This window comes from Bulleidia sp. HCP3S3_C9, from assembly GCF_052064035.1.
Taxonomy (GTDB): Bacteria; Bacillota_I; Bacilli_A; order Erysipelotrichales; family Erysipelotrichaceae; genus Bulleidia.
In genome coordinates, this window is record NZ_JBQHWJ010000008.1 from 1 (window position 1) to 44,921 (window position 44,921).

General features: G+C 36.6%; 44 protein-coding genes. 10 read left to right on the forward strand and 34 right to left on the reverse strand.

Features of this window, described 5'->3' with window-relative positions:
• Positions 1 to 102 precede the first annotated feature (102 nt).
• The 7 genes from ACTND6_RS02750 to gatC form a co-directional block, all read right to left on the reverse strand.
• A complete protein-coding gene (locus ACTND6_RS02750) occupies positions 103 to 609 on the reverse strand; it encodes a ParA family protein (RefSeq protein WP_441045045.1) in 507 nt (168 codons plus the stop codon).
• Positions 610 to 637: 28 nt separating this feature from the next.
• Positions 638 to 1,564, reverse strand: coding sequence for a DUF6017 domain-containing protein (locus ACTND6_RS02755; RefSeq protein WP_441045047.1), 927 nt, complete (start codon positions 1,562 to 1,564; stop codon positions 638 to 640).
• A gap of 230 nt (positions 1,565 to 1,794) precedes the next feature.
• Positions 1,795 to 3,123, reverse strand: a complete 1,329-nt coding sequence (rlmD, locus tag ACTND6_RS02760) for a 23S rRNA (uracil(1939)-C(5))-methyltransferase RlmD (RefSeq protein ID WP_441021844.1) — start codon at positions 3,121 to 3,123, stop codon at positions 1,795 to 1,797.
• A 46-nt stretch (positions 3,124 to 3,169) separates the two neighbouring features.
• Complete coding sequence (locus ACTND6_RS02765) at positions 3,170 to 3,883, reverse strand: hypothetical protein (RefSeq protein WP_178177124.1); 714 nt, start codon at positions 3,881 to 3,883, stop codon at positions 3,170 to 3,172.
• Positions 3,884 to 3,929: 46 nt separating this feature from the next.
• A complete protein-coding gene (gene gatB / locus ACTND6_RS02770) occupies positions 3,930 to 5,363 on the reverse strand; it encodes an Asp-tRNA(Asn)/Glu-tRNA(Gln) amidotransferase subunit GatB (RefSeq protein WP_441021847.1) in 1,434 nt (477 codons plus the stop codon).
• A 2-nt stretch (positions 5,364 to 5,365) separates the two neighbouring features.
• Positions 5,366 to 6,793, reverse strand: a complete 1,428-nt coding sequence (locus ACTND6_RS02775; protein ID WP_178177126.1) for an amidase family protein — start codon at positions 6,791 to 6,793, stop codon at positions 5,366 to 5,368.
• Positions 6,794 to 7,090: an Asp-tRNA(Asn)/Glu-tRNA(Gln) amidotransferase subunit GatC gene (gene gatC, locus ACTND6_RS02780; RefSeq protein ID WP_178177127.1), complete on the reverse strand. Its 297-nt coding sequence runs from the start codon at positions 7,088 to 7,090 to the stop codon at positions 6,794 to 6,796.
• A gap of 86 nt (positions 7,091 to 7,176) precedes the next feature.
• On the opposite strand from gatC, the gene ACTND6_RS02785 reads away from it, so the two are divergent.
• The 3 genes from ACTND6_RS02785 to pflB all read left to right on the forward strand — a co-directional run bounded on the left by ACTND6_RS02785 (position 7,177) and on the right by pflB (position 11,010).
• Entirely contained in the window at positions 7,177 to 7,899 is a 723-nt protein-coding gene (locus tag ACTND6_RS02785) for a Crp/Fnr family transcriptional regulator (RefSeq protein WP_441021849.1), read from the forward strand.
• An 86-nt stretch (positions 7,900 to 7,985) separates the two neighbouring features.
• Positions 7,986 to 8,720, forward strand: a complete 735-nt coding sequence (gene pflA, locus ACTND6_RS02790; protein ID WP_441021851.1) for a pyruvate formate-lyase-activating protein — start codon at positions 7,986 to 7,988, stop codon at positions 8,718 to 8,720.
• 25 nt (positions 8,721 to 8,745) lie between these two features.
• Entirely contained in the window at positions 8,746 to 11,010 is a 2,265-nt protein-coding gene (gene pflB / locus ACTND6_RS02795) for a formate C-acetyltransferase (RefSeq protein WP_441021853.1), read from the forward strand.
• Positions 11,011 to 11,049: 39 nt separating this feature from the next.
• Here the strand turns inward: pflB and ACTND6_RS02800 are convergent, their stop codons facing one another.
• Genes ACTND6_RS02800 through ACTND6_RS02810 form a run of 3 tightly spaced genes read right to left on the reverse strand, consistent with a single transcriptional unit; the run spans position 11,050 to position 15,701 of the window.
• Complete coding sequence (locus ACTND6_RS02800) at positions 11,050 to 11,508, reverse strand: N-acetyltransferase family protein (protein WP_441021855.1); 459 nt, start codon at positions 11,506 to 11,508, stop codon at positions 11,050 to 11,052.
• A 3-nt stretch (positions 11,509 to 11,511) separates the two neighbouring features.
• The gene (gene ligA / locus ACTND6_RS02805) at positions 11,512 to 13,494 is read right to left on the reverse strand and encodes an NAD-dependent DNA ligase LigA (RefSeq protein WP_441021857.1); all 1,983 of its coding nucleotides are present in this window, start codon (positions 13,492 to 13,494) and stop codon (positions 11,512 to 11,514) included.
• Positions 13,491 to 15,701 (reverse strand): ATP-dependent helicase, encoded by a 2,211-nt coding sequence (locus tag ACTND6_RS02810; RefSeq protein ID WP_441021859.1) that lies wholly within the window; start codon positions 15,699 to 15,701, stop codon positions 13,491 to 13,493. The genes ligA and ACTND6_RS02810 overlap by 4 nt, the downstream gene beginning before the upstream one ends.
• Positions 15,702 to 15,788: 87 nt before the next feature.
• Between ACTND6_RS02810 and ACTND6_RS02815 the strand changes: the two genes are divergently transcribed.
• From ACTND6_RS02815 to ACTND6_RS02825, 3 genes are read left to right on the forward strand one after another with little or no spacing between them, the layout of a single operon-like run.
• Positions 15,789 to 16,664, forward strand: a complete 876-nt coding sequence (locus ACTND6_RS02815; RefSeq protein WP_441021861.1) for a class I SAM-dependent methyltransferase — start codon at positions 15,789 to 15,791, stop codon at positions 16,662 to 16,664.
• Complete coding sequence (locus ACTND6_RS02820) at positions 16,661 to 17,374, forward strand: RluA family pseudouridine synthase (protein WP_441021863.1); 714 nt, start codon at positions 16,661 to 16,663, stop codon at positions 17,372 to 17,374. The genes ACTND6_RS02815 and ACTND6_RS02820 overlap by 4 nt, the downstream gene beginning before the upstream one ends.
• A complete protein-coding gene (locus tag ACTND6_RS02825) occupies positions 17,323 to 18,483 on the forward strand; it encodes a M15 family metallopeptidase (protein WP_441021865.1) in 1,161 nt (386 codons plus the stop codon). Before ACTND6_RS02820 ends, ACTND6_RS02825 begins: the two co-directional genes overlap by 52 nt.
• 244 nt (positions 18,484 to 18,727) lie before the next feature.
• Here ACTND6_RS02825 and fucO read toward each other — a convergent pair whose 3' ends face one another.
• The 18 genes from fucO to ACTND6_RS02915 form a co-directional block, all read right to left on the reverse strand.
• Positions 18,728 to 19,873, reverse strand: a complete 1,146-nt coding sequence (gene fucO, locus ACTND6_RS02830) for a lactaldehyde reductase (RefSeq protein WP_441021867.1) — start codon at positions 19,871 to 19,873, stop codon at positions 18,728 to 18,730.
• Between the two features lie 87 nt (positions 19,874 to 19,960).
• Positions 19,961 to 20,782, reverse strand: coding sequence for a SagB/ThcOx family dehydrogenase (locus ACTND6_RS02835; protein WP_441021869.1), 822 nt, complete (start codon positions 20,780 to 20,782; stop codon positions 19,961 to 19,963).
• Positions 20,779 to 21,147 (reverse strand): RidA family protein, encoded by a 369-nt coding sequence (locus ACTND6_RS02840; RefSeq protein WP_441021871.1) that lies wholly within the window; start codon positions 21,145 to 21,147, stop codon positions 20,779 to 20,781. The genes ACTND6_RS02835 and ACTND6_RS02840 overlap by 4 nt, the downstream gene beginning before the upstream one ends.
• An 11-nt stretch (positions 21,148 to 21,158) precedes the next feature.
• A complete protein-coding gene (locus ACTND6_RS02845) occupies positions 21,159 to 22,511 on the reverse strand; it encodes a M24 family metallopeptidase (RefSeq protein ID WP_441021873.1) in 1,353 nt (450 codons plus the stop codon).
• Positions 22,508 to 23,746, reverse strand: a complete 1,239-nt coding sequence (locus tag ACTND6_RS02850; RefSeq protein WP_441021875.1) for an aminopeptidase — start codon at positions 23,744 to 23,746, stop codon at positions 22,508 to 22,510. The genes ACTND6_RS02845 and ACTND6_RS02850 overlap by 4 nt, the downstream gene beginning before the upstream one ends.
• 1 nt (position 23,747) lies before the next feature.
• Positions 23,748 to 24,320 carry a GTPase gene (locus tag ACTND6_RS02855; RefSeq protein ID WP_178176881.1) on the reverse strand — a complete coding sequence of 191 codons (573 nt, stop codon included), beginning with the start codon at positions 24,318 to 24,320 and terminating at the stop codon, positions 23,748 to 23,750.
• A 4-nt stretch (positions 24,321 to 24,324) separates the two neighbouring features.
• On the reverse strand, positions 24,325 to 25,776 hold the full coding sequence (gene pepD, locus ACTND6_RS02860) for a beta-Ala-His dipeptidase (protein WP_441021877.1): 1,452 nt from the start codon (positions 25,774 to 25,776) through the stop codon (positions 24,325 to 24,327).
• Between the two features lie 58 nt (positions 25,777 to 25,834).
• The gene (locus ACTND6_RS02865; protein WP_320100485.1) at positions 25,835 to 27,469 is read right to left on the reverse strand and encodes an ABC transporter substrate-binding protein; all 1,635 of its coding nucleotides are present in this window, start codon (positions 27,467 to 27,469) and stop codon (positions 25,835 to 25,837) included.
• 12 nt (positions 27,470 to 27,481) lie between these two features.
• Positions 27,482 to 28,456 carry an ABC transporter ATP-binding protein gene (locus ACTND6_RS02870; RefSeq protein ID WP_441021880.1) on the reverse strand — a complete coding sequence of 325 codons (975 nt, stop codon included), beginning with the start codon at positions 28,454 to 28,456 and terminating at the stop codon, positions 27,482 to 27,484.
• The gene (locus ACTND6_RS02875; protein ID WP_178176877.1) at positions 28,449 to 29,453 is read right to left on the reverse strand and encodes an oligopeptide/dipeptide ABC transporter ATP-binding protein; all 1,005 of its coding nucleotides are present in this window, start codon (positions 29,451 to 29,453) and stop codon (positions 28,449 to 28,451) included. Before ACTND6_RS02875 ends, ACTND6_RS02870 begins: the two co-directional genes overlap by 8 nt.
• 12 nt (positions 29,454 to 29,465) lie before the next feature.
• Positions 29,466 to 30,383: an ABC transporter permease gene (locus ACTND6_RS02880; protein ID WP_441021882.1), complete on the reverse strand. Its 918-nt coding sequence runs from the start codon at positions 30,381 to 30,383 to the stop codon at positions 29,466 to 29,468.
• Positions 30,384 to 30,394: 11 nt separating this feature from the next.
• Entirely contained in the window at positions 30,395 to 31,318 is a 924-nt protein-coding gene (locus tag ACTND6_RS02885; protein ID WP_441021884.1) for an ABC transporter permease, read from the reverse strand.
• A 177-nt stretch (positions 31,319 to 31,495) separates the two neighbouring features.
• Entirely contained in the window at positions 31,496 to 32,059 is a 564-nt protein-coding gene (locus ACTND6_RS02890; RefSeq protein WP_441021886.1) for a TetR/AcrR family transcriptional regulator C-terminal domain-containing protein, read from the reverse strand.
• Between the two features lie 29 nt (positions 32,060 to 32,088).
• Positions 32,089 to 33,075 (reverse strand): dipeptidase, encoded by a 987-nt coding sequence (locus tag ACTND6_RS02895; RefSeq protein ID WP_441021888.1) that lies wholly within the window; start codon positions 33,073 to 33,075, stop codon positions 32,089 to 32,091.
• Positions 33,076 to 33,155: 80 nt separating this feature from the next.
• A complete protein-coding gene (rpiB, locus tag ACTND6_RS02900) occupies positions 33,156 to 33,605 on the reverse strand; it encodes a ribose 5-phosphate isomerase B (protein ID WP_178176872.1) in 450 nt (149 codons plus the stop codon).
• Positions 33,602 to 34,360, reverse strand: coding sequence for a prolipoprotein diacylglyceryl transferase (locus tag ACTND6_RS02905; protein ID WP_441021890.1), 759 nt, complete (start codon positions 34,358 to 34,360; stop codon positions 33,602 to 33,604). Before ACTND6_RS02905 ends, rpiB begins: the two co-directional genes overlap by 4 nt.
• Before the next feature lie 101 nt (positions 34,361 to 34,461).
• Positions 34,462 to 35,115 carry a DUF308 domain-containing protein gene (locus ACTND6_RS02910; protein WP_441021892.1) on the reverse strand — a complete coding sequence of 218 codons (654 nt, stop codon included), beginning with the start codon at positions 35,113 to 35,115 and terminating at the stop codon, positions 34,462 to 34,464.
• Between the two features lie 84 nt (positions 35,116 to 35,199).
• Positions 35,200 to 35,970: a ChbG/HpnK family deacetylase gene (locus tag ACTND6_RS02915; protein WP_441021894.1), complete on the reverse strand. Its 771-nt coding sequence runs from the start codon at positions 35,968 to 35,970 to the stop codon at positions 35,200 to 35,202.
• A gap of 105 nt (positions 35,971 to 36,075) precedes the next feature.
• Between ACTND6_RS02915 and ACTND6_RS02920 the strand changes: the two genes are divergently transcribed.
• A complete protein-coding gene (locus ACTND6_RS02920; RefSeq protein WP_441021896.1) occupies positions 36,076 to 37,005 on the forward strand; it encodes a D-2-hydroxyacid dehydrogenase in 930 nt (309 codons plus the stop codon).
• 16 nt (positions 37,006 to 37,021) lie between these two features.
• Here the strand turns inward: ACTND6_RS02920 and ACTND6_RS02925 are convergent, their stop codons facing one another.
• Both ACTND6_RS02925 and ACTND6_RS02930 read right to left on the reverse strand, forming a co-directional pair.
• On the reverse strand, positions 37,022 to 37,864 hold the full coding sequence (locus ACTND6_RS02925) for an N-acetylglucosamine kinase (RefSeq protein WP_441021898.1): 843 nt from the start codon (positions 37,862 to 37,864) through the stop codon (positions 37,022 to 37,024).
• Positions 37,865 to 38,560 (reverse strand): MupG family TIM beta-alpha barrel fold protein, encoded by a 696-nt coding sequence (locus tag ACTND6_RS02930; protein ID WP_441021900.1) that lies wholly within the window; start codon positions 38,558 to 38,560, stop codon positions 37,865 to 37,867.
• Between the two features lie 108 nt (positions 38,561 to 38,668).
• On the opposite strand from ACTND6_RS02930, the gene ACTND6_RS02935 reads away from it, so the two are divergent.
• Together ACTND6_RS02935 and ACTND6_RS02940 are read left to right on the forward strand one after the other, a co-directional pair.
• Positions 38,669 to 40,096, forward strand: a complete 1,428-nt coding sequence (locus ACTND6_RS02935) for a GGDEF domain-containing protein (RefSeq protein ID WP_441021901.1) — start codon at positions 38,669 to 38,671, stop codon at positions 40,094 to 40,096.
• 220 nt (positions 40,097 to 40,316) lie between these two features.
• The gene (locus ACTND6_RS02940) at positions 40,317 to 40,688 is read left to right on the forward strand and encodes a hypothetical protein (protein WP_441021902.1); all 372 of its coding nucleotides are present in this window, start codon (positions 40,317 to 40,319) and stop codon (positions 40,686 to 40,688) included.
• Positions 40,689 to 40,815: 127 nt separating this feature from the next.
• Here ACTND6_RS02940 and ACTND6_RS02945 read toward each other — a convergent pair whose 3' ends face one another.
• From ACTND6_RS02945 to ACTND6_RS02960, 4 genes are read right to left on the reverse strand one after another with little or no spacing between them, the layout of a single operon-like run.
• Complete coding sequence (locus tag ACTND6_RS02945) at positions 40,816 to 41,115, reverse strand: hypothetical protein (protein ID WP_441021904.1); 300 nt, start codon at positions 41,113 to 41,115, stop codon at positions 40,816 to 40,818.
• Between the two features lies 1 nt (position 41,116).
• Complete coding sequence (gene anmK, locus ACTND6_RS02950) at positions 41,117 to 42,265, reverse strand: anhydro-N-acetylmuramic acid kinase AnmK (protein WP_441021906.1); 1,149 nt, start codon at positions 42,263 to 42,265, stop codon at positions 41,117 to 41,119.
• Positions 42,262 to 43,173, reverse strand: coding sequence for an N-acetylmuramic acid 6-phosphate etherase (murQ, locus tag ACTND6_RS02955; RefSeq protein ID WP_441021908.1), 912 nt, complete (start codon positions 43,171 to 43,173; stop codon positions 42,262 to 42,264). The genes anmK and murQ overlap by 4 nt, the downstream gene beginning before the upstream one ends.
• A gap of 13 nt (positions 43,174 to 43,186) precedes the next feature.
• A complete protein-coding gene (locus tag ACTND6_RS02960; protein WP_441021910.1) occupies positions 43,187 to 44,020 on the reverse strand; it encodes a MurR/RpiR family transcriptional regulator in 834 nt (277 codons plus the stop codon).
• 719 nt (positions 44,021 to 44,739) lie between these two features.
• Here ACTND6_RS02960 and ACTND6_RS02965 point away from each other — a divergent pair.
• Positions 44,740 to 44,921: helix-turn-helix domain-containing protein (locus ACTND6_RS02965; protein ID WP_441021912.1), on the forward strand; the 182-nt coding region annotated here is incomplete at its 3' end.

A 44,921-nucleotide genomic window follows, 5' to 3' on the forward strand; every position in this document is an offset into this window, starting at 1 on the left:
AGAGTGGCCAACTACCGAGAACTGTTACAATTCGGAACTCTTTCCTTATCTTCTTCGATAAATGACATTCAAAAAGTTATCTTTTGCTTGACAAAGGTCATTTCATAACAGTTGTTCTAAACCTTTGATTGATAGATAATTTGCTTGCACAGGAACTATGACCTCATTTGATGCAACTAAAGCATTCAATGTCAGCATTCCAAGTGATGGCATACAATCAATCAAAATATAATCGTAGCCATTTGCTATCTGTTGAAGGAGTTGTTGAAGAATTCTCTCACGGTTCATTGTGTTAACGAGTGAAACCTCAAGACCGGATAAAGTGATGTTTCCAGGTATGTAATCTACTCCCTCCTCGTGTTTACGAATAACCGTTTCACATGAGATAGGTGATTCGTCCTTTATTCCTTCGAGTAAGTCTGTAATTGTATTATTCAATTCGTCTGGGAAATCATGTCCTAAGCAAACTGTTAATGAACCCTGCAGATCCAAGTCAATCAGTAATACTCGATAACCATGGTTTGCTAATCCAATTCCTAGATTTAAAACTGTGGTGGTCTTTGCGGTTCCACCTTTTTGATTTACGACACTTATTATTTTCGTTCTCATATTTTAGCTATCCTTTTCATATTTTTTGTTACAAGCGATTTGTCATTGGTTCATTATATAAAGCACTTAACCAGTAGTTTTTCGGATTTTTTATACTCAAGACCAATTCTGGTGTTTCACTACGTTTATTTAGAAGATCATTTATACACCAATAATCTATTTTTTTGAATTGCCGTTTTATTGTTTCTAAATCACGATATTCTCCAGCAATCTTCATCTTACTTCTTTTACTCGTCATGATTTCTGTAATAAGACCAACAATATTGTCCAAAAGTTCAACTTCCCAATCACTTACGCAATCATATTTCAAACTCTCATATTCGATTTGTGTTTTTATTTTTGTTTCAACATTTTCGTAATTAATTAGGTCTTTCAATCGATCATCAGTTATTGATTGTGAAGCATTACATAGTTCTAGTAACTTAGATTGATTGATATTTGTATTATTAGTATTTGTCTTATTTATTCTTTGTAGTGGTGGATTCTCCGGATATGGATTATCCGTATACGGAAAATCCGTAATTGGCACTTCCACATTCGAATTATCCGCATCCGGGAATTCCGTATGTGGTCTATTTGATTTATTCGACTCCATATTCGGATTTTCCGTACATGGTTTATCTGTTGAATCATTACCGATATTTTCCAAATTATTGCTTTCAAGCACTAAATCAGAAACGTAATACACAATTCCTGTGATTTTACCTTTCTTGTCTTTTGTTTGTTCTCGTTTCAAATAACCTGCATTTTCTAATTCTTTCAATCCACCATACAAGCTATCTCTTCCGTCTTTAGCACGTTTTATAAGATCTGCTATACTATATGACCAATCATCTGGAAAAGATAACATTACTGCTAAAATTCCTTTAGCTTTCCAACTTAATTTTGAATTATTTTGTAATACTTCGTTATCAATTTGAGTAAATGCCCTTCTTCTTCGATTTTTAAATTCCATGTTTATCTCCTTTCTAGCGTCCAAACAAAAAGAGACGCAAATTTACATGAATACGTAAATTCCCATCTCTTCTTTTATTCATATATATAACGTTTAAGACGTATCCATCGTCTCCAGGTCTACACAGACTCTAACTAAAAACGAGTCAATTTTCGACTTTTGTAGGCTTCCATCTGAATTTTTCTTAAAGATGAAACCATCAAAAAAGTGCTTAAAATAAAGGATTTCTGTTAGTTCATCCGAGTTAGCAACGCGATAGTCTCCACATGTACAGTTTGTGGAAACATATCACACGGTTGTACTTTTTCTAATTGATAGCCATTCCCTGTAATGATTTTCACATCTCTAGCTAATGTTGCTGGATCACAAGATACATACACTAATCTTTCAGGGGCAATCTTAAATATTGCATCTAGTGTATCTTTAGAACATCCTTTTCTAGGAGGATCTACAATCATCGCATCAATTTTAATATTTGAAGCAATTAGCTGATTTGCACCATCAGATGCATCCGCATTCATAAAATGAATATTGTGAATATCATTTGCCTCCGCATTGATCTTAGCATCTCTAATCGCATCCGCCACAATTTCAATCCCATACACTTCTTTTGCTTTCTTTGCACCAATGATACCCATCGTACCAGTACCACAGTAAAGATCCAATAATGTTTCTTTTCCTGTTAATTGTGCATATTCCAAAGCTGTAGAATATAAAACTCTTGTTGCGTATGGATTAATCTGGAAGAAAGATCTTGCGGATATTCTAAACTTACATCCTAACAATTCTTCTTCAATATACGGCTTTCCCGCAATCAATACTTCTTCACCATCAAGAATTACATTATCTTCTCTACGATTAATAATGCATGATAAAGAAGTAATATTTGGATATTTCTCTTGTGTTAATGCAATCAGTTTATCACTATTTTCAAATGACCAGTTTCTCACCACAAAACAAACCATGACTTCACCACTCACATGTGCATGTTTAATTAACACATGACGAATTTCTTTTCCACAATGAAATTCTTCAAAAGCCTGTTTAAAGAAGTGTGTTAATTCATTTGATAATTCCGTTTGAACATGACAGCTGTCATACGATACAACACGGTTTGTATGATTCTGATAGAAACCCATCTCTACTTTTCCATCTCTTACCTGTACAGGTACCTGTACCTTGTTACGATAATTCCAGTATGGTTCTTCTTTCAAGATTGGAAGTGGCTCGATTTCAATTCCAGCATTCTTGTGAAAACAATCTTTCACTTTTCCCATTTTGAATTCACGCTGTGCATAATCATCCATATGCTGCAGCTGACATCCACCACATGGTCGATACACAGAACACTTTGGTTCCACTCTATGTTCAGATGGTCTCAAAATCTTCACTACTCTGCCATAGCCATAGCTGCTCTTCATTTTTGTAATACCGATTTCTGCTTCTTCACCAGCAAGCAAACCAGGCACAAAAATCACCACATCATTGATTCTTGTAACTCCAGCACCTTCAGATGAATATCCAGTACATGTAGCGGTATAAATTTCATTCTTTTTCATTTCCATATAGTTTCAATAAAAGGGACATACTGTCCCTTCTTCCTTATTATTCTGCAGGTTGTTCTTCACCAGATGCATCATCATTAGGTACATCTTCACCACCAGTGATTTCACCACCATTTTGCTGCGCTTCAGCACTTGCACTTGCTGCAGCCTGACGATCAAGAACAGCTTGTCTCAACTTATCCGCAACAGCCTGATCCTTCGCAACAGAAACTGTCTGTTTCTGAGGTTCTGCCATATTTGATGTCTTTGTATCAATAACATAAATAAAGTTTTCACCTTCTGCATCCGTTCTTTCAGGAAGTGTATATACATGAATTTCCAGATCATACTGCTTCTTAGAATCAGTCTTTGTGAAATATACAGCTGGATCAAGAATAGAAGCAACTGTGTTATATACTTCATCTGCTTTTGCATTTACAGTTTCTTCATTTGCATCATCCGCAACATCAACATATACACGTAATGTAGCTGTTGTCATTGTAACAAATGCATTATCCTGACCACCAAGAGCCTTCACTGCACTTTCAACGTCATTCATCTGATTCTTTGTAATTGCAGGATCTAAATCACCTTCAAAACGATTTCCAAGTACTGGTGTACCAGTATCCATACTGGATGAAAATAAGATCCAGCCAAGTACAACAAATGGTGCCAATACCAAAATCAAGCAAATAGTAAACAGAATACCTGTACGATGTGTCTTATTTTTTTTCTTAAGAGATCTAGCTGTCTCTTTTGTTTTGTTTTGTGTCATTTATCTTTCTCCGTTCTTCTATTTTAAACTTTTTGAAAGGATTTGACTACTCACCAATACGCTTCTGTAGTTCTTCTTTGATCAACTTATTAACAATTCCACCGTTTGCTTGTCCCTTGGATTTCTTCATAACCTGTCCCATCAAGAAGCCAAGTGCTTTGCCCTTGCCATTCTTGAAGTCTTCAATTGCCTGAGGATTTTCATCCAGAGCTTCCTTGACCATTGCTTCAATGGCACCAGTATCACTCATCTGTTTCAATCCCTTCTTTTCAGCAACTGCTTCAGGATCTTCACCATGCATCATTTCATCAACAACCTGTTTTGCCTGTGCATTAGAAATCTTTCCATCTTCAATCATGCCCACAAGCTTTGCAAGCATTTCAGGCTTCAATTCACAAGTTTCAATTGTCTTCTCATTTGCATTCAACCATGCAGATACATCAGACAACAGCCAGTTACATGCAATCTTTGCATTCTTTGTGAATTTCATTACTTCTTCAAAGTATTCACTCATTTCCTTGTTAGAAATCAAGATTGCAATATCGTGTGCACTTAAACCATATTCCTTTGAATATCTTTCCTTACGAGCTTCCGGAAGTTCAGGCATATGATCCTGAATATCCTTGATCCATTCATCGCTCAAACGAATAGGGAAAATATTAGGTTCAGGGAAGAACTTATAGTCAACATTGCTTTCCTTAGAACGCATTGCAATTGTTGTACCAGTCTTTTCATCAAATCTTCTTGTCTGCTGAATTACCTTTTCACCATTTTCAAGAAGTTCCTTCTGGCGCTTGATTTCGTAATCAACTGCCTTGCCAACATGAGAAATAGAGTTGATATTCTTGATTTCACACTTTGTACCAAGTACGCCACTTCCCTTAGGAGAAATAGATACGTTCGTATCACAACGCATAGAACCTTCTTCCATCTTGCAGTCGCTGACACCAATGTAATACAGCGTCTGTCTCAATGCTTCTACATATGCTTCAGCTTCTTCACCAGAATGCATGTCAGGTTCAGATACGATTTCAACAAGTGGTGTTCCCGCACGGTTAAAGTCCAATAATGAGAACTTTGTTAAATGGAACTGTTTCGCAGTATCTTCTTCCATGTGAATACGATTAATGCGAATCTTCTTCTTTCCACTCTTTGTATCAATTTCTACATATCCATTTCTTCCAATTGGATGAAACTGCTGTGTAATCTGGAATCCCTTTGGAAGATCTGAATAGTAATAGTTTTTACGATCAAATTTCACAAGTGGATCAATTGTCAGATTCAATGCTGTACAAGCCATTACTGCTTTTCTTACAGCTTCCTTATTTACTTCAGGTAATGTTCCAGGATGACCTAAATCAATTTCATTCACGCAAGTATTTGCTTTACGTCCAAAGGAAGTAGGTGCTCCAGAGAACATCTTTGTGTTTGTTTTGAGCTGGCAGTGAATTTCAATACCAATCGTTACATCGTATTCCATTGTTACTTCACCTCAACTTTCATATCTTTATATCCGGTGATATTTTCAATCGCAAGACCAATATTGAACATATCACTTTCACACCATGCTGGTGTTGTAATGTTAATACCAATTGGACATCCTTCTTCAAATCCCATTGGAACAGTCATGGAAGGATATCCTGAGAAGTTACCCATTGCCATATAGTTTTCCGCGATGAGATTTTCATCAGATAACTGATTAGATAACTGATCCTGATCTTCATCCTTGTTGATGAATGGTGCAATATTTCCACTCGCTGGAGCAACAATTGCATCATATTCCTTGAAGCATTCATTCATTGCATCTACAACGACTCTTCTAACTTTCTGTGCTTTTCTGAAGATTCTTTCCTGGTTTGCTTCAAACAAGCCATAAGAACCAATGACAAATCTTCTTCTAATCAATGGACCAAATCCCTTTGTTCTAGAATTTGTCATGATAGCTTCCATATCTTCGCCATCTTCTCTCACACCAAAACGGATACCATCCAGATTAGAATCATTAGATGTAGCTTCACAGTTTGCGATAATAAAATATGCTGGAAGAATTGCACGCATCATGTCGTTATCAAAATCATAGACATCAACAATTGCACCCTTCGCTCTTAACTGATCCATCAAATCATTAAACATCTTCACTGTTTCCTGATTAGAAATATTTTTAATCACATTTCCAATGACCGCAATCTTCTTACCCTTGATATCATCATTTAATAAAGCACTGTAATCAGGCACTTCATTATAAGAAGATGTCATATCTCTTTCATCTCTGCCAGCCAGTACTTTCAAAGTAGCTGCAGCATCTTCAATAGAACGTGTGAAATATCCAACATGATCTAAAGAAGAAGCATACTGGATAATTCCATATCTAGAGATTCTTCCATATGTAGGCTTGACACCAACAATTCCACAGAAACTTGCTGGCTTACGTACAGAGTCACCTGTATCAGAACCAATTGCCATTGGTACAACACCACTTGCGACTAAAGCAGCTGATCCGCCAGAAGATCCACCTGTCATACGTCTAGTATCCCATGGGTTATATGCTGGACCTGTAAAACATGTTAAATTTGTACCACCCATAGCAAGTTCATCCATGGATGCTTTTGCGATGCACACTGCACCAGCCTTTTTAAGCTTTGTTACAATTTCAGCATCATATACAGGAACATAATTGCTTAAAATCTTGCTTCCTGCAGTTGTACGAATTCCTTTTGTATTAACATTATCTTTCAATACAATTGGAACACCATAAAACGCACCATCTTCTGGCAATTCTTTTAACTGTTCTTCAGGATCAACAAAAGTGATAACCGCATTTAACTTATCTTGTAAAGCCTGTGCTTTTTCATATGCTTCTTTTACACGACTTTCAACATTATTTCTATCTTTAGCCATTTCTTCAATCATTTACTTTACCACCTTTGGAAGAACGAAATGTCCTTCTAACTTCTTCTTGACGTTGCTCATTGCTTCATCCTGTGTAATAACGTTGCTGACAACATCTTCTCTTAAGAATGTTGTCGCAGCTTCAAATGGGTAGATCATTTCTTCTACGCCTTCTGTATTCACCGCATCTAACAAAGCCATTTGAGATTCTAATGTTCCAAATTCATGAACAATGCTATCTGCTTCTTCATCAGATAGATCAAACATCAAATGATGTGCTAGTGTTTTAAAATATTCTCTATCCTTTTTTTCTTCCATATTTATTACCTTCTTCGACAAGTAACAATTTTACCGTTTTAATCGTATATTTTCAACATATGCTCAACTTGTTATACAATAAATACATGAGCAAAGAACTAGAAATCAGCACAATTGGATGCCCATTTAGAAAAAACAATAAATTATGTACATCAGAGATTCGTTTATTTAAATCATTGCCAAAAGATGTCCAGGAAGATCTAGTAAATCATTCCGATCATATTCAATATCCAAAAGGAAAAATCATTGCACAGGAAGGAGATAAAATTGATTCAGTTCTCATCATTCGACATGGTCGCATCAAAACATGCCGCTATGATGCAAATGGTGAAGAATATATCATGGATGTCTTGCATGAAGGTCAGGCAATCTGGCATGATATGTTTCTGAATGACTACACATATCATTACAGTATTGTTACGTTAACCACAACAATGGTATGCAAGATCAAGCGAACAGATTTTATGCATCTATTAACAAAATATCCAAATGCAACAATGTCATTAATTGCAATGCTTTCAACAGAACTACAGGAAGCAAAAGAAAAAGCACAACTGCTTTCTGTCCGTCAGCCTTTGATACGTTTAGCAGGATTCTTGATCAGCAAAGATTCCACATGTACAAACCATGTCATCTGTATGAAGCTGGATGATATTGCCGCATCCATTGGATTACGTGCAGAAACTGTATCTAGATGCATCAGTAAACTAGAAGAACAACAACTCATCACACGTTTAGGGCAAGGAAAATTAAAAGTAACCAATCGATTAAAACTATTAGAATTATACAATTCCAGAAATATCAGCTGAAATTTGATTATAATCAAAGAATTCTTTTTTGAAGCAGAGTACCTTTCTATATGTGAGTTCATCTCCATAATAGAAAGGTATTTTTTATGACACTGGCAAATGTACATTCCATTGAAACATTTGGATCTGTAGATGGTCCTGGATTACGTTATATTCTTTTTTTGAAAGGATGTCATTTACGTTGTGCTTTTTGTCATAATGCAGATACATGGGATCTCAACAGCGATGATCAGCGCAGCGCAGATCAAATCCTGGATCACGCAGAAAGATATCGCAGCTATTGGGGAAGTGAAGGTGGAATTACCGTCAGTGGCGGCGAACCTCTTCTTCAAATTGATTTTCTGATTGAGCTATTCAAAAAAGCAAAACAAAGAAACATCAACACATGTATTGATACTGCAGGAGAACCTTTCACAAAAGAAGGTGAATGGTTTACAAAATTTGAAGAATTAATGCATTATACAGACATTCTTCTTGTTGATATCAAACATATCGATCGGAACAGGCATATCCGTTTAACAGGTAAGCCAAATGACAATATCTTAGAAATGTTTCAATATTTAAGTGCAATAAACAAACCCATCTGGATCCGTCAGGTACTCGTTCCGGGATGGACAGATGATATAGAAGACCTAAAGAAAACAAGAGCATTTATTGAAACACTTTCAAACGTCAAAAAAATTGAAATTCTCCCATATCACAATATGGGGGCATATAAATGGGAAAAACTAGGCATGAAATATCCTTTAGAAGGTGTAGAAGCACCTGATCAAGAATCCATTGCGCTAGCCGACAAGGTATTACACGGAGAAATCCGTTAATAGATAAAAGAAAGGAATATTACAAATGAAACAAGAATGGAGAAATTTTAAAGGTGGTCATTGGGTAGATGACATCAACGTACGTGACTTTATTCAAAACAACTACACACAGTACGATGGCGATGAATCATTTTTAGCTGATGCTACTGAAGCAACAAACACACTTTGGGACAAAGTACAGGCTTTACAGAAAGAAGAACGCGCAAAAGGCGGCGTTCTAGAATGTGAAACTGAAATCGTTTCTTCTTTAACAGCGTATGGTCCTGGCTATATTGATAAAGCAACAAAGAATCTTGAAAAGATTGTTGGTCTTCAGACAGATAAACCACTCAAGCGCGCATTCATGCCTTACGGCGGTATTAAAATGGCGCAACAGGCAGCTGAAACATATGGTTACAAGGTAAACGAAAAGTTCGATAAGATTTTCAATGAATATCACAAGACACATAACCAGGCAGTATTTGATGCATATACACCAGAAATGAAAGCCGCAAGACACTCTCATATCGTAACTGGTTTACCAGACACATATGGCAGAGGAAGAATCGTTGGTGACTATAGAAGAGTTGCATTATACGGTATCGATCGTTTGATTGCTGGAAAACAGGAAGACTTGAATCGATGCGGTCATGGGGATATGAGTGATGATATCATTCGTCAGCGTGAAGAAATCGCAGAACAGATTCGTGCATTAAAGGGCATGAAGGAAATGGCTAAGATCTACGGCTATGATATTTCTCAGCCAGCTAAGAATGCTCACGAAGCAATCCAGTGGCTATACTTCGGCTATCTTGCTGCTATTAAAACACAGAACGGTGCTGCAATGTCTGTAGGCAGAATCTCCACTTTCTTAGATATTTATATCGAAAGAGACTTACAGGAAGGTACAATCACAGAACAAGAAGCACAGGAAATGATTGACCATATGACAATGAAGTTCCGTATGGTTAAATTCGCAAGAATTCCTTCATACAATCAGTTATTCTCTGGTGACCCTGTATGGGCAACACTTGAAGTTGGCGGACTTGGACAAGATGGAAGACACATGGTCACAAAAAACGACTATCGTTTCTTACACACACTTGAAAACATGGGTCCTTCTCCAGAACCTAACTTAACAGTTCTATATTCCAAGCGTCTTCCTGAAAACTTCAAAGAATACGCAGCTAAGATTTCTGTCAAGACAAGCAGTATCCAGTATGAAAATGATGATGTCATGAGACCAATCTGGAGTGATGACTATAGTATCTGCTGTTGTGTATCCGCAACACAGACTGGTAAAGAAATGCAGTTCTTTGGTGCACGTGCAAACTTAGCTAAGTGCCTGTTATATGCAATCAACGGTGGTAAGGATGAAAAGTTCCTTGACAAGCAAGGCAACCACATGCAGGTTGGTCCAGAATATGCTCCAATCACTTCTGAATACCTAGACTATAAGGAAGTTATGCACAAATATGATCTCATGTTAGACTGGTTAGCTGGTTTATATGTTAATATTCTTAACCTCATCCAGTACATGCATGACAAGTATTACTATGAAGCTGCTGAAATGGCACTCATTGATACAAATGTCAGAAGAACATTCGCTACTGGTATTGCTGGATTCTCACACGTTGTAGACTCCTTAAGTGCGATCAAGTATGCAAAGGTTAAGACAGTTCGTGATGAATCTGGTTTAGTTGTTGACTACAAGATTGAAGGCGACTTCCCAAGATACGGAAACGATGATGATCGTGCAGATGAAATCGCTGTATGGTTACTCAAGGAATTCATGCATAAGATTGAAAAATATCACACATACAGAAATTCCGAACCAACAACATCTATCCTTACAATCACATCTAACGTTGTTTATGGCAAGGCTACAGGTGCTCTGCCTGATGGAAGAGAAGCATATGCTCCATTCTCACCAGGTGCTAACCCAGCATACGGTGCAGAAAAGAATGGACTGCTTGCATCTTTGAACTCTGTTGCCAAGGTTCCATATGAATATGCATTGGATGGTATCTCAAATACACAGACAATCTCTCCAAGTGCATTAGGTCATACAGAAGACGAACAGAAGAAGCAGCTTGTAAATGTATTAGATGGTTACTTTTCTCAGGGTGCACATCACCTCAATGTTAACGTGTTTGGTATCGATAAGCTAAAGGATGCTATGGAACATCCAGAAAAGCCAGAATATGCTAACTTCACGATCCGTGTATCTGGTTACGCTGTTAAATTCATTGACTTAACTCGTGAACAGCAGTTAGACGTTATCGCAAGAAACGCTCACGAAACACTGTAATATTTAAAAAGATCTGAACTTTGAAAATTCAGATCTTTTTTATACTTTCTTTTCCATTGTCATGTTCATTGGCGTCATACCTAAGGATTCATAGAAACGTATTGCATCTTGATTGAATGACCACACCGTTAGTTCAATACCTGTTGCTTCATATGCTTTTGCTACATCAGCTGCATAATCATATAGTTCACGGCCAATGCCACTCTTTCGATGATTCTCATCCACAACCAGATCACTGATGTAGAAAACATTTCTATCATTCACAACTTCATATCTCGGTTTCACATGATGTTCCATCATTAATAAGCCAACAATTTCATCATCTTTGACATACACATAATGGAAATATTCATCCTGAAATAATTTTTCAAAATAAGATTGACTCAATGCATCTCCATCCAGAAAGATATCTGGACGATTAACATAGTGCAGCTGATGAACCTGCTTCATCAGCTTTTTTACACCCTCATAATCACTTTTCAGCATTTCACGAATCATATCTTATTCACCAAACTGTGCAATGAATTCATCTTCAGAAATGATTGGTACGCCTAAAGACTTTGCTTTCGTATTTTTACTGCTTGTACTTGTCACATCATTATTGATGAGATAGTTTGTACTCTTTGATACGGATCCCGTCACTTTACCACCATGCGCTTCAATATATGCTTTCAATTCATTACGATTCTTATAGTGATGTACATCCCCAGTCACAACGAATGTTAAATTCTTACACTTATCATCCACTGCTTCTGCAGCAGTCTTATTCACTGTTAAATACTTCAGTAAATCTTGGTAGTCATGCAAATTCTTCTCATCTTGAAACCACTTCACAAATGCAGAACTCTTTTCACTGCCAATACCATCAATATATGCAAAACATTCAACATCTTCCGTCGTAGATGCTTTTTCAACCAAAGCACTTAAATCTTCCGCATTCAACAGCTTGCGCGCAACATCCACACCAACAAGCGGAATATTCAAAGCATAAATCAACTTAACATCATCTACTGTCTTTGCCTTTTCTAAAGAAGTCATGATATTATCAGCACTCTTTTCACCAAAGCCATCCAATTGTGCAATTTCTTCTCTATGTTCATTCAGACGATAAATATCTCCAATATTGTGGATCCATCCTTCATTGATAAATCTTGCCAATGTAGCTTCAGAAATACCATCAATATCCATACCACCCTTAGAAACAAAACGCCTGAATTTCTTCAATTTCTTTGCAGCACAATCAAGATTTGTACACTTCAATGTCTTTGTACCAGAATTTTCACTCACATGAATTTCTGTAGGCTGTCCACAAACAGGACATACAGAAGGAATTTCAAGTTTTCCTTCAATCTTAGAAACATGAATGATCTTTGGAATGATCTTGTTTGCTTTAATGACAGAAACAACAGTTCCTTTTGCCCCAATACCAAGTCTTTCACATTCCGAAATATTACATAACGATGCACGCTTTACCGTTGTTCCTTCCAGTTCTACAGGTTCAAATACTGCTACCGGTGTAATCGTAGAAGCGGCACAAGACCATTCAATGTGATCCAATGTGCTGTCTACAGATTCATCTGCCCATTTGAATGCATATCCTGCACGTGTTGCGTGATGTCCTGTGATAGAACCTGTAGAAGCATATTGTGTATCATCATATGTGATCACAAGTCCATCTACTGGATATGGATTCAAATGATTCGTTACTTTCTTTGTCCACGCATCAATTACCCCGGAAATATTTTCATAGGAAGGAGTTTGAATCACTTCATGATCAACGACCGTAAATCCAAGATCACGCAAATACTGCATCTGCTCACCCCAGGATACAATTTTCTTTTCTGTATAAACAAGCGTAAAAGGAATCCAGTGAATATTTCTACGCTTCACTTCTTCACTGTCTTTCAAAGATAAAGAACCAGATGCAAGGTTTCTTGGATTGGCATAATCTTCTCCAGACTCTAATACAAACTGTTCAAAATCCTCATAGGAAATGACAGCTTCTCCACGGATCACAAGATGTCCTTTTTCCTTGATTGTCTTTTGAATTCCATGGATTGCACCTGCCAGATGTGTAATGTTTGTTCCAACATGTCCATCTCCACGTGTAACGACTTTTGTCAGTTTTCCATTGTCATATGTCACCACAAGTGTTAACCCATCCAGTTTCCATGACAAAAAGATAGGTCTATCACTCGCCCATTTCACTAAATCTGTAACTTTCTTTGTTTTCGCAAGAGACAATGCCGGAAACTCATGTGGTTCTTTCAAACCTTGTGTATCATCACTGGATACATTAATTGTTGGAGAATCTTCTAAAACTGTACCTGTTTCTTCTTCCAGTTTCTTTAATGCATCAAATGCAGCATCCCATTCATAGTCACTCATGCGTTCCTGTTGACCATTGTAATAAGCATCACTCGCTTTATTCAATGTATCAACAAGTTCACGCATTTTTTTCATTGCTTCTGTAGTATTCATCATTCGCCCTTCTTCTTCAATCCAGGAAATATTGCGATTTTCTTTAATCCATAAGGATATGTAAATGCAATTTCAAGCATTTCTCTCTTCACTTTAATAATGATACCTTCTCCAAATTTTGGATGGATGACTGTATCACCCTTCTTAAACTTCACTTTATTTGCTTTTGGCTGTTCCACATGAATTGGTGAAGGAATTTCATCCTCATCATCATTACGACTCATAAAATCCGCAAAGCTATTCTTAAAGATACGTGCTTCACTAGAAGAAGACATCACACCTCTTTGATTAAAACTGCCTGGTGCTTCAACCATATAGTCATGGTCCATTTCTTTAATAAAACGGCTTGTCTGTCTAGGACCTTGAATAATAAAGGAAAAGCCACCTGCTTCACATACATACAAATGATTTTTAGCACGCGTAAAAGCAACATAGGCAAGTCTTCTCTCTTCTTCCATGCCATGAGATGAGTCTTCAATGGATCTCGCATTTGGAAAAATACCTTCATTGAGATCCGTAACAAATACCGTATCAAATTCCAGACCTTTCGCCGCATGCACAGTCATTAGCTGCACACACTCATTTACTTCCCCACTGTCACGATCAGTATATAAAGCAATATTCTGTAGATATTCATCCAGACTCAAATCAGGATTATCATTTGTGAAGTTCTGTAAATCCTCCTGTAAAGCTTTTAAATTTAAAAGTCTTTCATCTCTTTTTTCCTCATCCGCTTCACACATTGCTTTGACGCCGCTTTCTTCAAAAATCTTCCCAAGAAGTTCATCCAGCGGCATTTTTCCTTCACGCTCAATTGCTTTCCATCCTTCAATCATGGAAACAAATTCTTCAATTGTCTTTTTTGCCTTTCCAGAAAAAATCTGATTTGCTTTCAATACTTCATACATTGTTGAATTGTTTCTGCGTGCCTCTTCTACAATGTTATCCATTGTCTTTCCACCGATTCCACGCTTTGGACGATTCAAGATTCTTTGTAAAGCAAGATCATCTGCCGTAACGATCATTCTAAGATAACAAAGAGCGTCTTTTACTTCCATACGTTCATAGAATCGAATGCCGCCATAAATAATGTATGGAATTCTAAGATCAATCATTGCTTTTTCAAGACCACGAGAAAGATAGTTAGAACGATACAGAATTGCGATATCAGAATATTTTTTCCCTTGTGTATGAAGTTTCTGGATCATTCCCGCAATCCATGCATCTTCATATTCTTCACTTTCCGCTCCAAAATGAATGACTTTATCTTCATTCTTTTTTGATGTATACAATTCTTTCTTCAAACGATTCTTATTATTTTGAATTACACTGTTAGAAACGCGCAAGATTGCATCTGTAGAACGATAGTTCTCATTCAACATGATTGTTTTTGCATTTGGAAAATCCTTTTCAAAATGCATAATAATATCTACATTCGCACCACGCCATGTATAAATTGTCTGGTCAGGATCACCAACAACATACAAGGAAGCATTTTTACCAACAAGAAAACGAATCAATTGATACTGAAGATTATCGATATCCTGAAACTCGTCTACAAGTACATATTCAAATCTTCTCTGCCATTTTTCTAAAACAGAAGGAAAATCAGAAAACAACGTAACTGTCTTTAAAATCAAATCATCAAAATCCAGAGCATACATTTCTTTCAGACGATTCACATAATATTCATAGATTCTTGCTTTATCTGTATCATCTGTAAAGCTGCCTGCCATTTTCTTTGCAGCGTCGACACTGATCTGTGCCGTTTTATTGTTAGAAATATAGCCAACAACTTCCCCTGGCGTCAACTTAGAATCTTTGAGATCCAATTGCTTCATTGCTTCTTTCACAATAGATTTCTGATCATCTGCATCCATGATCGTAAAATTCTTTGGATAGCCCAGGCAAGAAATATCTTCTCTTAAAATACGTACACAAAGAGAATGAATTGTAGAAATCCATTTAGGTTCATCTTCTTCATGAAGCATCGTAGAAAGACGTTCCTTCATTTCCTTTGCGGCTTTATTTGTAAACGTAATTGCTAATATTTTATATGGACGTACATCTTCATCTTCAATCAAATGTACAATACGCGTTGTAAGAACACGTGTTTTCCCAGAGCCTGCACCCGCAATGATTCTTAAATACTGATCATCAGACAGTACAGCTTCTTTTTGATTCTCATTTAATAATGTAGTATCGATCATATGTTTTTCTCCATCGTTCAACTATTATATCAAAACAAAACATGAAATGTGAAAGCACATGTTATAATAGGCACGAGGTAAAAAAACATGATTTTAAAAGCTGATCAATGGAAAGATTATTCCTGCCTGGATGCAGGAAATGGAGAAAAGTTAGAACAATGGAAAGGTGTCATTTTAAGACGTCCTGATCCACAAGCTATCTGGCCAATGCATGAAAATAAACAATGGAAGAATGCAGATGCAATCTACCATAGAAGTAATAAAGGTGGAGGAAGCTGGGAATACAGAAAGAAGCTTCCAGAATCCTGGACAATCGACTATCGTAATTTAACATTCAAAGTATCTCCTACAGGATTCAAACACACAGGAATCTTCCCTGAACAGGCAGTCAACTGGGATTGGATGTATGATTTGATTTCTGCACACAAAGATGAAGAAATCCGTGTATTAAATCTATTCGGCTATACAGGATGCGCAACAATGGCATGCAGCGCAGCTGGTGCACAGGAAGTTGTTCACGTAGATGCGTCTAAAGGTATGGTACAGTGGGCAAAAGAAAATCGAGACCTATCACACCTTGAACATAACAAGATTCGTTTTATTGTTGATGACTGTTTGAAATTTGTTGAAAGAGAAAAAAGAAGAGGTCACACATACCATGGTATTTTAATGGATCCACCAAGTTACGGCAGAGGTCCAAATGGTGAAATGTGGAAATTTGAAAAAGAAATCACAGGATTAATCAAGTCCTGTCTGGAAATTCTTGATGAAAACGCTCTGTTCTTCTTAATCAATAGTTATACTACAGGATTTTCTTCCATTGTTTTAGAAGATCTGATGAAAACAATGATCCTGCCAGAACATCCAGAAGGCACTGTATCTTGTGGTGAAGTTGCAATCCCACTCCAGAATAGAGATCTATTACTGCCTTGTGGCATTTATGGAAGATGGGAAAGAAAATGATCCACGTACTTTATGAAGATAATCATGTACTTGTGGTAGAAAAACCTGTCAATATTCCTGTACAGGAAGACAGTTCTCACGACCTTGATCTATTAACGATGTGCAAACAATATATCAAAGAAACTTACAATAAACCTGGAAATGTATATCTAGGTCTGGTGCATCGCTTAGACCGTCCAGTGGGTGGCGTAATGATTTTCGCAAAAACATCCAAAGCTGCCTCTAGACTCAGTGATCAAGTACGTACACATACATTCAAAAAAGAATATCTTGCAGTATTGGATGGTACTCCAAAGAAGAAACAAGGCACGCTTGTTGACTATCTCAAAAAAGACACAAAAAACAACCGTGTCACTGTCACAAATGAAAAAGAAGGAAAAAAATCCATTCTGCACTATGATGTACTAGAAACAAAACAGAACAGGACACTTGTACATATCACATTAGAAACAGGCAGAAGCCATCAGATTCGTGTACAGTTCTCTTCTAGAAATCTGCCGCTTGTATATGATCAAAGATACAACCCACATACAAAAAAAGGACAGATTGCATTGTATGCATATCAGTTAACATTTATTCATCCAACACAAAAAGAGCCAATGACCATTTCATGTCTTCCTCCAAAAAAAGATCCATGGAATCTCTTTGAGGTAGAACAATGCCTAAAAAACACAGAAGAAAAAGACACATCAGAAAAAGTCTGCTTGTAGTTCTTGTATTAGTAATTGCCTGCGGTGTTCTAGCATTTCAGGTTCCAAAGATTACAAGTGAAGCAAAGCTGAAAGATCTTGGATATTCCAAAGAAGCAATCAAATACATTCAAAAAACAGACTATGCATCTGATATCATTCAAAATCAGTATTATTCTAAATACATGGAACAATGTATTCTAGATGGTTCTTTACAGGAAGAATACCTGCCACTCTATGCCGCAATCAAAACAGATCGTACATTAACAGATACAGATTTTCTTCTATACAATCGTTTGATGGATAAAGGATATGAAGTCGATCAGTTACAGAACCTGTTTAACAATCTGACATTCATTGAATTAACACCACTTCTGGTATTTGATTATCAATGGGATGAAAATCCATATATCCAGGATTGCAAGAATAACCGTGATCATAATAGTGAATCTTCATTTTCATTAAGTGATTCATACTATCAATTATATAAGCTTCAAAAAGAAATCCCTTCTCCACACGATACATCAGTTCTAGTAAACAGCACCTATGGTCTAACAAGTGATTTTGTACCAGACAATATTGTAGATATCAATACACAATATGCCGTCAGTGGTGTACAGCTTGTACAAGAATGCGCAGATGCATTTATTGCATTCGCTCAGGCATCTCAAGAGGCAGGTCATTACTTCTTCGCTACTGTTGGATATCGTGAATATGCGATTCAGGAAAGTGCCTATAACAGCTTTCTAACAAGAATGTCCCAGTCAGAAGCTGATAAAAACAGTATTCGTCCAGGACACTCAGAACACCAGACAGGTCTAGCAGTGAATGTAGCCGCAACATACGAAACAAACGTTGCATTTTCAGAAACAGAAACATACAAATGGATGGTTGAGAATTGCACATCCTATGGATTCATTCAAAGATACGCCAATGAAAAATCATCCATCACTGGTGTAAAAGATGAGCTTGAACATTTCCGCTATGTCGGAAAAGAGCTCGCAAAAAAGATTACAGAATCCCATTTAACATATGATGAATACTATATGTTATATCTAGCAGACTGGGATGAAAAAAGCAGTATTCCATCAAAAAAGATCTTAAAGAACATACCTGACTATGTTCAATAAGGTCTTTTTTTCAGCAGCATCAACATGTGTAAATCTAATGAAGTTTTCAAAAAAGAACCACAGAAAACACTATTATCAATGAAGCAGAAAATTTTTTGCATCTAATAATTGATTTCTTCAATATTGTTGACATGAAGAAGGATGATCTTTTCATTTATTCAATTTCTTGAAATCATCATTTTGCTTATAGTACCCAGATTTAACAAAAAAACACCTCAACCATTGGCTGAAGTGCTTATAAGAATTACATTAATTGACGGAACATTTCAAGAACTTGTTCTTTTGTAGCTTCTCTTGGGTTACCAGGATAGCAAGCATCATGTAATGCATCGATAGATAACTGTTCAAGATCTTCTTCCTTGATTCTATCATTCTTAGGGTTGATACCTACATCACTAGATAACTGCTTCACTGCGTTGATTGCTGCATCTCTATATTCTTCCTGAGACATTGCATCAACACCTTCAACACCCATAGCACGAGCAATTTCTCTGTACTTTTCACCTGTGTAGTCTCTATTGAATTCCATAGAAATTGGAAGTAAAGAAGCACAGGCAACACCATGAGGTGTGTCATAGTAAGCACTTAATGTATGTGCCATTGCATGGTCAATACCAAGACCAACGTTAGAGAAGCCCATACCTGCAATGTACTGACCAAGAGCCATACCTTCTCTGCCTTCTTTTTCATTAGCAACTGCACTTCTTAAATACTTAGAAATTAAACGGATAGCTTCCAGGTGGAACATATCTGTCATTTCCCATGCGCCCTTTGTTGTGTAGCCTTCAATCGCATGAGTCAATGCATCCATGCCAGTAGCAGCTGTTAAGCCCTTAGGCATAGAAGACATCATTTCAGGATCAACTACTGCAACGATAGGCATGTCGTGTGTATCTACACATACGAACTTTCTCTTCTTTTCAATATCTGTAATAACATAGTTGATTGTTACTTCAGCAGCTGTACCAGCTGTTGTAGGAACAGCAATGATAGGAACACATGGGTTCTTTGTTGGAGCAACACCTTCTAATGATCTAACATCTTCATATTCTGGGTTTGTAATGATAATACCAATTGCCTTAGATGTATCCATACTGGATCCACCACCAATCGCAACAATAACATCAGCACCACTGTTCTTGAATGCTTCTACACCAGTCTGTACGTTTTCAATTGTTGGGTTTGGTTTAATGTTACTGTAAAGTTCCCAAGGAATATTTTCCTTATCCAGAATATCTGTAACCTTTCCTGTAACACCGAACTTCACGAGATCTGGGTCAGAAGCAACAAATGCCTTCTTGAATCCATGTGCCTTGATTTCTGTAGCGATTTCGTTGATTGCACCTGCACCATGATAAGATGTAGGATTTAATGAGATTTTGTTTGCCATTTTGTAAACACTCCTTTATATGCTTTCAGTTTAAATCTTGTGAAAACAAAAACAAGTTACACCTTCGCAAAAGTGTAACTTAATAACTTATAATCCTTGTTCATTCACAAAAGCATAGAAGTCTTTTTCCTGCTGTGCATCATTTTTGGATACTGTTCCAACAGGCATTGCATACATGATAAATTCTTCTTCTCCATCAAGACCAAAAGCTTCATCACTTACTTTACCATTGACAGCACCGATCGCACATCCACCAAGTCCAATACTTGTACATGCAAGATACAGATTTTCAGTAATATGACCAGCATCACACATAACCATACGGTGTGCATAGATACCATATCTCCACTCTGCACGATAACATACAAAACTGTAATAAAATACAATATTTGCTTTACAAGCCCAGTCTTGTTTCTGCAAAGAAACAGAAATAAAGTCATGCAGATCATTATCTTCTTTTAACATTTCAATCTGATGATGCATTGGAAGATAATGATAATAACCATCTTTCAAGCCATCCACATTCTGAATGACCATATAACATTCAAATTCATGTCTTGCACCACCACAAGGAACTGTTCTAAGCGTTGCATAAGATTTGCCACGAATTTCCTTTACACCCTGTGTACACCATAACAAATATGACAATTCCAATAATGACATTTTCTGTTGTGTATATACACGATGTGATTGTCTTGTATTAATCACATGCAGGAAATCATTATCAATTGTTAAATGTTCAAAGTCAGTTGGCAAAGCAATGATATTAGATGTCATTGCTTCCTTGACTAAAGGTGGCTGTGGTTTTTTCAGATCCTGATCTGACTGATAGTCTGTTTCTTCTTCAACTAGAGGTTTCAAAGAGTTTCTGCCTTCTCGCATTCTTCTTTCAATTTCTTCTTGATTCATAGTTCTGCCACTGCTTCAATTTCACAAAGCAGTCCCTTTGGCAAAGTCTTCACAGCGACACAGCTTCTTGCTGGTTTAGATGTAAAATACTTTGCATATACTTCATTAAATGCCGCAAAATCAGCCATATCACTTAAGAAGCAAGTTGTTTTGATTACTCTAGAAGCATCACAACCCGCTTCACTCAAAATAGCCATAACATTTTTGCAAGACCATTCAGCCTGTGCCTGAATACCTTCAGGAGCTTCCCCATTGCCTGGATCTACGCCCAGCTGTCCAGATGTGATCAAAAATCCATTTGCGATATATCCTTGTGCATAAGGACCAATAGCGGCAGGCGCATTTTTTGTTACGATTTCTTTCATTTTCATTTACCTCATTTAATTAAGTGGAAATTTGTCTGCCTTCCTGCTAAGAAGTATTTCTTTCCATCTCTTAACATGATATCAGATTCCATACTGAAGATTTGCTTTTTTCCAAAGAATTCTACCGCAGCATTCAATTCCAGAGAATAGCATGTCGCATCATGAATGATATAGTCACCTTCATGTTCTACACCATCTTGATGATCCCATAGTCCAATCGTTGGCCCAGCAGCATGTCCATCAAATCCAAGTGGATGAGAATAGATGCATGGTTCGATTCCTTGCTTCAGTGCTTCTTCTCTTGCTTCTTTCAAGACTGCATTGCCACTTTTTCCTGCTTCAAATTTATCAAGTGTAATATCCTGCAGGCGATTGACTGTAGCCATAGCATCTTTCAATTCCTGTGGCGCATCCACTTCTCCATTCTTTAAGATATATGCCATCTCTTGTGTATCTGTACAAAGACCCAGATAGCGAAAACCAATATCACAATGTAATACATCTCCAGGCTGAATGATATCTTCTCCTTCAATATCTGCATCTTTTCGAATAATAGAAGTTTCAAAATCAAACCATGGATCCAGTCCAAGACTTCTTGCTTTTTTCATCATCCAGAATCTCACATCATCATTTGTTGTGACGCCAGGATGAATCACTTTAGAAGAATATGCTTCTTTGATCAATGCATGCGCCATCTGTACGATACCATTGTATGCATTCATTTCTTCATCAATTCTTGTTTCCAGCCACCCAATACAAAGCGGTTCTGCAGAAACAACTTTATTACGATCTTCTTCATATAAAGCATTCATTACTTTTAAATACAGACTATGTGACAAACCATCTGCATACGCGTCATATTCTGAATAATCCAAGCCAATTTTCTTTGGCTGCATTTCATGAATAACTCTGCCTAGACATTCCCATTGCGTTTCTGGTGTTCCACTCACTTTTACACCTTTTTTATTTTCCAGGAAATATTTATCATTTCCCCATACCGCATCCTTCGGATTCAGCCAGCAAGGTGTATAAAGATGAGCAATATCCGGTACAGGATGTGTTAAAGAAAATCTTTCTACACTGCCATCTTTCTTCAAATGCATAATTAAGATCGTCAATCTTCTCGCAGAAATCATCAACGCTGGCGATAATGTACGGAATACAGGATCCTCATTATGTTCATTATTACAGATGATCCATGTATCAATACCACTTCTTTGCATAATCATTGGCAGTACTGTATCCAGTCTTTTTACAAGCCAGCGATCAATGATTTCACATTGTTTCCGATACGATACAACCTTTTCTTTTAATGTATCAAAAGAAGGAATATCCATTAAAAAATCTTCGTTTGATATGTTCATAGTACAAAATCTCCATCATCCATAATAACAACTGTTTTTCCATCATGTGTAATGCCTTCCACATGATAATGTTCTGTACCAACCATAAAATCATGATGGCAGCTCGCAACATTCACACCATGTTTTAATAGCTCTCCTTCATCCATATCTGTTCCATTCTCAATATTTGTAGGAAAACTAGAACCAAACGCCAAATGAGAAGCTGCATTTTCATCAATCAAGCCATTATAGAATAATCTTCCAATCTTATTGATTGGTGATTTCTTAGAAACAAGTGCAATTTCACCAAGTCTTCTGCTCCGATCATCATGAAACAAAGCATCTTTCAAAAACTCAACGTTTTCTTTTGCACCACAATCAACAGCTATTCCATTCTCAAAGCGAATCCAGAAATCTTTCACAAGCTTTCCATTGATCATCAATGGTTTAGAAGCATATGCAATTCCATCCACATGATCACGATGCGGATCCGTAAAGATTTCTTCTGTTGGCATATTCGCAATATATTTTGCTTTCACTTTAGCTTCACCCATATCTGCAGCAGAACACCAGATATGATTTTCAACAAGCTGCACTGTTAGATCAGTACCAAGTTCACTTGCTAAATGCAGAGATTGAAACTGATATTGATTCAATACATCACCAACTTTTCTAAGACGATCACAATGATCATCCCACGCTTTCAAAGGATCATCCTGATCAATGCGCATCATGCATGCAATATCTTTTTCAAGCTGTGCCATTGCATCACTTTCACTCATTTCAGGATAAACAGTATTTGCCCACTCCTGCGTTGGATAGGCTGTACCTGTCCATTGCAGCGTACCATCATGGATATATTTTCGAACGACATTTCTCACTTCATTTCCAGCATAGGCAAGTGCCATAGCATTTTCATCGCTGACGCCATCCATCAAGCCAGGATATGTACCCATCAAGCCAATCTGCACACAATCATTTCTCAAAAAATAATCCAGTTCTTCTTTTTCAAAATCATATACAACAGAGCATTGTTCCTGAGACAAATATTTTCCACGCAATTTCTTGATCACAGGATCAGAAATAGAAACATGCACATCCTTCGCACCCTTCAACAATGCTTTTTCACAAATGATACGCGCAAGAGGCAATGTATCAATACAGCACTGCAAAAGCAGATACTGTCCTTTTTGGATGTTTACTCCCTTTTCAATTAAAACATCCGCATATTTTTCTAACAATTCTTTAGAATACATATCAGGCATCCTTATGTAATTCTTTCAAAATCATATCTTTCACTGCCTGATATGTCTTATCCGCATCTTCACTCTTCACAACATTCTGGAATAATGGAGCCAGTTCCATATCCATTTTTGCCTTATTGATACGACGCGTTGCACTTGCTTCATCATCCTGATAGATTTCATGAATTGTACTCTCTAATTCATCAATGGATGCTGGAGTAATAAAGATTGCAAGTGCCTCAGGTAATTCCAGCTTGATTGGGCCAACACCTTGCGCTTCTACTGTAATCAGCACATTTTTTCCAGTATCTCTTAAAAATTCCACCTGATTTTTAGGTGTTCCATAATACCATCCATTAAATTCTGTATATTCAAGAAGATTATGATCCTTTACCGCCTGTGCAAAAGATGCAAAATCCACAAAATAGTAATCTTTTCCATCCACTTCCTTTTCTTTTTTAGGACGCGTTGTTAAAGAAACAGAATATACCAGATCTAAATCAGGATCATTTAACAAACGATTTGTCAGGTCATGTTTTCCTACAGAACATGCACCACTCAAAATTACAACTAAACCTTTTTTCATATTCTTACGCCTTCTTCTCTACATTTGCAATAATTGTTGTTAATAATGTATATGCTCTATCAAAGCTAGCTAAATCAAGAAATTCATCTGGTGTATGACAGCCATGAGAAACCGGTCCACATGTAATAATGTCCATACCACCATCCACCTGTGTAAATACAGCACATTCTAATCCACCATGTCCTGCATTCTCTTGCAGCTCTTTTCCATCATACAAAGAAGCAAATACCTTCTTGAATGTTTCTCTCATCTTTGAATCTGGATCATAGTTCCACGCTGGATATCTTGCCATTGTTTCTACGTTTCCACCTGTATAGGAAGCTAAACACCTGATATGATCCACATCATCATCAATTGCCTCTTCTAATGCACTGCGGATCGAAGAATTACAGATCACATTCTTTCCTTCCGTTTTTACAATTCCTAAGTTCAAGCTTGTTAATGTCAATCCTTCAATCGCCATCGAACGATGCTGAAAGCCATTGTCTACAAGATACAGATAATCAATGACATGCTTCGTGCTTGTCTGATCCATGCATTCATTACACGTTTTTACCCTTTCAAATACTGTTTGAAAGCCAGGATCAGAATGTTCAAATTCCACAGAGATTTTTTCTGTTTTCTCTTTCACGAGATCTTTCAAATAATCTGCATCATTCTCAGAAGCAAATACCGCAACAGATTCTCTAGAGATGGCATTATCTTTTGCACCGCCATTGAATGACACTAAAGAAACATCCACACCATCATTCATCATTTCTTTTAAAATTCTTGCGACTAGCTTATTCGCATTTCCTTTTTCCTTATGGATTTCACCACCAGAATGACCACCTGTTAGTCCTGTCACCTTCAATTGATAACAAGGATTGCTTTGCTTTTGAAACGTACATGCAATTGTATTCACAGCCTGGATTCCGCCTGCAGAAGAAATTCCTGTTACAACTTCTCCACCGCCATCTAATGAAATCATACGATGAGAGTGCAGAAGAGATTTATCCATTGCCAAAGCACCGCAAAGACCAACTTCTTCCTGTACTGTAAAAACACATTCCAGCGGTGGATGCTTCAAAGAATCATCCGCTAGAATTGCAAGCATCTGCGCAACACCCATGCCATCATCAGCACCAAGTGTTGTACCTTTTGCACGCAGTCTTCCTTCTTCATCCACATAGGTTTCAATTGGCTGTGTCTCAAAATCAAAATCCAGTCCCGCAACAGCTTCACAAACCATATCTAAGTGTCCCTGCAGCATCACAGGATCATAATCACGATACCCATCAGATGCATCTTTATAGATCACCACATTCCACATAGCATCCTGTACATATCTCAAATGATGTTCTTTCGCAAAAGAAACAACATAATCACTGATTGCCTTTTCATGACAGGAACCATGAGGAATCTTACAAATTTCATTAAAGTAATAACAATACGGTTTTGTTAAATCAAATTCCATAAACATTTCCCCTTCTATGAGAATAACCAGGCTCCACATGAAGCCTGGTTAATATCAATTAAGATAATTTTACGTATGTCAGATCAGCAGATCCCTGAGGTGTAAATTCAATACCTGTGATACCTGGCTTTAACAGATAGAATGAACCATACTGGAATAAAGGAATGTTGTAGTTCATATCCTTGATGAAGTAAGATTCAGCTTCATGTAATAGCTTGTAACGTTCATCATGATCTGTTGTTGTTTCAGCCTTGTTTACAAGTTCATCATAGTGTTCATCACTTGTAATCTTTGTAGACTGTGTATTATAGAGCCATAGGTTCATATAGTTAGAAACATCCATATAGTCTGCAGAATATGCATTTCTTGCAGCCTGGAAGTTACCAGATGTACGATCATCGAAGAATGTTCTGATTTCACCAGACTTCAATGTAACCTTAACATTGATCTTAGCTAATTGCTGCTGAAGAACCTGTGCAACTGTTGAATGTACTGTTGTATCGTTGTAGTAGTATTCAAGTTCAAGTGGGTTAGATTCTGTGTAACCCTTGCTTTCCATGATCTTCTTAGCATCGTCTAGATCTTCTGTAATGAGATCTCCACCTTCTTCACGGAAGTCACTGCCTTCTGTACTTCCAGGAAGTCCCTTTGGAACGAAGCCATAAAGTGGAACATAAAGATCACCAGCATCTAAAGCTGCACACATTTCCTTACGGTTAACAGCTTCAGAAAGGGCCTTACGAACATCCTTATCCTTAAGTGCTTCACACGTTGTTACGTCATCTGTATTCAATTCAACGTAGTAGTTAATAACACCACCTGGCATTACAAGATCGTCCTGACCTTCATACTGCTTGATGACAGAAGTATCCAGACTCTTTGCGAAATCAACTTCACCATTCTGATAAGCCATGAGCTGTGCAGAAGTATCTGTAATTACCTTATAGTCGATTTCTTCTGTAGTAACCTTGTCTGCGTTGTAGAAGTTATCATTTTTGACAAGTACAACTTCTGTAGAACGGTCAATAGATTTTAGCTTATATGGCCCAGATACTGGAGCATCTACATCATCAGCCCACTTATAATCATGTTCTGTATAAACGCCTTCCTTTGCTGGAGAATATACGCCTAGAGATGTCAGGCATGGGAAATAATCACATGGTTTTTGGAGGGTGAACACTAGTGTATCGTCATCCGTAGCCTCAACACCCAAATCTGTCATATCACTTACAGCGTTACTTTCGTTGTACTTGTCACCATTTTTAAGGTATCCAGAAATGTAGATGTTAAATCCAGCATCTGCAACACTCAAACCAAGAGAACGCTTAACGCCATACTCGAAGTCTTTTGCTGTTAGATCTGAACCATCACTCCATTTCAAACCTTTCTTTAGATGGAATGTATATGTCAAGCCATCTTCACTGACATCATAGCTGTCAGCTGCAGCAGGTTCCATTTCACCAGAGCTAGTGAGACGGTAAAGTGTTACGGCTGTTAAAGATGTTACGCTGCCAGTAATTGAATCTGATGCAATTGCTGCATCAGGATAGTTAGATTCACCTTCCATAGCTACACGGAATACACCGCTATTTGAGCCAGAAGATGCTGTGGTGGAACCGGCTGGTGTGCTAGAGCAAGCTGCCATACCTAGAACCATTGTTGCGGTTAGAACTGATTTCAATACTTTGTTCATAATTTTTCCCCTTTACTTTTCATATAAGAAACATGCCACGCTGCGTTCACCGAGCTGAACTGGTTTTGGTGTCTCTTTTCTGCATCTTTCCGTTGCTCTAGGACATCTAGATGCAAATGGACAACCAGCTGGCGTGTTAATTGGTGAAGGAATTTCACCTTCCAAAACAATTCTCTGTTTTGCTTTTGCGACGTCTGGATCTGGGATTGGAATCGCAGATAAGAGCGCCTGTGTATATGGATGCAGTGGTGTATGATATACAACATCACTTGGACCACACTCAACAATATGACCAAGATACATAACACCAATACGATCGGAAATATGTTTTACCATGCCTAGATCATGTGCGATGAAAATATAGGAAATACCCATTTCTTTTTGAATGTGTTTCAATAAGTTGATAACCTGTGCCTGAATAGAAGCATCCAATGCACTGATAGGTTCATCACACACAATGAATTTAGGATTCACCGCAAGAGCTCTTGCGATACCAATACGCTGTCTTTGACCACCTGAGAACTCTGCAGGATATCTTCGAATATGATCAGGTTTTAAAGAAACAATATCTAGAAGTTCTCTGACTCTTGCTTCTCTTTCTTCATCCGTATCATAAATATTGAAGATTTTCATTGGTTCCTTGATAATTTCACCAACAGTCATTCTTGGGTTTAAGGATGCATATGGATCCTGGAAGATCATCTGCATATCTTTGCGATATGCTTTCAATTCTTTTCCTTTGATCTTAGAAATATCTTTTCCTTCAAATTCAATGGATCCATCTGTAGGTTCATATAGCTTTACGATTGTTCTGCCAAGTGTACTCTTTCCACATCCAGATTCACCTACAAGACCAAACGTTTCATTTTTATATACTTCAAAACTTACATCATCCACTGCTTTAACAATCTGTTTCTTCGCAAACACTCCTTTTGTTACGTCGAAGTAAGTTTTTAAATGATCAACCTTTAAAATTGTTTCACTCATGACTTGCCTCCTTTGCTTGAATCAGCCAGCACGCACATTGATGTGTTGGTGAAAATGTTGTTGTTTCAGGCAGCTGTTCTTTACAGATTTTCATTGCATGTTGACATCTAGCATAGAATGGACAGCCAACAGGTGGTTTCAATAAATCTGGCGGTGTACCAGGAATTGGCTGCAGATCTTCATCAGAATCATCTTCTGGATTTGTAATACAGCTTAATAAACCTTGTGTATATGGATGTTTAGATTCGTAGAAAATTTCTCGATCTGTTCCGATTTCTACAATCTTTCCACCATACATAATCGCTACACGATCACAAAGTTTTGCCACGACACCTAAGTCATGTGTGATCATGATAATGGAAGAATCACTTTCTTCTTTTAAAGAATTAATGAGTTCCAGTACCTGTGCTTGAATTGTTACATCCAATGCAGTTGTTGGTTCATCCGCAATGATCAGTTTTGGATTACATGCAAGTGCAATCGCAATGATGATTCTTTGTCTCATACCACCTGAGAACTCAAATGGATATTGATTGATTCTCTTTTCAGCAGAAGGAATACCAACCTGTTTCATTAATTTGATTGCCATATCATAAGCTTCTTTTTTACTGACTTTCTTATGATTCATAATTGGTTCAATCAACTGTGTTCCAATTTTCAAAACTGGATTCAAGAATGTCATAGGATCCTGGAAAATCATCGCAACTGTATTTCCACGGATCTCATTCATCATCTTGTTATATTCTTTTTTGCTTTTGAATGATTCTGCACTGATATCTTTTCCATCAAAAGTTACTTTACCTTTGACTGGCAATGCATTTTCACTCAGCAATCCCATGATTGTATACATTGTCTGTGATTTACCAGAACCAGATTCACCAACGATTCCAAGCACTTCACCCTGATTTAATTCAAATGAAACTCCACGTACTGCGTGAACGATTCCTTGATCTGTCTTAAACTCTGTATGTAAGTCTTCTACTTTTAATAAGGACATCTTTCACACCTCCTAACGTTTTGCTTCTAATGCTTCGCCTACACCATCTCCAATAAAGTTCAAAGACAATGTAATTAATGCAATTGTGATAACTGGCCAGACAACCTGTAATGGCTGTGTATTGATCAACTGTCTAGCTTCATTGGCTAATGAACCTAAGGAACAAGCAGGTGGTTGAATACCAATACCGATAAAGCTCAATGAACTTTCTGTAAAGATTGCGGAAGGAATCATCATTGTAAGACAAACAATGATAGGTCCTAATGCATTGATAACTAAGTGTTTTAATAAGATTCTTAGATCTGAACATCCAATAACTTTCGCAGCCATCGCAAATTCCATTTCTTTCAAACTCATAACCTGTGCTCTTACCTGACGCGCCATTGTAATCCATGATGTCAAGGAAATTGCAAGCATCATTGAGAATACAGAGTTGCCAAATACCATCAAGATCATGATTGTATAAAGTAATGATGGAACTGAGTCGATGATATCTACGATTCTCATCATTGTCATATCCACTCTTCCCCCAAAGTATCCAGCACATCCACCATAAACAATTCCAATGCAGAGGTTGATTGCGGCAGATGTAAATCCAATGGCCAATGTAACTCTCATACCAGAACAGATTCTAACAAGGATATCTCTTCCAAGTTTATCTGTACCTAATAGATGCGTTGCAGATGGAAGTGCATTTGTATTTGCAAGATCTTGTCCATCATATGTATATTGAGAAAAAACTGGAACAAAGACTGCCAATAAGATCATGATGACAAGTACGACTAGTCCAAGAATTGCAAGTTTGTTGGAACAGAATCTTCTCCATGTATCCTGCAGGAAAGTTTTACTTTCCATTGCGATGGCTTCATCATTTTTTTCACTTTCATCTAGTTTTTCAAACATAGATGGATCATATTTCATTTCACTCATGATGTGCCTCCTTAACTCTTCACTTTGATACGTGGATCAACAATTGCGGCAACGATATCACTTGCAAGCTGCATCAGAATAACGATAGCTCCAAGGAAGATCGTTAATCCCATGATCATTGGATAGTCACGGTTTGTAACGGAACTTGTAAATTCTTTACCAATGCCAGGAATTGTAAATAGTGTTTCAACTACGAAGCTGCCAGTAACAAGACCTGCAAGTAATGGTCCACAATATGTAATAACTGGAAGCAATGCATTTCTTAATGCATGTTTGATAATGACTTTCACATCATCCGTACCTTTGCTTCGTGCAAGAATGATATAGTCTTTATTCATGACATCCTTCAAAGAAGAACGTGTCAATCTAGTTACCATTGCGATTGGGCCAATACTCAATGCAATCGTTGGAAGAACATAGCTTGCTGGAGTACTTAATCCAAGCAGTGGGAATATTTTCAGTTTTACACCTAAGAAGATCATCAATAAGATTGCAACGATGAAGCTCGGCAAGGAAACACCCAGCGTTGCCAAGAATGTAATGAATCCGTTGACCCATTTCTTCTTTGTCAATGCACCGACGATTCCAAGTGTAATACCTGCAACAACTGAGATAACGAATGCACATGCACCCAATCTGGCAGTCACAGGAGCTCTTTTTAGAATGATGTCTAATACAAGTTCACCTTTCTTTGAAATACTTTCACCAAAGTCCATGTGTAACAAATTCACCATGTATGTTGTGTATTGCTGGAATAAAGGCTTATCCAGATTATACTTTGCTTCCATTGCAGCATATTGCTCAGGTGTTAGATTCTTGTTATCTGCGCCAAATGGGCTTCCTGGAATTGCGTGCATCAAGAAGAATGTAATTGTCGCAAGAATGAACAGAGTCAATATACCAATGGCAAGTCGTTTTAAGATATATTTTCCCATGTGATTTCCCTCCTCATATAATCTGTCGTTACAAATTATGTTTTTAAGTTTATTACGTCATAGCAGTCATTGCAACAAGAAACAAACATTTTTCAGAAAAGTTTACACATATTCTTTGAAACAATTTTCATTAATTTTTCACACAAAAAAATAACTTCCTGGTTTTTCAGGAAGTTATTAATCTAAAATATTCAGCTTTTTAAACAATTGTGATAATGGATAAGGCATTGCTTCCACCATCAGATCTGCCAGTTCTTCTGCAGATCTAGCATGTTCTTTCATGATCCATTTCACTGTCATATAAACAGAAGAATGACAATACATTTCCAGCATATCCTGCATTTCCTGATTTGGATATGCACCACTTTTTTCATGAATCAGATTTTTATAGAAATCAAAAATCATTTCAAAATCATGATCTGTCAGATTATTCTGATCATCATAAGAAAACGCTGCACGAAAAAACAACTGTTCCTGTTGAATGTAACGGAATTTCAAAACAAGACTCTCACGAATTGTTGTACCTTTTCCCATCTGCTTGAATGATTCATTCAAGATACGATCAAAATACCAGTTGATTAAATCATATTTATCACTGAAGCAACGATAAAACGTCTGCCTTGAAAAGTTCCCTTGTTCACAGATCTTTCGAACAGTAATATCTTCTACTGTTGCTTTTTCCATGCATTCACGCATTGCATATGCTACTTTTAATTTTGTAATGTCATTTGTTTTTTCCATAAGCTAAGCTTATTTTATCAAATTAATTTTCATTTGAGTACTGCTTCATAAACGCGCAATACGTTTCTATAACAGATTTTTTCAATTTCTTCTTCTGTATAGCCTTCTTTTTCTAATGCATCACATAGCAAGTACATCTTGGAACACTCTTCCATTTCTTTTCTTGTAGAAATACCATCAAAGTCAGAACCAAGTCCAATATTATCAATACATCCAAGATCTCTAATATGATTAATGTGCTTCACAATGTTCATAACACTGCCATTATTATCATCACTGACAAAATCTTCACAATAATTCATACCCATGACACCACCATTCTTATGCAATGCCAGTATCATTTCATCACTCATGTTTCTAGCAACCCCACAAACACTTCTCGCATTGGAATGAGAAGCAACAATTGGCTTTGTGCTCAATGCAATCACATCCCAGAATCCTTTATCTCCCAAATGAGAAACATCCACAATAATACCTAAACGATTACATTCTTTGACATATTCTCTTCCAAATGGTGTTAGACCATCCGTTTCATTGATATGTCTTAACATGTCACCACGATCTTCATCTTTTCCAGGTGTAAAGTTGGGGAATGCAATACCATTTTCATAGTTCCATGTTAATGTAATCATTCTTACACCAAGACGATAAAAATCTCTTAAGATACGTAAATCATTATGTACAACTGCACCTTCTTCTAACGTCAGCATTGCATTCATAAATCCATCTTTACGATTCTTTTCAATGTCACCATAGCAATAGACTGGACGAATGATATCTTTGTTCCCGTCAATTTCTTCATAGTATTTGTCAATTGCACGCAATGCAAATTCCATTGGATCATCTACATGTCCAAGTGGAGTAAATACTGCAAAGTTCTGTAATAAATAATTTGCCTGTTTCATGCGATTCAGATCAATATGAAGATCATTTTCTCTTAAGCTGGATGATTTTCCTTGATCCGCATCTTTCAGTAATCTTGTGATCGTATCACAATGCATATCAATATAGTACATACGCTACCTCTTTTCTTTGTTTTTAATTATTCTCTTTTTTCATTTCTTGTAAAGAAAAAATCACTCCAGATGAAGTGATCTTACTTGAAATATTTATTTTCGATTTCAATTAACTGATTGACACGTCTTTCATGTCTGCCACCTTCAAATGGTGTCTCCATGAATACTTTTACAATCTGCTTAGCTGTTTCTGGTCCAATAACTCTTGCACCAAATGTAACTACATTTGCATTGTTGTGACGTCTAGAATATTCAGCACTGTATGGTTCTGAACAAGTACAAGCACGAATACCCTTTACCTTGTTGCAGGCAAGTCCAATACCTACACCTGTTCCACAGATTGCAACACCTCTATCAACTTCTCCATTTGCAACTGCTTCTGCTACTTTTTCACCATACACAGGATAATCAACAGAATCATCTGTGTCTGTTCCGAAGTTTACAACTTCGTAGCCAAGGCTTTCCAGATACTCCTTGACTTCATTTTTCATTGCGACTGCTGAATGGTCATTTGCGATACCGATTTTCATTGTTTCTCCTCTTTTCTTTGTCTGTTCCAAATCATATATGCACCAAGTACTACTACAAATAATGAAATAAATTGTGATGTTGAGAATGGCCCAATTCCACCACGAATCAGATCTCCTCTCAAAAATTCAATCAAGAATCTACCAACAGAATACAAGATCAGATACCATGCTCCCGTATCTTCTGGATGTTTTCCTTTTTTCAGGTTGTACATCAAAAATGCAAAAATCAAAAAATCTCCTGCACTGGATAATAACTGTGTTGGAATAATTTTCTGTGTTGTATTCCAGGCAAGTGACGTTGCTGGAAATTGTATACCATACCACGCATCTGTTACAGCACCGCCACAGCATCCCGCAAAGAAACAGCCAATTCTTCCAAATCCCTGTGCTAAAGAAACACATGGCATCAATACTTGAAAATAATCCATGAACTTCCACTTTTTCCATTTGCACCAGATCAAAGCTGCAAGCAAGCCTCCTAGGATTCCTCCATATACGACCCATCCTCCAGATCCAAGTACAGATAATGGATCACTCAAGAATTGATCAAATACAGTTAAACAATATGTCAGCTTGCTAAAAGCATATCCAATAACGATGACAAATATAATAAATGAATCAATATTTTCATAGTCCAGCTTATATTCTTTACATAGTTTTGCTGCCAGCCATGATGCTGCTAAGATACCAACCGCAATCATCACACCATATCCATGTACAGTAAGTGGACCTATGCTAAACCAGTCATTAAACATATAAATCCTCCGAGTTAATATTCTAGCATAAATTCCTCGCGGAAAGGAATTTATACATTATACATTCTTGTCATTTCGTGCATACAAAAAGGATAGCTATGCTACCCTTCCATATCTGAATCATTTGACTGTTCGTCTTCTTGTGGTTTTTCAACTGCTTCTACGTTGATTACATTGCTTTGTGCATCCTTGACAGCTCCTTCAAAGCGTTTCATAAACGCATTAAATTTACTTGCCAGAAAGAATTGAATAAACAGATCAGATGCTCCACTATAGATCAAACCACATCCAATAATGATAAATATGATGTTCTGTGTTGTTTCACCAGACAAGAAGAACATGACCACAATGCCAACAATAATAGATACAACACCTAATAATGCATATGTGAAAGAAGCATTGTATTTAATGCGTGCTGCAATCACAGCACGATGCAGCTTTACAAGTCCGCTTGTCACAATCAATAGACCAAGAACAAATGGTACAAGATCCATAATGAGATCTCTTTTCACAATGACTGCTAAACCAAATATGATTGTGATCAGTCCAACCACAAAATGATTGTTGTAGAGCGTCTCACGAATATCTGCCAGGAAATACGCGGTTAAAGAAACAATTCCATATACGATTGATGTAATTCCAACAATATACGAAATATATTTCGCACTGATATCTGGGAATATAACTAACAGTACACCTGCAACAACATATGCAAGTGCCATTAATACATCCGTCCATTTAATATGTTTCAGCATACAAATGTCCTCCTTCATTACTTATATTCTACACCACATCATTTTCAAACCAAACGTTCAAATGATAAGAATTGTTTGATGAATTTATAGATTCACAATATCCTTATAAGAAACAAGAGTTACTTCATTCTCCTGCAGCCATTTCTTGACTTCTTCATTTTTTAACATTGCCGTTTCTTTTTCACGATTCACAGTTAAAGAAGAATGCATTTCAAGGTACGCATCCACATATCCTGGATGTGTAACAAATACATTTACAACAGAAGGGTCTGCATTCTTGACTGCTTCCTGCAGTGTCAGAAATGGATCATATTCCTGTTCCATAGAACGCATCCTGCATTGTCTGATTTTAATACCACAGAATGTACCATATTCATCCATAGGGGAAAGATTAGAATATGGTAGATGGTTTCTTTCAGACACGATTTCTAACGCTTCTGAAAGATGATTTGAAGCAAATGCATGTGCTTCAAAATAATCAGGATCTTCTCCTGTCATTTCTTTAAATCTACGATACTGTGCTTCAATTTCAAGAATAGCATCATCTAATGAAATTAAATCCACACCATCTTTGAATGCATTTCTGAATTGTGAACTTGATTTGAATTCTCCATTTTCATTCACAAGACTTGGAATATCTTTTGGATCGCAGCAAGGAACACCTAAACAAAGATTTGTATGTTGTCCAACACAAACATCCTGATCCTTCACCATTTGAAAGCCATTTACTGCTTCTATCATATTCGGCATCAATCCAACACTTTTTACAAGCCCAGCTTCTACACTATCTCGAATTCCACGATTCACACCATCGCAATATCCAATATCATCTGCACGTATTAATAGTTTTATCATAAATATTTCATATTCCTTTTCTGATAATATATTACAATTTCAACTTCAGAAAATCATCTTTCAAAGAAAAGATTGATGTTATAATGCACCAGAGGTAACTATACTATGAAAGCTTTATTTTTAACACCAATCGAAGAAAACAAGAAACAACAATTTTTAGATACAGGAATTGAATGTATTTTCAAAGAAAAAAAATCCGTCACAAAAGAAGATTTCAAAGACATTGACATTGTTTTTGGAAATCCAGATTTAGACATGATCAAAGATACTTCTGTGCAGTGGATCCAGCTAGATTCCGCTGGTGCAAATGCATATTGCTCAATTTCTGATTCCATTGTGTTAACAAACGCAAAAGGAGCATACAACGAAGCCATCAGTGAACACATGCTTGCTTGCACACTTGCGGTATACAAAAACCTGTTTACATATGAAAAAGTTGCCCAAAAACACGAATGGACCAACCTAGGCTCTGTCCCAACAATTTTGCAACTCAAAGTATTATCCATCGGCATGGGAAATATTGGCTCTGCATACGCAAAACTCATGCATACACTAGGAGCCAGAGTATATGGTTTGACACGTACAAAACATGATTTACCAGACTATCTAGAAGACATTTATACATTCGATAAAATTGATGATGTATTAGCAGATAAAGATGTCATCGCACTCTCTCTTCCAGAAACAGAACAGACGAAGCATTTATTCAACTATGAAAGACTGCATCAAATCAAACAAGGTGCAATGATCATCAATGTTGGAAGAGGTTCTGCAATCGTCACAAAGGATCTTGTACGTATCATGAAAGAAAAGCATTTACGTGCTGCCTGCTTAGATGTTACAGAATATGAACCACTTCCTAAGAATATGGATCTTTGGAATGTTGAAAATGTATATATCACACCACATATTTCTGGTCGATTCAACGCACAGGCAAACTATGACAATGTCATTCATATTTTCCATAAAAACCTGTTACATTTCATCAACAAAGAACCATTAGAAAATATTGTTGATAAAACACAAGGATATTAAAAGACGCTATGTAACTTCATAACGTCTTTTCCTTTGCATATACATAAGCACCATATACAGGTTCATGTTGTGCAACTTCAAATGAATCCAGATATTTCTCTAGGCAAGACATAAATGCTTTGTTATGACACATACCGCCAGTAATCACAACGGGCATGTCTTCTCTAAACGAATTGATCATTTCCGCAACCTGTTTTGCCTGTTCTTCCAGTATCATCTGCACTTCTTCTAAAACACCATCTTTGTCACAAAGCGATGCACATTGCGCCACAAGCGTACGATTCACTTTCCCATCTTTCATGATTTTTCCAATCAATTCTGAAGGATCTTTTAAATCATACAAATGCATAACTTCCTGAAACAAGTGAGAAGGAATAGCTCTATGGTCTGCCTGCTTCACAAACAATCGCAGCATTTTCCTGCCAATTGCATATCCACTGCCTTCATCACCAAGAACATATCCCCAGCCTCCTCTTCTTTCTAAACAAGAGCCTTTTCTTTTCAATGCAATACTTCCTGTTCCAAGAATCACACAGATGCCATCTGCATCTTTAAGAGTTGATAGCATTGCCATTTCAATATCATTCAAAAGAACATATTTTCTATCTTTGCATACACTTGCCACAAGATCATGAATATGTTGTCTCATACTAGCATTTTTACCATAGCCAGCATACCCAAAAACAACAGGTGAACTCTCATCAATCAAACATTCCTGTAACGTTTTTATGATTGTCTCATCATCTGCATTCAATGGATGTGCACTTCCTGATACAACTTCCTTCACAACATTCCCAGCTTCATCAAATAAAACCGCTTTTGTCTTTGTACCACCAACGTCAATACCAATGACCATCATTTATTTCTCCACAAAACGAAATTTCTGCCAAGGTCGTAAATCATCCAGAAGAAACAATTCTTCTTCACGTACATGTCCAATAACATTTGTTAAACCAGTATTTTCCATGTCTGTTTTTGCTATCTGCACTTCACCTGCATAATGTCCATGTAGAGAGCTCTCAACCATGACATCTCCTCTTTTTATGATAGCAGAAGCATTGAAAATCGAAAATGTTTCAGAAGCATATTTCACACGTGTCTGTGTAGAACGAATCATATTTTCATTCATATCTCCACGATTCATCTGCAATTCATCAAATATAACTTTATGGAATAATTCCGGTAATGATTCTAAAGGATCCACTTCAAAAGTAACTAAAGAAAGATCAAGTTTCTTCAAACGTCTCATTTCTTCTTCAGATGGATAACAGTTTGAAATCAGAATATCATCAATCAAACCAATTTCAATCATATGTTTGATCTGTACATCTAATGGGAGATTTCTATGCATTTCTAATGTACATAATCCTTCTTTTGCAATCCAAGGTCCAAAACAGTCTTCAGATGTACATCCGGCAAATGCGGCTGTATGCAAACCATATTTTTTAAAATTCTGCGTACAGGAAATAAAATAATCCAAAGACAATCCAGTATAACGATGTGGATAAAAATTATGACAGCCAGTTAGATGATATGTATCTGGTTCATAATCCACAATTGTAATATAATTTCATAAGCTAAAAATCACTTTCATCATTTCAAATTCACATCAATTCAAAAAAGATTTATAACGAAACATGACGAATTACTATACAATTAAACTATGAAAAAGAAAAATCTGATTGGTTTAGCAATCGTTGTTACTGCAATAGCTTTGTTATTAGAAGCAGGCATTTTAAATTATGTAAACGAAAAAAATGCCTCTATGACTTCTCAAGTTTTGCTTGATCGTGTAATTTCTATTATTGATAAAAACGAAACCAGTGAAGCTCAGTTAATTGATTCATTAAAAGATGATTATATCGTTAGAGCAAAAGCTGTTTCTTACATTATTGATGCAAAATCAGAAGTAGAATACGATGTAGATGAATTACAGAAAATCGCAAAACTGATGTCTGTAGATGAAATTCATATCTTTAATGAAAAAGGTGTCATTTACAGTGGTTCAATTCCTAAATATTATGGATACTCTTTTGATTCCGGGGAGCAAATATCCTATTTTAAAGACATGTTAAAAGATAAGAATCTTTCTATGTGTCAGGATGTTACCCCAAATACATCTGAAGCTAAAGAAATGATGTACGCAATCACATGGGATGAATCTAAATCAAAGATGATCCAGGTAGGCATTTCACCAAAACGTCTTTTAAAAGAACTAAAACAAAACAAAATATCCAAAGTGGTTGCGAATATGCCAGTATACGATGGCATGGAACTAATTGTTGCAGATCATACCACCAATGTAATTGAAGGTGCAACAGATTCAGAAAAATTAGGTAAGACCTTGCATGAAATAGGTATTCATACACCTGCATTAACTGACACTCCTTTAGATATGTATGTAACAATCAATGGGAAAAATGAAAGATGCATGTTACGTCAACACGGCTCTTTCATTGTCGCAGTAACTATGGAAAATACCTTCTATCACGAAGAAAATACCATTGCCATTATTATCGTTGGTATTTATCTTGCAATCGCTTCTTGTTGTATGATCTTCCTTCTTTCTAAATTCATGAAAGAGAAATTTGAAAAAGAAAAATTACTATATACTTCCAATACTGATGAACTCACAAGGTGTTATAACAGACATGCATACGAAACAGATATGCATCAGCTTGATCTAAATCAAGAATGGATTTATTTATCTTTAGATCTCAATGGATTAAAACATGCCAATGATACATTAGGTCACGCTGCTGGAGATGAACTGATCAAAGCTGCTGCAGATTGTATGAAAGAAGTGTTTTACAAGTATGGCAAAGTTTATAGGGTAGGCGGAGATGAATTTGTGATTCTTTTAAGTAAACATGTCGAAGATTTTGATGCGCTTCTGCAAACATTTGAAGCAAACGTTAATCATTGGCATGGTGAACTTGTCGAATCCATGGGCATTTCGTATGGTGTTGTTTTCAACAGTGAAAAGAAATGGGAAAATGTAGAAGAAATTTCTAAAACTGCAGATGATAGAATGTATAAAAATAAATGGTTGTATTATCAGAAAAATGGCATAGACAGAAGACAAAGATAAAGAGCCCATTCAATTTCAAAACAATGACAAAAAGATCCATATAATCTGTCGCTCCAAAATCTGATGAGGTTTAGACATATTGTAAAATAACATGATGTTTCAAGATGTCATCATGAAATATCGACGTTCAAATATTTTGAGGTGCATTTTTATGCATCTTTTATTTGTGCACCGACACTTAATCGAACCTATCTCGCAAATTTTGTTCGATAAACTAGGCATGATTGAAAATTTTGGTACAGGAATTCCTAGAACAATTGAAAGTTATAAGAATTACGACGTGAAACCTGAATTTAAAGCAACAGAAAATTTCTTTTTTGTCACATTGCCAAACATAAACTATCTGAAAAACGAATCAACAACTGACCCAATAACTGACCCAATAAGTGATTTAGGACTAGAAATTATGAAAGCTTTAAAACTAAATCCTGGAATCAGCACGATAAAATTAACAGAATTAATTCAAGCAAATATGCCCTTCGTTAACAGAGACATGATAAAAAATGAGTTGAAAAGAAATTTGACTACTTATGTAGAACATCGTGGCTCTAATAAAGCTGGTGGATATTACTTAAAAAGCAAAAATAATTAAGTAATCGTCAAATAAATGCCATATAGATAAAGAATAACAGGATATGTACTATAGAAGTGTTCTTAATGAACAAATAGCATATATCCTGTTATTTTACATTTTAGTATTGTTCACATGGATTTTCTTATTAGAATTGAACGAAATACAGTACAACTGCACATGCTAGAAACAAGAGAAGAAATGTTTTTAAGAAATCTTTTCCCATTCCTCTCTTTGTATCTATAAAATAACGCGAATATGCTGTTGTCAGTGATAAAGAAAGACTCAAAGCAAGCAGTATACATATTTTGTTCCCATTAGAAAAATAAATTGTCAAAGCCGTAGCAAAAAATGTAACAAGCGTAATCAAAAAAGCACTTTTATAAGAAAATTTTGGAATATCATAATCAGTATCATTCCATTTCTGATTCTTTTCTAAACGATTCATTTCACTCAAACCTCCTGATGGCAGGCGTAATATTTCCTAGAATTACTTTTTCTTTTGCTCCTGTCGCACTTTTCATATTGGAATAATGTAAATGCAATGTTTCATTGCCCAGAAGAGCAAAACAAATAGCTTCTTTTGCATCACTGCTGAAACCAAGATCTTCCTGACACATCACTTTTGCATGATGCATATAATACTGTATCAGTTCTAGAAGAAAGTGATTATGTGCACCTCCACCCGATACAATCACTTCATCAACATTTCCATTTCCTTCTAAAAATTGATGAATATTTTCAGCAATTGACCAGGCAGTAAAATGTGTTAGCGTTGCAACGATATCTTTCCCATCTTCTTTATACTTTGCAAGTATTTTTTCCACTCTTTGTTTGCCAAACAATTCTCTTCCTGTACTTTTTGGAGGAATACTGCTGATATACGGTTCATTCTTTAATTCTTCAAAAAGTGAACCTACAATCTTCCCACTCCGTGCAGTTTCTCCATCCTTATCATATTCTTTCTGAAAGAAATGGCGCATTGCTTCATCAATCATCATATTTCCAGGTCCAGTATCAAAAGCAACGACATCTTCTTCTTTACACGCTTTATCAAGATACGTCACATTACTGATACCGCCAATATTCACGAGAACTCTACGCTTCGTATTACTTCTATATAAAAGATAATCTGCATAAGGAACAAGTGGAGCACCTTCTCCACCAGCTGCCATATCCATAGAGCGAAAATCAGAAATCACTCTACATCCAGTGATCCATGCTATAACTGCTGCCTCTCCCAGCTGCAACGTACTGCGAACAAGTCCATTACCACTTTCAGGAATATGATAAACTGTCTGTCCATGGGAACAGATTGCATCAATATCTTCACAACGAATTGCATTTTCATCCATAAACTGTTTTGTGGATTCTCCAAACCATGTCCCAAGTTCAAAATTCAATGAACAGATATCATCTGTATGTGCACCTTCTTTATTACATGCAAACTGAATCTTTTCTTTTAATTGCTTAGGCATCTTTACTTCTTTATACGCAAGCAATTGAACATTTGTTGAAGTATAAAAGCCATCAATTGAACAATACGCAATATCCAGACCATCTAAACTTGTTCCAGACATCAGCCCTATATATTTCATTTTGCTTTCTCCATTGTATGAACAATCGCATGATGTACATTTCCATTACATTGTGCCAGATTCTTTTCTGCCATACTCTTATCGCACTTGCCTTTTCCCATCAAAATGGCGATTTTAACATTTTTACCACTTGCTTCAAAAAGCTCTTCAGCTTCTTTTGCATCACAATGCACAGCTTCCGCAATAATACTCTTTGCGCGCACAACTAGCTTCTCATTTGTTGGCTGCACATCAACCATAAGGTTTTCAAATACTTTTCCATAATGAATCATGCATCCAGTAGAAATCATATTGCAGATCATCTTTTCAGCAGTACCCGCCTTCATTCTTGTAGAACCTGTAATCACTTCAGGACCTGTAATCACTTCCACTGTCGTTTCACAATGCAAAGAAACTTCACTATCACTCACACATGAAACACTAGCCGTATATGCACCAATAGATTTGGCATAATCCAGTCCACCAATTACATAAGGTGTTCTTCCACTTGCAGCAAGACCAATGACGGAATCATTTGCATTTAAATGCAGATTTTTAAGATCGTTTCTTCCCAAATCATAATCATCTTCTGCACCTTCTTTTGCCTTAAACATGGCACTTTGACCACCCGCAATCAAACCGACAACAAGATCACTACAAACGCCATACGTAGGAGGACATTCCGAAGCATCTAATACACCAAGTCTTCCACTTGTTCCTGCACCGATATAAATTAAACGGCCACCCTTTTTCATTCGTTCAGAGACTTTATCAATGATTTCTGCAATCTGTTCTTTCTTTTTTCCAACAGCTTCTGCTACTTTTGCATCTTCACGATTAATTTTTTCCACAATTTCTAATGAAGAACAATTGTCTATATCCATCGTATTGGCATTTCTTGTTTCTGTTTCCATTTTATCTAATTTCATAGCAATCCACCTCTTATAACTTTTCTGTCCACTTTCTCGTTTCTGCAAGATTCTTTTTATTTTCTTTCAGTTTCTTTGAAAAAAGAGAAAGATAGATCATATCACTGACAAATAAAGAACTGTCTCTACTTGCAATTGCTCCTGCTCTGACTGTATTTTCATGTACAGGAATACTGAAAACACAATCCGAGATTTTCGAAAGCGTTGTTTTTCCAAGTCGAGATACGCTGGCAACATACGCACCTTTTTCTTTCGCAATTTCAGCAGATTTCAAAACAGATTTTGTTTCTCCTGAATAACTCACCGCAAGCAGCACATCTCCCTTTTTCAAACTGCTGAGACAGGTAATATTTACTTGTTCATCAGGCGAATAAAATGTACGAATTCCAATACGTGTAAACTTCTGATAAATATCTTCACAAACAAGTCCACTGCCCCCAATTCCACAAAGATATATCGCAGAAGACGAAAGAATTTTCTCAACAAAATTCTCAACAGTCTCCTCATCGATTAGCTCTTTTGTTTTTTCCAGCGTATTCAATCGATGTGAATATGTTGCCGCAACAATATTTCTAACACTTTCTGACTGTGATAGCTCTTGTGTTAAGTCATCCACCTTTTTTTTACCTGAAACCAGCAAGTCCATTTTCAATGCTGGAAATCCACTATATCCAAGAGATCTTGAAAAACGAACGATCGTTGCTGCACTCACACCACACTTTTCCGCCAGATTTTTCACTGCACTTGTTTCAACTTCTTCTCTATGCACAAGAAAATAATCCGCAATTATTTTTTCACTTGTTGTTAATGATGCATAGACATCCTTTATTCTACTGTTTAAACTCATATCCCGTCCTTCTTGTTTTATTATATTTCACATTATGATGAAATGTAATTTCATTGCAATTGTTTTTACGATACTGGTAAACGAGATTTCATATATTAGGAATCACATATTTTCTAAATGAAATTACATACAATCGATATAACAATTTTATAATACATATACTTGTTTTACGAGAGATACACAAAAACAAAACGCATGCATACGCTTTGTCATTTTTTTAATCTCACTATAAAAACAAAAAACAATGACAGTTTGCATCCATTGTCATCGTTCAAAAAAAGATATAAAAAAACAAGACATCTTGCCTTGTGAATCTGTATATATCTCAGGGAAGAATCCCTGTTGTTGTTATATTTCGCAGGACTGAAGTCCTGATCGCCTTTATATATCACTCGATGAGTTTTCTCATCGATTTGATGTTATATATCACTTGCTCCTAAGAGCAATTTTTTGTTATATTTTCTCTCGTATATGCCTTGCAGTGATACGAGTTATTGCCTTTCAGCGAGTAAGAATATACCATTTTCAAAATCAGAAGTCAACACTTTTTTGAAAAAGTTTTTTCAACTTTAAATAAGGCTGAACTGAAAAGTTAAATTCCACTTTCGTATACACAGAATAGAATTTACTATTTCACCAACTTCCAGTTGATTTTACTCTTTCAGAATGTTTTATTTTTCTCAGCTGGATGTGTTGCCTCCCAGAAAGGAGATCATACCATGGCAACATCTAACAAGAATTTACATTTAACTGATGACGAACGCAGAATCATTCAACGCGGTATTGAAAACAATTCTTCTAAAAAGTCCATCGCAGATACGCTTGGCAAAGACAAATCTACAATTGGCAAGGAAATCAGGAATCATCGTACTCTCTCTTACAAATCAAAGTATCCTGTCGA

Coding starts and splice junctions, on each gene's coding strand:
- ACTND6_RS02935 (WP_441021901.1), top strand. CDS start 38,669: ATGAAAAAGAAAAATCTGATTGGTTTAGCAATCGTTGTTACTGCAATA.
- ACTND6_RS02840 (WP_441021871.1), bottom strand. CDS start 21,147: ATGAAAGAAATCGTAACAAAAAATGCGCCTGCCGCTATTGGTCCTTAT.
- pflB (WP_441021853.1), top strand. CDS start 8,746: ATGAAACAAGAATGGAGAAATTTTAAAGGTGGTCATTGGGTAGATGAC.
- ACTND6_RS02940 (WP_441021902.1), top strand. CDS start 40,317: ATGATTGAAAATTTTGGTACAGGAATTCCTAGAACAATTGAAAGTTAT.
- ACTND6_RS02815 (WP_441021861.1), top strand. CDS start 15,789: ATGATTTTAAAAGCTGATCAATGGAAAGATTATTCCTGCCTGGATGCA.
- ACTND6_RS02875 (WP_178176877.1), bottom strand. CDS start 29,453: ATGTCCTTATTAAAAGTAGAAGACTTACATACAGAGTTTAAGACAGAT.
- ACTND6_RS02895 (WP_441021888.1), bottom strand. CDS start 33,075: ATGTACTATATTGATATGCATTGTGATACGATCACAAGATTACTGAAA.
- ACTND6_RS02835 (WP_441021869.1), bottom strand. CDS start 20,782: ATGAATCAAGAAGAAATTGAAAGAAGAATGCGAGAAGGCAGAAACTCT.
- fucO (WP_441021867.1), bottom strand. CDS start 19,873: ATGGCAAACAAAATCTCATTAAATCCTACATCTTATCATGGTGCAGGT.
- ACTND6_RS02850 (WP_441021875.1), bottom strand. CDS start 23,746: ATGTATTCTAAAGAATTGTTAGAAAAATATGCGGATGTTTTAATTGAA.
- ACTND6_RS02865 (WP_320100485.1), bottom strand. CDS start 27,469: ATGAACAAAGTATTGAAATCAGTTCTAACCGCAACAATGGTTCTAGGT.
- ACTND6_RS02915 (WP_441021894.1), bottom strand. CDS start 35,970: ATGATAAAACTATTAATACGTGCAGATGATATTGGATATTGCGATGGT.
- ligA (WP_441021857.1), bottom strand. CDS start 13,494: ATGATGAATACTACAGAAGCAATGAAAAAAATGCGTGAACTTGTTGAT.
- ACTND6_RS02905 (WP_441021890.1), bottom strand. CDS start 34,360: ATGTTTAATGACTGGTTTAGCATAGGTCCACTTACTGTACATGGATAT.
- ACTND6_RS02750 (WP_441045045.1), bottom strand. CDS start 609: ATGAGAACGAAAATAATAAGTGTCGTAAATCAAAAAGGTGGAACCGCA.
- ACTND6_RS02845 (WP_441021873.1), bottom strand. CDS start 22,511: ATGAACATATCAAACGAAGATTTTTTAATGGATATTCCTTCTTTTGAT.
- anmK (WP_441021906.1), bottom strand. CDS start 42,265: ATGAAATATATAGGGCTGATGTCTGGAACAAGTTTAGATGGTCTGGAT.
- ACTND6_RS02785 (WP_441021849.1), top strand. CDS start 7,177: ATGAGCAAAGAACTAGAAATCAGCACAATTGGATGCCCATTTAGAAAA.
- pepD (WP_441021877.1), bottom strand. CDS start 25,776: ATGGAATTTGATTTAACAAAACCGTATTGTTATTACTTTAATGAAATT.
- ACTND6_RS02870 (WP_441021880.1), bottom strand. CDS start 28,456: ATGAGTGAAACAATTTTAAAGGTTGATCATTTAAAAACTTACTTCGAC.
- ACTND6_RS02820 (WP_441021863.1), top strand. CDS start 16,661: ATGATCCACGTACTTTATGAAGATAATCATGTACTTGTGGTAGAAAAA.
- ACTND6_RS02855 (WP_178176881.1), bottom strand. CDS start 24,320: ATGAAAAAAGGTTTAGTTGTAATTTTGAGTGGTGCATGTTCTGTAGGA.
- ACTND6_RS02885 (WP_441021884.1), bottom strand. CDS start 31,318: ATGGGAAAATATATCTTAAAACGACTTGCCATTGGTATATTGACTCTG.
- ACTND6_RS02810 (WP_441021859.1), bottom strand. CDS start 15,701: ATGATCGATACTACATTATTAAATGAGAATCAAAAAGAAGCTGTACTG.
- rlmD (WP_441021844.1), bottom strand. CDS start 3,123: ATGAAAAAGAATGAAATTTATACCGCTACATGTACTGGATATTCATCT.
- gatB (WP_441021847.1), bottom strand. CDS start 5,363: ATGGAATACGATGTAACGATTGGTATTGAAATTCACTGCCAGCTCAAA.
- gatC (WP_178177127.1), bottom strand. CDS start 7,090: ATGGAAGAAAAAAAGGATAGAGAATATTTTAAAACACTAGCACATCAT.
- rpiB (WP_178176872.1), bottom strand. CDS start 33,605: ATGAAAATCGGTATCGCAAATGACCATTCAGCAGTCGCAATGAAAAAT.
- ACTND6_RS02925 (WP_441021898.1), bottom strand. CDS start 37,864: ATGATGGTCATTGGTATTGACGTTGGTGGTACAAAGACAAAAGCGGTT.
- ACTND6_RS02880 (WP_441021882.1), bottom strand. CDS start 30,383: ATGAGTGAAATGAAATATGATCCATCTATGTTTGAAAAACTAGATGAA.
- ACTND6_RS02800 (WP_441021855.1), bottom strand. CDS start 11,508: ATGATTCGTGAAATGCTGAAAAGTGATTATGAGGGTGTAAAAAAGCTG.
- ACTND6_RS02755 (WP_441045047.1), bottom strand. CDS start 1,564: ATGGAATTTAAAAATCGAAGAAGAAGGGCATTTACTCAAATTGATAAC.
- pflA (WP_441021851.1), top strand. CDS start 7,986: ATGACACTGGCAAATGTACATTCCATTGAAACATTTGGATCTGTAGAT.
- ACTND6_RS02945 (WP_441021904.1), bottom strand. CDS start 41,115: ATGAATCGTTTAGAAAAGAATCAGAAATGGAATGATACTGATTATGAT.
- ACTND6_RS02765 (WP_178177124.1), bottom strand. CDS start 3,883: ATGACACAAAACAAAACAAAAGAGACAGCTAGATCTCTTAAGAAAAAA.
- ACTND6_RS02910 (WP_441021892.1), bottom strand. CDS start 35,115: ATGCTGAAACATATTAAATGGACGGATGTATTAATGGCACTTGCATAT.
- ACTND6_RS02825 (WP_441021865.1), top strand. CDS start 17,323: ATGCCTAAAAAACACAGAAGAAAAAGACACATCAGAAAAAGTCTGCTT.
- ACTND6_RS02775 (WP_178177126.1), bottom strand. CDS start 6,793: ATGATTGAAGAAATGGCTAAAGATAGAAATAATGTTGAAAGTCGTGTA.
- ACTND6_RS02920 (WP_441021896.1), top strand. CDS start 36,076: ATGAAAGCTTTATTTTTAACACCAATCGAAGAAAACAAGAAACAACAA.
- murQ (WP_441021908.1), bottom strand. CDS start 43,173: ATGAAATTAGATAAAATGGAAACAGAAACAAGAAATGCCAATACGATG.
- ACTND6_RS02890 (WP_441021886.1), bottom strand. CDS start 32,059: ATGGAAAAAACAAATGACATTACAAAATTAAAAGTAGCATATGCAATG.
- ACTND6_RS02960 (WP_441021910.1), bottom strand. CDS start 44,020: ATGAGTTTAAACAGTAGAATAAAGGATGTCTATGCATCATTAACAACA.